The following is a 55,618-nucleotide window of genomic DNA, read 5'->3' on the forward strand; positions in this document are numbered from 1 at the left end:
GCGGCGGGATGATGATCCGCAGCGCCTGCGGCAGCACGACGAGCCGCGTCGCCTGCCCGGGACGAAGGCCGAGCGCATAGGACGCTTCCGACTGGCCCTTCGACACGCCGCGGATGCCGGCGCGCACGATCTCGGCGATGAACGAGGCCGTGTAGAGCGAGAGCGCGAGATAGAGCGCCAGGAATTCCGGCCCGATCACCATGCCGCCATTCATGTTGAAGGAGCCGGGGACCGGATAGTCGAGCGAGAGCGGCATGCCCATCAGCACATGCACGACGAGCGGCAGGAGCACGATGAGGCCGAGATTGACCCAGAGCACCGGCGGGCGCTTGCCCGTGGCGCGCTGGCGCGCATTCGCCCAGATCGTGAAGACGATCGCCGCGACCACGCCGAGGAGGAAGGCGCCGAGCACGACCCCGAAGCCCTCGCCGAAGACCGGCGCCGGCATGTAGATGCCGCGGTTCGAGATGAAGAACGCGGCGTCGGGATTCTCCTGGATATGCTGGAAGATGCTGCGGATCGACGGCAGCAGGGCGAGAACGCCGAGATACCAGAAGAAGATGACCAGCAGCGGCGGGATATTGCGGAAGATTTCCACATAGACCGTGCAGAGCCTGGCGACCAGCCAGTTGTGCGACAGGCGCCCGATGCCGACGAGAAGGCCGACGATCGTCGCGGTGACGATGCCGGCGGCGGCGATGACGAGCGTGTTGATGAGGCCGACCTGCAGCGCGCGGAAATAGGTGGAATCGCTGGAATAGGCGATCAGCGTCTGCGCGATGTCGAAGCCGGCGCGGCTGTTGAGGAAGCCGAAGCCCGCCGACATGTTGGCGCGGGCAAGGTTCTGGACGACATTGTGCCACGCATACCAGACGGCGGCGACGATCACCACGAACGTCACGACCTGATAGGCGACGCTTCTCAGCGCTGGATTGTAGAGTAGAGATACCTTCGGCGGTTCGCCGGACCCTGTTCGGGCATCCGCAAGAGCCATGTATTTCCCCTGACGTTGTTTTCGCCCTGTTTTCCGGGCGTTTTATTAAGGGGGAGGGCAGTTTTCTGCCCTCCCGAAGCGGTGGATCCGGTTAGCGGATCGGCGGAGCGTATTGCAGGCCGCCCTTCGTCCACAACCCGTTCAGGCCGCGGGCGATCTTGAGCGGGGAGCCTTCGCCGACATTGCGCTCGAAGGATTCGCCGTAATTGCCGACCGCCTTGATGATCTGCACGGCCCAGTCCTTCGGCACGCCGAGGTCGGCACCGATGGTGCTGTCGGCCTCTTCACCGAGGAAGCGCTTGATGTCCGGGTTGTCGGACTTCTTCATCTCCTCGACATTGGCCTGCGTGATGCCGAATTCCTCGGCGGCCACCATCGCGTAGTGCGACCAGCTTACGATGTCGAACCACTTGGAATCGTTCTGCCGGACGGCCGGGCCGAGCGGCTCCTTGGAGATGATTTCCGGCAGCACCATGTGGTCGTCCGGATTGTTCATCTTCAGGCGGATCGAGTAGAGGCCCGAGGCGTCGGTCGTGTAGGCGTCGCAGCGGCCGGCATTGTAGGCGGCGTCCGCCTCATCCTGCGCTTCGAAGACGACCGGCTTGAAATCCATGTTGTTGGCACGGAAATAGTCGGCAAGGTTGAGTTCGGTGGTCGTGCCGGACTGCACGCAGACGGACGCGCCGGAAAGCTCCAGCGCCGACTTCACGCCGAGTTCCTTCTTCACCATGAAGCCCTGGCCGTCATAGTAGTTCACGGCGCGGAAATCGAAGCCGAGCTGCGAATCGCGGCTGATGCTCCAGGTGGTGTTGCGGGAAAGGATGTCGACTTCGCCGGACTGAAGGGCCGGGAAGCGGTCCTTGGCCGAGAGGGGCGTGTACTTCACCTTGGTGGCGTCGCCGAAGACGGCAGCGGCCACGGCCTTGCAGAGATCGACGTCGAGACCGGCCCAGTTGCCCGCCGAATCCTGCGCGCCGAAACCGGCGAGATTCGAGCCGTTCACGCCGCACTGGACGAAACCCTTAGCCTTCACGTCGGAAAGCGTGTCAGCCTGAGATGCCGTTGCGCCAAGCCCCAGTACGGCGGCGCCGACGAGCGCCGTCACGATTTTTTTTGCCATTTTTTACAACCTTTTTCTGTTGTCTTGTTTTATCCGCAGGTCCCTCTTCCCTCTGCGGGCATGCCTGCGGAACTCGCTACCCTCCCGGTGCGAGGTTGCTTATCTCATGCTCAAAATGACGCAGGGTCAAGGGAGCGCCGCCATTTTCCGGCCACGATTACCATTTTGCCGCCGAATGGCGGAATTTTGGGCGGAAAAGCGTGGATTTGTGCAGTAAACCGCTCAAAAAATCACGCAGTTGGCTTTCGCGGCCGGTTTTGCGCGCCGTCATCCTTTCGTATGGGGGTTGACCTCGGGGGCCCTCTGGCGAAAAGTCGGCGCCTCGACATTTCCCGCAATTCCCGGACAGAACCCATGAAAAACAGAGACGAAATCCTCGCCGGCGCCGGCGTGAACACCCGCCTTGCCCATGCCGGAAACGATCCGGCCGAGTTTCACGGTTTCGTCAATCCGCCGGTGGTCCATGCCTCGACGGTGCTCTTCCCGAATGCCGCGATCATGGAAAACCGCGCGCAGAAATACACCTACGGCACCCGCGGCACGCCGACGACCGATGCGCTCTGTGCGGCGATCGACGAGCTGGAGGGTTCGGCCGGAACGATCCTCGTCCCCTCGGGCCTTGCCGCCGTCACCGTGCCGTTCCTCGCCTATCTTTCGGCCGGCGACCACGCGCTCATCGTCGATTCGGTCTATCACCCGACCCGCCATTTCTGCGATACGATGCTGAAGCGCCTCGGCGTGACGGTGGAATATTACGATCCGATGATCGGCGCGGGCATCGAGACGCTGATCCGGCCGAACACCAGGCTGGTGCATACCGAGGCGCCGGGCTCCAACACCTTCGAGATGCAGGATATCCCGGCCATCGCCGCCGCCGCCCACAAGCATGGCGCGGTCGTGACGATGGACAATACCTGGGCGACGCCGCTCTATTTCCGCCCGCTCGATTTCGGCGTGGACGTCTCGATCCATGCGGCGACGAAATATCCGGCCGGGCATTCGGACGTGCTGTTCGGCACCGTCTCGGCCAATGCCGCCCATTGGGAGCAGCTGCACGAGACCCAGATCACGCTCGGCACCTGCGCCTCGCCGGACGATGCCTACCAGGTGCTGCGCGGCCTCCGCACCATGGGCGTGCGGCTGGAGCGGCACCAGGAAAGCGCGCTGAATCTCGCCCGCTGGCTGGAGGGCGTCGACGACGTTTCGCGCGTGCTGCATCCGGCCCTGCCGAGCTTCCCGGGCCATGATCTCTGGAAGCGCGACTTTAAGGGCGCGAGCGGCATCTTCTCCATCGTGCTGAAGGGCGGCTCGCCGGAGCGCTACAAGGCCAAGGCCCATGCCTTCCTCGATGCGCTCGGCATTTTTGGCCTCGGCTATTCCTGGGGCGGCTTCGAATGCCTTGCCGTGCATGTGTATCTTGGCGACCGCCGGGTGGCCAAGGGGCCGGAGGAGGGACCGGTGCTGCGGTTGCAGATCGGTCTGGAGGACGTGAAGGATATCAAGGCGGATATCGAGCGCGGGCTGGCGGCGGCGCGGGCGGTATAGGACAGGATTGCCCCTCATCCGCCTGCCGGCACCTTCTCCCCGCAAGCGGGGAGAAGGGACTTTGTCGCACTGGTTTCCCGTTCGCCGGAACCGGTTTCCTGAAGTGCTATGATCAAGATTGGCGAGGCATCACACATCCTCTCCTTCTCCCCGCTTGCGGGGAGAAGGTGCCGGCAGGCGGATGAGGGGCTCTTTCACTCCGGCGTGCGATACCCGTAAAGCCAGTCGAAATCCGCCGCGAGGCTTTCCGGTTTGCGCAGCGACAGCACCAGGTTGCGCGCGAGCGCGACCGGGCCGCGAGCATGATAGGCGAAGCGGTTGAACGCACCGCGGCTGCGCACGCGCGAAACACGCGCACGACGGGTCTTCTCGAAGCCGCCGAGGGCCGCTCCGATATCCGTGGCCGTTGCCAGCCTTTCGGCGAGCAAGGCGGCATCCTCGATCGCCATCGCCGCGCCCTGCGCCGCGAAGGGCGTCATGGCATGGGCGGCGTCGCCGATCAGCACCGTTTTCCCGCCATCCGTCCACGCGCCGTCCGGGCAGCCGAAGAGCGGCCAGACGAGCGGATCCTGCGCATCCGGCAGGAGGCCCCGGATATCCGGGTGCCAGCCCTTGAAGGCATCCAGCAGGCGGCCGCGCGTCCGCGCATCGCCCTTGCGCAGCCAGCCCTCGGCCGGCGCTTCCGGCTGGGCATGGATCGCGACGATGTTGAAGACGTCCGTTTCGGCGAGCGGATAGGCGACGAGATGGGCCTTCGGCCCGAGGAAGGCCGCAACCGTGCGCGGATCAAGAAAGGACGGCGCGGCGGCATAGGGCACGAGGAAGCGCCAGGCGACATTGCCGGAGTAGCGGGCGGGCAGGGCGCCCGGCACCGCGCTCCGCAGGCGCGACCAGACGCCGTCCGCCGCGATCAGGACATCGGCCGGCGCAAGGGAAAGAGCGGCCTCGGCATTTGCGATATGCTCGTCGATCGTCAGCGTGCACAGCGGTTCGGCGCGAACGGCCTCGATGAGGACCTTTTGCAATGAAGCGCGGTGCAGGACGCCATAGGGCGCGCGCCAGCGGCTCTCGGCCGCCGCGCCGGCGGGAACGGAGGCGAGGGGCGCAAGCGAGAGGCCGGAGGAAAGGAGAATATGGTCCGGCTCGGTCCAGCGCGCGCGCAGCGCATCGAGAAGGCCGAGATCGGCGAGGATGCGCGAGGCATTCGGCGAGAGCTGCAAACCGGCGCCGACCTCCGCAAGCGCGGGGGCCTGTTCGAGGACATGCGAGGCGATGCCCTTGCGGGCGAGCGCAAGGGCCGTCGTCAGGCCGGCAATGCCGGCGCCGACGATGGTTACGGATTTGACGGAAGACATGGGAGTGCCGGCCTTCCGGCCGTCACGCCGCCACCTGGTTGGTGAAGGTGCAGCCGACCGGATCGGTCTGGGTGGCCTTCAGCGCCGGGTTGTAGCGGTAGAGCGTCGAGCAGTAGGGGCAGACCTTCTCGTTGTCGTCGCCCATGTCGAGGAAGACGTGCGGATGGTCGTAGGGCACGGAAGCGCCGACGCACATGAATTCCTTCACGCCGATCTCGATCGTGCGGTGGCCGCCGTCGTTCTGGAAATGGGGAATGCTGTGCCCAGCCATGTGATGCTCCGTGGAAATGCGTCTTTTCTGGCGCGGACCATAGTCGCCTTCGGCTTAAATGTGTAGATGCAAAACCGTCGCGCCGGAGGAGAAATCCGCAGCCGCCGTTTTCCTTGCGGCCGATCGGCATTATGAGCGTGGACAGAAACGAAAGACGGACCGCGATGAACCTCGACAACCCGCCCTTTTCCCGCTTCACCCATGACGGCCTCGAGCTCGCCTTCTTCGACGAGGGCGATCCGTCCGGGTATCCCGTGCTGCTGATCCACGGCTTTGCCTCCAGCGCGAATGTCAACTGGGTGTTTCCCGGCTGGCTGAAGACGCTGGGCGATGCCGGCTACCGGGTGATCGCCATCGACAATCGCGGCCATGGCGCGAGCGACAAGCCGCATGACCCGGCGCTCTACACGCCCCCGCTGATGGCGGGCGATGCGGCGGCGCTCCTCGACCATCTCGGCATTTCCGAGGCGCATGTCTTCGGCTATTCCATGGGCGCGCGCCTCACCGCCTTCCTGGCGCTCGCCCACCCGGACCGGGTGCGCTCCGTCGTCTTCGGCGGGCTCGGCATCGGCATGGTGGAGGGCGTCGGCGACTGGGACCCCATCGCGGATGCGCTGCTGGCCCCCTCTCTCGACGTGGTGACGCACGAGCGCGGCCGCATGTTCCGCGCCTTCGCCGACCAGACGAAATCCGACCGTCAGGCGCTCGCCGCCTGCATCATGACCTCGCGCGATCTCCTGACGGCGGAGGACATGGCGCGCATCGACATGCCGGCGCTGATCGGCGTCGGCACGAAGGACGACATTGCCGGCGCGCCGGAGCCGCTCGCCGCGCTGATGCCGGATGCCCGCGCGCTCGACATTCCCGGCCGCGACCACATGCTCGCCGTCGGCGACAAGGTGTTCAAGCGCGCCGTCCTCGATTTCTATGCGGAGATCGGCGGCCGCTGAGGCTGCCGTTCACGACAACCTGCGGGCGGCCATTCCGCTTGGGCATGCTTTGCACTATATTCGGGCGGAACGACACCAAGGAGTGCGGCGATGGTCGCGACGAACGAACTGAGGGCCGGCGAGAAGCTCAAGGCCATGGATCCGATCTGGGACAGCCTGCGCGAGGAAGCGCGCGTGGCCGCCCAGGCCGAGCCGCTGCTGGCGGCCTTCCTCTATTCGACGGTGCTCAACCACCGCTCGCTTGAGGAAAGCGTGATCCACCGCGTCTGCGAGCGCCTCGACCATCCGGACCTCCAAGCGAACCTCCTGCACCAGATCTTCGACGAGATGCTCGAGGACTGGCCGGAATGGGGCAGCATCCTGCGCGTCGACATCCAGGCCGTCTACGACCGCGATCCCGCCTGCCTGCGCTTCCTCGACGCGGTGCTCTACTTCAAGGGCTTCCACGCCATCCAGACCCATCGCCTGGCGCACTGGCTGCACGACAAGGGCCGGCGCGACCTCTCGCTCTATGTGCAGAGCCGGTCCTCCAGCGTCTTCCAGACGGATATCAACCCGGCCGCGCGCATCGGCAAGGGCTTCTTCCTCGACCACGCGACGGGCCTCGTCGTCGGCGAGACGGCGGTCATCGGCGATAACGTCTCCATCCTCCACAACGTTACGCTCGGCGGCACCGGCAAGGAGGGCGGCGACCGCCATCCGAAGATCGGCGACGGCGTGATGATCGGGGCGGGGGCGAAGATCCTCGGCAACATCCATATCGGCCATTGCTCGCGCATCGCGGCCGGCTCCGTGGTGCTGAAGGCCGTGCCGCCGAAATCGACGGTCGCGGGCGTGCCGGCCAAGGTCATCGGCGAGGCCGGCTGCAACGAGCCGTCGCGCGCCATGGACCAGCTCCTGGCCGCCTTCGACTACGATCTCTGACCGGACCCGGATGCCCTGCGGCGCGGTTTTCATCCGTGTTGCCTGAAGGCGGCAGGGCGGGAAAAGTCGCTTTCGTGGGTTTACAGGCCAGAGGGCAGGTGCGAGAAGCGCGGCACATCAACCGTTACGGAGACATATCGTGAAGCCGGAAGAAATCAGGAAGCTCGAGGCCTACTTCAAGCGCAATCTCAACAAGGAGATCGTCGTGAAGGCCCGCCCGCGCAAGGATGAATCCGCCGAAGTCTACCTCGCCGACGAATTCCTGGGCGTCATCTTCCGCGACGACGAGGACGGGGAACTGTCCTACAACTTCTCCATGGCGATCCTCGACATCGACCTCTGATCCATCGGACGTTTCGCATTGATGAAGGCCCGGCCGCCCTTGGCGCCGGGCCTTTTCGTTTGGGCGCTGCCGGCCGATTTCATGATCGTTTTGCGACAAAATTGCCGTTTGCGAGGCGCAATGATCATACCTATCGCGCAACATCTTGCTTTGCTTATGGAATATTGCATTGCAGCATAGATATTGACTTTTTTGTGCGCTGCATATAGTTTCCGGGCCACTCACCGGGATCCAAAGGAGACTTCGATGTTCAATTTCGACGAGGCAAACAAGAAGAACAAGGAAGCGGTTGACACGATCGTCAAGAGCTACACGACCGTTGCCAAGGGCATGCAGGCCATTGCGGCCGAAACCGCGGACTATTCCAAGAAGTCCTTCGAGGACGGCCTCGCTCACTTCGAGAAGCTCAGCGGCGTCAAGAGCGTCGAAGCCGCTCTCGAGCTGCAGACCGCCTTTGTGAAGTCCTCCTACGAAGGCTTCGTCGCCGAAGCCACGAAGCTCGGCGAAATGTATGCCGATCTCGCCAAGGGCGCCTACAAGCCCTACGAGGCGCCGGTTGCCAAGGCGACCGCCGCTGCCAAGGCCGCCGTCGCGGCCTGATCTACCGGTAAAGTCTTACGCGCATAGCGTTTATGGGCCGGCTGCGGGCAACCGCGGCCGGCCTTTCCGCGTCCCGGGATTGCGCGAGGCTGACGCAGCGGAGCCAAATTTCGCTATTTCCTTCGGATGGCCGGCGATTATGATTGCAGTGCGAAGCAGGGGTCTTACAATCGTGTGTCGAGACATTAGATAACAGTTCCAGATGGCAGCCTCGGGCGAATGCGCCGGAGCAAGCGACTGTAATCAAGGGAATGAACACGCATGGAAGTGAGACGGGTTCGGATGCAGGATGGCGATGAGGGCGGCGACACTCCCGGTCGCAGCACCTCGGTCATTACCCGCACGAAGCCAAAGACGAAGAAGCCGAGCCTCTACCGCGTCCTGCTGCTGAACGACGATTATACTCCCATGGAGTTCGTGATCCACATTCTGGAGCGTTTCTTCCAGAAGGACCGGGAAGCGGCCACGCGGATCATGCTGCATGTGCACAATCACGGCGTAGGCGAGTGTGGCGTGTTCACCTACGAGGTTGCCGAAACCAAAGTGACACAGGTGATGGACTTCTCCCGCCAGCACCAGCACCCGCTGCAATGTGTCATGGAAAAGAAATGAGGAACGAACGTGCCAACATTTTCTGCCAGCCTTGAAAAGGCCCTCCATCAGGCACTGACCTACGCGAACGAGCGCCATCACGAATATGCGACGCTCGAACATCTCCTGCTCGCGCTGATCGACGACGCCGACGCGGCCGCCGTGATGGGCGCCTGCAACGTCAATCTCGATGTCCTGCGCAAGACCGTCACCGACTATGTCGACCATGACCTTGCAAACCTCGTGACGGGCTACGAGGAGGATTCCAAGCCGACCTCCGGCTTCCAGCGCGTCATCCAGCGCGCGGTGATCCATGTCCAGTCGTCCGGTCGCGAGGAAGTGACCGGCGCCAACGTGCTCGTCGCGATCTTCGCCGAGCGCGAGAGCCATGCCGCCTATTTCCTGCAGGAGCAGGAGATGACGCGCTACGACGCGGTCAACTTCATCTCGCACGGCATCGGCAAGCGGCCGGGCGCCTCCGAGCCGCGGCCGGTCCGCGGCAGCGAGGAGGCCGACAGCGAGCCGAAGCAGCAGCGGGGTGGCAACGAGCAGGAGGAGTCCGTAAAGAAGCAGGACGCCCTCACGGCCTATTGCGTGAACCTCAACGAGAAGGCCAAGAACGGCAAGATCGACCCGCTGATCGGCCGCCACGCCGAGGTCAACCGCACGATCCAGGTGCTCTGCCGCCGCTCCAAGAACAACCCGCTCTATGTGGGCGATCCCGGCGTCGGCAAGACGGCCATCGCCGAGGGCCTCGCCAAGCGCATCGTCGAGGGCAAGGTGCCGGAAGCGCTGGCCGATGCGACGATCTTCTCGCTCGACATGGGCACGCTGCTCGCCGGCACGCGCTATCGCGGCGACTTCGAGGAGCGCCTGAAGCAGGTCGTCAAGGAACTCGAAGAGTATCCGGGCGCCGTGCTGTTCATCGACGAGATCCACACGGTCATCGGCGCAGGGGCAACCTCCGGCGGCGCGATGGACGCGTCGAACCTTCTGAAGCCGGCGCTTTCCTCCGGCGCGATCCGCTGCATCGGCTCGACGACCTACAAGGAATACCGCCAGTTCTTCGAGAAGGACCGGGCGCTCGTCCGCCGCTTCCAGAAGATCGACGTGAACGAGCCGACCATCGACGATACGATCGAGATCATGAAGGGTCTCAAGCCCTATTTCGAGGAATATCACAAGCTTCGCTATTCCAACGAGGCGATCAAGACGGCCGTCGAGCTTTCGGCGCGCTACATCAACGACCGCAAGCTGCCGGACAAGGCGATCGACGTGATCGACGAGACCGGCGCGGCCCAGATGCTGCTGCCCGCCGGAAAACGCCGCAAGCTGATCACCGAGAAGGAGATCGAGGCGACCATCGCCACCATGGCCCGCATTCCGCCGAAGACCGTCTCGAAGGACGACGAGCAGGTGCTCGCCAACCTCGAGAAGGAACTGCGCTCGGTCGTCTACGGCCAGGACCTCGCCATCGAGGCGCTGGCATCTGCGATCAAGCTGTCGCGCGCCGGTCTTCGCGAGCCGAACAAGCCGATCGGCTGCTACCTGTTCTCCGGCCCCACGGGCGTCGGCAAGACGGAAGTAGCCAAGCAGCTTGCAAGCTCGCTCGGCGTCGAGCTGCTGCGCTTCGATATGTCGGAATACATGGAGCGCCACACGGTCTCGCGCCTGCTCGGGGCACCTCCCGGCTATGTCGGTTTCGACCAGGGCGGCCTCCTGACCGACGGCGTCGACCAGCATCCGCATTGCGTGCTGCTGCTCGACGAGATCGAGAAGGCGCATCCGGACCTCTACAACATCCTGTTGCAGGTCATGGACCACGGCTCGCTGACCGACCATAACGGCAAGAAGATCGACTTCCGCAACGTCATCCTGATCATGACGACCAATGCGGGCGCATCCGACATGGCCAAGGCCGCCATCGGCTTCGGCTCGTCCAAGCGCGAGGGCGAGGACATGGAGGCGATCAACCGCCTGTTCACGCCGGAATTCCGCAACCGCCTCGATGCAATCATCCCGTTCGGCTCGCTGCCGACGCCGGTCATCCATCAGGTCGTGCAGAAGTTCGTCATGCAACTCGAAACCCAGCTTGCCGAGCGCAACGTCACCTTCGACCTGCAGCCGGAGGCGATCTCGTGGCTCGCGGAGAAGGGCTACGACGAGAAGATGGGCGCTCGTCCGCTGGCGCGCGTCATCCAGGAGAACATCAAGAAGAAGCTCGCCGATGAGATCCTCTTTGGCAAGCTCAAGAAGGGCGGCGTCGTCCGCGTTTCCGTCGGCACCAAGGAAGACGGCTCGAAGGGCCTGATCCTCGACGCCGTGCCGGAGACCGCGCCGATCAAGCCGAAGGCCGAGATCGAGGAGGCCGCCGCCAAGAAGGCAAAGCCGCGCAAGGCGAAGGAAACCGTCGCCGCCGAGGCAGCGCCGGCCAAGGCACGCTCGCCGAAGAAGGCGGCCGAGTCCAAGGCCACGGAGCCCAAGGACGAGCCGCCGCGCAAGTCCGGCACGGTTCCGAAGGTGCCGCGCAAGAAATAACGGCTTTACAAATCATACCGGGGCCGGGCAGGAAACTGCCCGGCCCCGTTTCGTGACAAGGTGTCGCAAACCTCGCTATCGTCATGCTCGGGCCTGTCCCGGGCATCTGCGAAGGTTCGATCTTTCTAGGCGCTGGCAGACCCTCGGTGCAAGGCCGGGGGTGACGCCGTGGACGAGGTGAGGCCTGTCGAAACATGGGGTGCGGACGGCGAAGTGAGCGTCCAATCTTTCTTTGCCGCAAGAGACTTTCATGACCGCCGAGACCGCCCCCGAACCCCGCTCCCAGACATATTGGTTCCTCTTCGGCATGCGCGGCCTCTTCAGCCTGCCGGCCATCATCCTGATGCTCTCCTTCGTCGGCTTCGCCGCCTTCACGGCGGAGGCGAAGATACCGGTCGGGCAGGTGATGTTCATGACCGGCATGATCTGGGCGCTGCCGGCCAAGGTCATCCTCGTCGGCTCCATGCTGTCGGGCGCGCATATCGCGACGGCCTTCCTCGCCGTCACGCTCTCCTCCGTGCGCATGATGCCGATGGTGGCCTCGCTGGTGCCGGAGATCCGCACCGGCCGCACGCCGACCTGGCTGCTGCTGGTCGTTTCCCATTTCGTCGCCATCACGGCCTGGGTCTTTGCGATGGAAAGGGTGCGCGACGTGCCGCGCGCCGGCCGGCTCGCCTTCTTCGCCGGCTTCGGCATCACGCTGACCACCACCAATATCGTGCTCGTCGGCCTCGTCTATGGCGCCGTGTCGGAATTCCCGCCGCTCGTCTCCGGCTGCCTGTTCTTCCTGACGCCGGTCTATTTCCTCACCTCGATCTGGATTTCCGCGCGCCACCGCGTGATCTACTGGGCGCTCGGCGTCGGGCTTGCGCTTGGCTGGCTCTTCGCGGTGATCGCGCCGGAATACGACATCCTGCTTGCCGGCATCGTCGGCGGCACGCTGGCATGGTGGGGCGAGCGCATGCTGCGCCAGCGGGAGGTAGCTCCATGAGCTTCGAGGGATATTGGCCCTATGTCTACATCGCCGTTGCCGGCTGGCTTGCGACCGATTTCTGGCGTTGGGCCGGCGTCCTCGTCGGCAACCGCATCGACGAGCGTTCGGAGCTTTTGAACTGGGTGCGGGCGGTGGCGACGGCGCTGGTGGCGGCCGTGATCGCCAAGATGATCTTCTTTCCGACCGGCACGCTCACGAGCTCGCCGCTCTGGCTGCGGCTGGGCGCGGTGGCCTTCGGCGCGGCCGCCTTCTTCCTCGGCGGCCGCTTCCGGCAGATCCTCGGCATCGCCGCGGCCATCGCCTTCCTGGCCGCGGGGCTCGCACTCATCGGCGCCTGACGGCGCAAGCGGTCACTTCAGCGCGTTGCGCAGCTTTTCCGCATTGGCGGCCAGCACGCCCTGGTCCTCCATCGTGCCGGAATGGGGCTTGAGCGGCAGGCCCTCGATGCGCGGGATGACGTGGAAGTGCAGGTGATAGACGGTCTGGCCGGCGGCCGGCTCGTTGAACTGGATGACCGTCACGCCATCCGCCTCGAACGCCTCCTTTACGGCGACAGCCATCTTCTGCACGACAGGCATGAGGCGGGCGAGGGTCTGCGGGTCGGCATCGAGGATGTTACGCGAGGGTGTCTTGGGGATGACGAGCGTGTGGCCGCTCGCCTGCGGCATGACATCCATGAAGGCGACGGCGTGCTCGTCCTCGTAGACGCGGTGCGAGGGAATCTCGCCGCGCAGGATCTTCGCGAAGATGTTGTTGGGGTCGTAGGCGGTCATGCTTGTCTCCCGGTCAGGTCAGTCGGTGTTGTCGTGGTTTTCGCCACGGCGGAAGGGGCCGTGTTCGGCAAGATAGTCGCCCATCATCTCGACATCTTGCCGCTCGCGTTCGAGATAGTCGGCAACGGCGCGGCGAAGGCCGGCATGGGCGATGTAATGGGCGGAATGGGTGGTGACGGGCAGGTAGCCGCGCGCCAGCTTGTGCTCGCCCTGCGCGCCGGCCTCGACGCGAGCCAGCCGCTTCTCGATCGCGAAGTCGATGGCCTGGTGGTAGCAGACCTCGAAATGCAGGAAGGGATGATCCTCGATGCAGCCCCAGTGGCGTCCGTAGAGCGTGTCGCCGCCAATGAAGTTGATCGCGCCGGCGATGTAGCGGCCCTCGCGCCGTGCCATGACCAGCAGGATGTCGTCCGCCATGCGCTCGCCGATCAGGCTGTAGAAGCGGCGGTTGAGATAGGGCCGGCCCCATTTGCGGCTGCCGGTGTCCATGTAGAAGGCGAAGAACTGGTCCCAGATGCTTTCGGTCAGGTCGCTGCCGGTCAGCCAGTCGATCTCGATGCCGTGCTCCAGCGCCGCGCGGCGCTCCTTCCTCAGCGCCTTGCGCTTGCGGGAAGCGAGCGTTTCGAGGAAATCCTCATAGGCGCCGTAGCCGGCATTGATGAAATGGAACTGCTGGTCGGTGCGGTGCAAATAGCCCGCAGCCTCGAAGACCGGCATTTCCGTCTCCGGCACGAAGGTCGCATGGGCGGAGGAGACCCCATGCCGCCGGGTCAGCTCCTTCAGGCCCTCGGCGAGCGCCGCCTGCGTTTCAACGACGGGTTCGCCCGTGCGGTAAAGCAGGCGGGGGCCGGTCGCGGGCGTGAAGGGAATGGCGGCCTGGAGCTTCGGATAGTAGCGCCCGCCGGCGCGCTCGAAGGCGTCGGCCCAGCCGTGGTCGAAGACATATTCGCCCTGGCTGTGGCTCTTGAGATAGACGGGCAGGGCGCCGCGCAGCGCGCCGTCCTCGCCGCCCTCCAGCAGCAGGTGCTGGCCGAGCCAGCCGGTCTCGGCGACGGCGCAGCCCGATTCTTCCAGCGAAGACAGGAAGGCGTGGCTGACGAAGGGATTGTAGGGCTCGCGCGCATCGCCCCTGGAGGCGCCGGCAAGGCGGCCCCAGTCCTCCGCCGGGATATCGGCGAAGCTCGTTTCGACACGGATGCGCACCGCCTCCGTCATGTCAGGCAGTCAGCGGCTCGCGCGGATCGAAGCCCTCGAAGGTCATCTGGTCCGCGTTGTTGGCCGTGATCGTGCGCGCCTCGTCGTCGCGCACGGTCCAGGTGATGATCTTCACGCCGAGGTCGCGCTGGCGGCTGATGAAGGCGTTCGGCAGGTGGCCGTAATAATAGGAGATGAAATCGAGGCCGAGCTGCATCGCCTCCTCGTGCACGGCGAAATTCTCCGGGCGCTGGCCTTCCGCGGTGAGGCCGACGGGGCGGGTGGTGCCGATGGCCTTGAGGTCCTGCAGCAGCCATTGGTCGAAACTCATCAGGGCGATGGGGCCTTCGTAGTCCTCGATGGCGTCGAGCACGGCCATGGCGAAGCCGTCGTCGTCGCCCTTGCGGCCCTTCAGCTCCAGCACGATGGGCACGCGACCCTTGACGAGGTCGAGGAGCTGGCGGAGCGTCGGGATGCGATCCGCCGTGCCGCCGATGGTCAGCAGGCCGAGCTCGGCGGCGGTGCGCTGGCGCACATCGCCGTCGATGCCGCAGAGGCGCTTCAGGTTGTCGTCATGGAAGACGACCGGAATGGCATCGGCCGAATATTGCAGGTCGCATTCGATGGAAAAGCCCGCATCGGCGGCGCGGGCGAAGGCCGAGAGGGTGTTTTCCCAGACGTTCCGATTGAGGTCGTGGTAGCCACGGTGGGCGATGGGCCGTTCGGTCAGCCAGTTGAACTTGGACATCAGGCGATTTCCATGATCGCGTCGATCTCGACGGCGGCGTTGAGGGGGAGGGAGGCCATGCCGACGGCGGCGCGGGCATGCTTGCCGGCATCGCCGAGCGCGCCGACGAGGAAGTTGGATGCGCCGTTGATGACGAGGTGCTGCTCGACGAAATCGGGCGCGGAGGCGACGAAGCCGTTGATCTTGACGATGCGCCTGATGCGCGAGAGATCGCCGAGCGCGGCCTTGGCCTGGGCGAGGAGACCGAGCGCGCACAGTTCCGCCGCCTTCTGGCCGGCCGCGACATCGACATTCCTTCCGAGATGGCCGGTATAGGCGAGCTTGCCGTCCAGCATCGGCAACTGGCCGGAAATATGAAGCATATTGCCGCTGATGACGAAGGGCACGTAGTTGGCCGCGGGCGCCGCCGCAACGGGGATGTCGTAGCCCAGTTCCTTGACGCGGTTTTCGATTTCAGCGGACATTGCGGTCTCCGTTCCGGGCTCTTGAGGGGCGTTGCGGCGGGGTATGCCGCACTGTGGGAAATGAATATGGCAAGGCGTGGATATTGCCTCGCTTTTGCCGGAAGAGTTCTTATAACATCGCCGTCGGTTTCAACAGGAGGAAACGGATGTTTCGTTCATCCTTTGTCGCGGCGCTCACAGCCGGGGCATGCTTCGCCGGCAGCGGCATTACCGACGCCCTTGCCAATCCGGCGAGCGGGCTTGCGCCGCACCGCGCCGTCTACGACCTCCAGCTCAAGGATGCGACCGAGCGCTCGGGCATCGCCGGCATGTACGGCCGCATGGTCTACGAGTTCAACGGCAGCCCCTGCGACGGTTACACGGTGAGCTTCCGCTTCGTCACGCAGGTCAATACCGGCGACGAGACGCGGCTCACCGACCAGCAGACCACCACCTACGAGGACCTGAAGAACGGCAGCTTCCGCTTCCTCACCCGCTCCTTCACCGACGAGAAGCTGGACAAGGAAGTGCGTGGCACGGCGCGCGAGGACAAGAAGGGCGTCAGCGTCGACCTGACCGCACCGGACGCCAGGAAACTGGAGCTCGCCGCCAGCCGCTTTCCGACCGAGCACATGGTGGAGGTGATCGCCCATGCGAGGAAAGGCGAGCACTTCTTCGAATCGCGCATCTACGACGGTTCGGATTCGGGCGACAAGACGCTGATGACCACTTCCGTCGTCGGCAAGAAGGAGATGCCGAAGGCCGGCGATCCGGACGCCGACAAGGCGGGCGTCTTCGCCAAGCAGGCTTTCTGGCCGGTCTCCATCGCCTATTACAACGACACCAGCGAGGGCGATGCGCTGCCGGTCTACCGCATGTCCTTCAAGCTCTACGAGAACGGCATCACGCGCGACCTCACCATGGATTACGGCGAGTTCTCGCTGACCGGCAGGCTGGCCAAGCTGGAGCTGTTCAAGCAGCAGGAGTGCAAGTAGGAGCGTTCAACGTCCTGGCTTGCCCCTCACCCTCATTCCCCGCAGGCGGGGAGAGGGGACGTGCCCTGCGCGACGCTGGAGAATCGGGAAACCGGCGCGGCATATCCCCTTCGCCCCGCAGCCAAGGAGAAGGTGGCCGGCAGGCCGGATGAGGGGCAAAATGGGCGCGCCAAACGCATTTTTCCCCCATTGCCCTTGATTTGCCGGGAAACTGCGGTTAAAGGGCCGCTCATTCCACACGTGAGGCATGGGATCGTCCGGGAGAAATCCGGGCCTTTCCGCCGGTGGCATTTCCGAAGGAAGTGCTGTTCGCCTTGCGGAGGTTCAACCGGAAAAGGATAACTAGGCATGGCATTGCCCGATTTCTCTATGCGCCAGCTCCTGGAAGCCGGCGTTCACTTCGGCCACCAGACCCACCGCTGGAACCCGAAGATGAAGCCGTACATCTTCGGCGACCGCAACAACGTCCACATCATCGACCTGGCACAGACCGTTCCGCTGCTGTCGCGCGCCCTTCAGGTCGTGTCCGACACGGTTGCCGGCGGCGGCCGCGTTCTCTTCGTCGGCACGAAGCGCCAGGCATCGGAAATCATCGCCGATGCTGCCAAGCGTTCGGCCCAGTACTACGTCAACTCCCGCTGGCTTGGCGGCATGCTGACGAACTGGAAGACGATCTCCAACTCGATCCAGCGCCTGCGCAAGCTCGACGAGATCCTGTCCTCGGAAGGCTCCGGCTATTCCAAGAAGGAACGCCTGACCCTCGAGCGCGAGCGCGAGAAGCTTGAAAAGGCTCTCGGCGGTATCCGCGACATGGGCGGCACCCCGGACCTGATGTTCATCATCGACACCAACAAGGAATCGATCGCGATCCAGGAAGCCAAGCGTCTCGGCATCCCGGTCGTCGCCATCATCGACTCCAATTGCGATCCGGACCCGATCGACTTCCCGATCCCCGGCAACGACGACGCCTCGCGCGCCATCGCCCTTTACTGCGACCTGATCGCCCGCGCTGCCATCGACGGCATCGCCCGCCAGCAGGGCGCTTCGGGCCGTGACCTCGGCGCCTCCGCCGAAGCTCCGGTCGAGCCGGCTCTCGAAGCCGAAGCTTAAGGCCAAGGGCGGAGCGAAGCCTTTCGCTCCTGCTTTCCTATCTCACCGAGGCCAGAGAGACGATCCCTGGCCTCGGCCTGTTTGAAGGGCCTGTCGGCGCCGATCCATCGGGTCGCGGTCACGCGGCAGGCCGGCGGTGATCTTCATCACCCTGTCATATTTCCGGGTACATTCGTTCCCAAAACCTTGAGTTCGCCGAGGTTTTCCGGCGACACGCAACAAGAACCGACAAGAGGCTCACAATGGCTGAAATCACCGCTGCACTGGTGAAGGAACTGCGCGAAAAGTCCGGCGCAGGCATGATGGACTGCAAGAAGGCGCTGGCTGAGAACAACGGCGACATCGAAGCGGCAATCGACTGGCTGCGCGCCAAGGGCATCGCCAAGGCCGACAAGAAGTCGGGCCGCACGGCCGCCGAAGGCCTCATCGGCGTTGCAAGCGCCGGCACCAAGGCCGTCGTCGTCGAAGTCAACTCCGAGACCGACTTCGTCGCCCGTAACGATGCCTTCCAGTCCATGGTTCGCGGTATTGCCGACGTGGCACTGACCACCGACGGCACCGTTGAAGCCGTTGGCGCCGCCACCTATCCGGCAACCGGCAAGTCGGTCACCGACACCATCAAGGACGCCGTCGCCACCATCGGCGAGAACATGAACCTGCGCCGCTCGGCTGCCCTGTCGGTCGAAGACGGCGTCGTCGCGACCTACATCCACAACGCTGCCGCCGACCGCCTCGGCAAGCTCGGCGTTCTCGTCGCGCTGAAGTCGACCGGCGACAAGGAAGCCCTCAACGCCATCGGCCGCCAGGTTGCCATGCACATCGCAGCGACGGCTCCGCTCGCCATCCGCGCCGAGGAAGTCGACGCCGCCGTTGCGGAACGCGAGCGCAACGTCTTCATCGAGCAGTCGCGCGCTTCCGGCAAGCCGGACAACATCATCGAGAAGATGGTCGAAGGCCGCATGCGCAAGTTCTTCGAGGAAGTCGCCCTGCTGTCGCAGGCCTTCGTCATGAACCCCGACCTGACCGTCGGCGCTGCCGTCAAGGAAGCTGAAAAGGCCGTCGGCGCGCCGATCGAAGTCACCGGCATGGCCCGTCTCCTGCTCGGCGAAGGCGTCGAGAAGGAAGAGTCGGACTTCGCCGCCGAAGTCGCAGCCGCCGCCAAGGGCTGATTTTCCTTAATCCCGTTTGGGAAAAGGTGAGGGCGCCGCGTGACAACGCGGCGCCCTTCGTGTATCCGGCTTGCCGAAATGCCTGCCCCGAAATTTCTCTGCGGCCAAGGCTGCCCTGCGCGGACCCTCCCTCGGTTTCCGCCCGGCGGCCGGATCGGGCGAGCAGGCGCACGAGTTCAGGAGCGACAATGACTGCCAAGCCAATCTACAAACGTGTTCTGCTGAAAGCCTCCGGCGAGGCGCTGATGGGATCGCAGGGCTTCGGCATCGACGTCGCCGTCGCCGATCGCATCGCCTCCGACATCGCGGAAGCCCGCGCGCTCGGCGTCGAGGTCGGTGTCGTCGTCGGCGGCGGCAATATCTTCCGCGGCGTCGCCGTCGCCTCCAAGGGCGGCGACCGCGTCACCGGCGACCACATGGGCATGCTGGCGACCATCATCAACGCGCTGGCGCTCGCCACCTCGCTGCGCAAGCTCGACATCGACACCGTCGTCCTCTCGGCCATCGCCATGCCCGAGATCTGCGAGAGCTTCTCGCAGCGCGCGACGCTCCATCACCTCTCGCTCGGCCGCGTGGTGATCTTCGCCGGCGGCACGGGTAACCCGTTCTTCACGACCGACTCGGCCGCAGCGCTGCGCGCCGCCGAAATGGGCGCCGAGGCGATCTTCAAGGGAACGCAGGTCGACGGCATCTATTCCGCCGACCCGAAGAAGGACCCGACCGCCACCCGCTTCGACCGCCTGACGCACAGCGAAGTGCTGGAAAAGGGCCTTGCCGTCATGGATGTCGCCGCCGTCGCGCTGGCGCGCGAGAATTCCATTCCGATCATCGTGTTCTCCATCCATGAAAAGGGCGGATTTGCCGAAATATTGACCGGCGGCGGACGCGGTACCATCGTAACCGACAACTGATTCTGGAGGCACGCACGCCCATGGCGTGCAGCCAAGACTGAAAACGGGAGTATTCCGATGAGTGAAGGTATTGACCTTAAGGAACTGAAGCGCCGCATGGATGGCGCGATCAGCGCGTTCAAGAACGACATCGCGTCGCTGCGCACCGGCCGCGCCTCGGCCAACGTGCTCGATCCGGTGCAGGTTGAAGCCTACGGTTCGCGCGTGCCGCTGAACCAGGTCGCCAACATCTCCGTTCCGGAGCCCCGCATGCTGTCGGTCTCCGTCTGGGACAAGGGCATGGTCGGCGCCGTGGAGCGCGGCATCCGCGAATCCAACCTCGGCCTCAACCCGATCATCGACGGCCAGAACCTTCGCATTCCGCTGCCGGAACTGAACGAGGAACGCCGCAAGTCGCTCGTCAAGGTCGCGCATGACTATGCCGAGAAGGCCAAGGTCGCGATCCGTCACGTGCGCCGCGACGGCATGGACGACCTCAAGAAAGCCGAAAAGGATGGCGATATCGGCCAGGATATGAGCCGCAGCCAGTCGGAAAAGGTGCAGAAGATGACGGACGAGGTGATTTTGGACGTCGATCGCTTGCTTGCCGAGAAGGAAAAGGAAATCATGCAGGTCTAGGGCTCTCGCCACCTGCATTCGTTTCTCTCTTCCGGATTGCCCATGAACCAGCTTTCGCCCAGCACCGTACCGGCACACGTCGCCATCATCATGGATGGCAACGGACGCTGGGCGAATGCACGCGGCCTGCCGCGCGCCATGGGGCATCGCAAGGGCGTGGAAGCCGTGCGCGAGGCCGTGAAGACGGCGGCCGAATGCGGCATTTCCTATCTCACGCTCTTCGCCTTCTCCTCGGAGAACTGGAGCCGTCCGCAAAGCGAGGTCTCCGACCTCATGGGCCTGCTGAAGACCTTCATCCGGCGTGACCTTGCCACCCTGCACAAGCAGAATGTGCGCATCCGCGTCATCGGTGACCGGACGAACCTTTCGGGCGATATCCTGCCGCTTCTCCTGGAGGCGGAGGAGACCACGCGCGCCAATACCGGCATCACGCTGGTGATCGCCTTCAATTACGGTGCGCGCGACGAAATCGCCCGCGCCGTGCAGCGCCTTGCCAGGGAGGTCGCGACCGGTCGGCTCGATCCGGCGGCGATCACGTCCGAGCGTATCACCGCCTCTCTCGATACCGCCGGCATTCCCGATCCCGACCTTGTCATCCGCACCAGCGGGGAGGAAAGGCTGTCGAATTTCCTGCTCTGGCAGGCCGCCTATGCCGAGCTCATGTTCGTTCCCGAATTCTGGCCCGATTTTTCGCGTGAGACCTTCATCGCCGCGCTTTCCCGCTATGCCATGCGGGAGCGCCGGTTCGGCGGGCTCCAGCCTGCCGCCACCCTTGCAACAGGTTCGTGATGCAGAGTGAACTGCGCCTGCGCATCCTTTCCGGCATCGTCCTTGCCATCGTCGTGCTCGCTGCAACCTGGTTCGGCGGGCTTGCCTTCCGCGTGCTGGCGGCCGCCATCGGCCTTCTCGTCTATTACGAATGGTCGACGATGACGCGGCTCGCCGAAAGGGACTTCCGCGCCAACGCCTTCGGCTGGCTTTCCGTCGCGCTAGTCGCCGCGCTCGTCGTCTTCGCCTTCGATGACCTCGCGCTGCCGGTGCTTCTCGGGGCGGCCGTGCTCGCGATCGTCTATGCGCTGGCAAGCCAGGGGAGCCACTGGCTTGCGGGCGGCGTCGCCTATTCCGGCCTCACGGTGATTTCGCTTGCCGCGATCCGCGGCGATACCGCGCACGGCTTTGCGGCCATGCTCTTCATCTTCGCCGTCGTGTGGGCGACGGACATCCTTGCCTATTTCGTCGGCCGTGCCATCGGCGGGCCGAAGCTCGCGCCGTCGATCTCGCCGGGCAAGACCTGGTCGGGCGCCATCGGCGGGGCGATCTCGGCCGTGATCGCCGGCACGCTGCTGCACATGGCCTTCTTCTCGCTGGACGGGCTCTGGGTGCCGGTCATCGCGCTGGTGCTTTCGGTCTTCAGCCAGATCGGCGACCTCTTCGAATCCTTCATCAAGCGCCGCTTCGGCGTGAAGGACTCAAGCCGCCTCATTCCGGGACATGGCGGCGTCATGGACCGGGTCGACGGCCTTGTTTTCGCCTGCTTCGCCGCGTTCCTCATTGCGCTCGGCGATGCCGTCGTTTCGGGCGCCGCGAACACGCCCGCGGGCGTCATTCTTTTCGGCCCGTGACGGCCAGGGACTTGGGACTGGAACAATGGAAATGCTGGCTGGCTCCCTTGGTTTCTTGACGGGCTATATCGTTCCGTTCCTGCTCGTGCTGACGCTAATCGTCTTCGTGCACGAGATGGGTCACTATCTTGCCGGCCGCTGGTCGGGCATCGGCATCACGGCCTTTTCCGTGGGCTTCGGGCCGGAGCTCTTCGGCTTCACAGACCGGCACGGCACGCGCTGGAAGCTCTCCGCCATTCCGCTCGGCGGCTATGTGAAGTTCCTCGGCGACGACGATCCGGCATCGATCCCGGATTACAAGTCGGTTGCCGGGCTGCCGGAGGAGGTGCGCAAGCGCACGTTCCTCGGCGCGGCCCTGTGGAAGAGGGCCGTCACCGTCGCCGCCGGCCCGATCGCCAATTTCGTCCTCGCCATCGCCATTTTCGCGGTGATGTTCGCCATTTACGGTCGCCAGGTCGCCGATCCGGTGGTGGCCGAAGTCCGCCCCGACAGCGCGGCGGCGGAGGCGGGCGTCCAGCCCGGCGATCTTCTCGTCGCGCTGGACGGAATGCCCGTCACCACCTTCGATGACGTCCGCCGCTATGTCAGCGTGCGTCCCGAGCTCAAGATCACAGTCACCGTGCGGCGCGCCGGCGCGGACCTCGACCTGCCGATGGTGCCCAAGCGCACCGAGATCACCGACCAGTTCGGCAACAAGGTCGAGCTGGGCCTGATCGGCATCGTCACCAACCAGGAGGCCGGCAATTTCCGGATCGTGGAGTACGGGCCGATCGAGGCGGTCGGGCAGGGCGTCGTGCAGAGCTGGCATATCGTGACGGGCACGTTCGACTACATCTCGAACCTTCTGACGGGGCGCATGAAGGCCGATCAGCTCGGCGGGCCGATCCGCGTGGCGCAGGCTTCCGGCCAGATGGCGACGCTCGGTGTTGCCGCATTGCTGCAGCTTGCCGCGGTCCTCTCTGTTTCCATTGGACTTTTGAACCTGATGCCCGTGCCGGTACTTGATGGCGGCCACCTGATGTTCTATGCGGTGGAGGCTGTCCGAGGCAGGCCTGTCGGCCCCGGGGCGCAGGAGATCGCATTCCGCATCGGCATGGCGCTGGTGCTCATGCTGATGGTCTTTGCGACCTGGAACGACATATCCATGCTGCTCGGATGAGGAGCCGGCATTGCCGGACGGGATTGGAATCAAGGGGAGCCGCATCGTCGAGGCAGTCGCGCTAACGGTCTGTTTACCGTGTTCAAAAGCAATTAGTGGCCTTCGGGCCACGGTTTGAATTGAAGTAAACAGAAATTAACGCGTGACCTTGCTTGTATGGCAAAAGCGGTTAAAACGGCAAACGTGTCCGGAATCGGGCATGCCTGCCGGGCGATGAAACGAAGGTAAGTTGTGAAGATGAAAGCTGGTTCAAACTTTTTGAACGCCGTGTCTGCCGTTGCACTGTCGGCGAGTCTGGTTGTCACGGGCGGCTCTGTTGCCACGCTGGTTTCTGCCACTGCTGCCCAGGCGGCCGTCGTCCGGAACATTCAGGTTCAGGGTGCCGATCGCGTCAGCGCCGAAACGGTCAAGGCGAACCTTGCGATCAAGCCCGGCAAGGCCTTCTCCAATGCCGACATCGACGACTCGGTGCGCCGCCTCTATGCGACCGGTTACTTCTCGGATGTTCGGATCTCGGTTTCCGGCGGCACGCTTGTCGTGGTCGTCAATGAAAACCAGTTGATCAACGAAGTCGTCATCAACGGCAACCGCAAGATCAAGGACGACAAGCTGCAGGGCGTCATCCGCTCGCGCTCGCTCGGCCCGTACAACGAGACGACGATCGAGGCCGACAAGCAGGCGATCCGCGATGCCTATGCTGCGATCGGCCGTAGCGACGCCACCGTCACGACGCAGACCTATCCGCTCGGCAACGGTCGCGTGAACCTTGCCTTCGTCGTCGATGAAGGCGATCGCACGAAGATCTCGCAGATCAATTTCGTCGGCAACCAGGCCTACAGCAATGGCCGCCTGCGTTCCGTCATCCTGACCAAGAAGTCGAACTTCCTGTCGTTCCTGACCCGCAAGGACGTCTATAGCGAGGAAAAGCTGCGCGCCGACGAAGAGGCGCTGCGCCAGTTCTACTTCAACAACGGCTATGCCGACTTCCGCGTCGTTTCCTCGGAAGCCAACCTCGACGAGGCTTCGAACGAATATGTCGTGACCTTCACGGTCGAGGAAGGCCAGCGCTACAACTTCGGCGACGTGAACGTCGAATCGACGGTCGAAGGCCTCGACTCCGACGAGCTGAAGGGTCTCATCGAATCCCGTCCGGGCAAAATCTACCGCGCCAAGGACGTCCAGGAGACGATGTCCGAAATCTCGCAGCGCGTCGCCGCGAAGGGCTATCCGTTCGCCCGCGTCACGCCGCGCGGCAACCGTGACCTCGGCAATGGCACGATCGCCGTCGACTACCTCGTCGACCAGGGCGAGCGCGCCTATGTCGAGCGCATCGAGATCCGCGGCAACACCCGCACGCGCGACTACGTCATCCGCCGCGAGTTCGATATCGGTGAAGGCGATGCCTTCAACCAGGAAGTCGTCACGCGCGCCAAGCGCCGCCTCGAGGCTCTCGGCTACTTCTCTACCGTCAACATCACGACGGCACCCGGCAGCGAAGCCGACCGTGTCGTCCTGATCGTCGACGTTCAGGACCAGTCGACCGGTTCGTTCGGCATCGGCGCCGGTTACGAGACGGGCAGCAAGGGTGGCTTCAAGCTCGAAGCCTCCATCGAAGAAAAGAACTTCCTCGGTCGCGGCCAGTATATTCGCCTCGCTGCCGGCGGCGGCAAGGACTCGCGTGACTACAGCCTGTCCTTCACGGAGCCGTATTTCCTCGGCTATCGCCTTGCCGCAGGCTTCGATGTCTTCAAGAACGAGGATGACAGTGAAGATTTCTACAATGTCGATTCGACCGGCTTTTCTCTGCGTGTAACGGCGCCGATCACAGAAGATTTGTCGACGACGTTCAAGTACAATTATACGCAACTGAAGTACAAAACCGCTCTCGATAGGACTGATCCTCTTGATTTGGCGAAGCTCTCGACGCCTTATTGGGATGTTATCCGTGATGACCCTTGGGTTCGTTCCTCGATCTCGCACACTTTGACCTTCGACACGATCGATGATCGCACGTTGCCGCGCGACGGTATCTTTGCGCAGGTTACGCAGGAGTTTGCCGGTCTCGGTGGAGATTCGGATTACTACAAGATTTCTGGTAAGGCTCGTTACTTCCACACAATCCTGGAAGACGCCGATGTCGTCGGCTCGCTTGCGGTTAGTGGTGGACATGTATGGGGTACGGGCAACGGTGGTAGCCTGAACGTGTTCGATCAGTTCAACCTGTCGGCCTCGGAGCTGCGCGGCTTTGAATCCAATGGCATCGGTCCGCGGGCGACCGCGACGGGTGACGCGCTCGGTGGTACGACCTACTTCACGGCCTCTGCTGAAGCATCTTTCCCGCTGCCGTTGGTCCCGCGTGATTCGGGCTTCCGTGGCGCGATCTTCGCAGATGCCGGTACGCTCTATGGCAACAAGACGAGGACTCTTGCCGGCGATCTCGTCAAGGGCACCGACATGAGCCTGCGCGCCTCCGTCGGCGCCAGCATCATCTGGGCTTCTCCGTTCGGTCCGCTGCGGTTCGACTACGCGGTTCCGATCAAGAAGGAAGAGTTCGACGAGGTCCAGCGCTTCAAGTTCGGCATCGCGACCCAGTTCTGACGTATCGCGTCCAGAACCGTGAGACCATGAACGTTCTGGAGTGCCACGATGGAGCATAACTGGTTCTTTCCGCCCCATGACGGCATTCGTCTGGGAGACCTGGCGGTAACGCTTGGGGCGGAGCTTGCCGATGCTGCGCATGCCGATCGTGTCGTGCGCAGTGTATCGCCCGTCGGTCGGGCGAAGGACGGCGATCTCTGCTATATCCTTTCCCGCAAGATGCGCGCCGAGCTCGAGACGAGCGAGGCGACGGCGATCCTTTGCGATCGCGCGCTGGTTTCGCTGATACCGGCGCATATCGCCGTTCTGGTATCCACGCGCCCGCATACCGCTTTCGCCATCGCCGGTGAGCTGCTGCACCCGGCCGCCATGCGTCCGGAGGCGATGACCTCGGCTGCGGGCGGCGTTGCCGCCGGCGCCTATGTCGATCCGACGGCGCGGCTTGAGCCCGACGTGACGGTCGAGCCCATGGCGGTGATCGGCAAGGGAGCGGAGATCGGCGAGGGCACGCAGATCGGGCCGGGCGCCATCATCGGGCCGGGTGTCAGGATCGGTCGCAACTGTACGATTGCCGCCGGTGCGACCGTGCAGTGCGCGCTCGTCGGCAACAATGTCATCATCCATCCCGGCGCCCGCATCGGCCAGGACGGCTTCGGCTATGCGCCGGGCCTCAAGCCGGGCATGATCAAGATCGTCCAGATCGGCCGCGTCATCATCCAGGACCATGTCGAGATCGGCGCGAACACGACGATCGACCGCGGCACGATGGACGACACGGTGATCGGCGAGGGCACCAAGATCGACAACCAGGTCCAGGTCGGCCACAATGTGCGCATCGGCCGGCATTGCGGCATCGTCAGCAAGGTCGGCATTGCCGGCAGCACGCGGATCGGCGACGGCGTGATGATCGGCGGCGCCTCAGGCATCAACGGCCATATCAGCATCGGCGACGGCGTGCAGATCGCCGCGATGAGCGGCGTGGTGGGCGATATTCCCCCCGGCGAGAAATATGGCGGCATTCCCGCGCGTCCCATGCGCGATTTCCTGCGCGACGTGGCGGAGATGGCCATGCGCGCCAATGCCCGTGAAAAGGGCGCCCGTGAAAAGAAGAAGGGTGGCAAGGATGAGTGACGAGACCAAGACAACGCTCGGCGTGGCCGACCTGCGCGAGATCCTGAAGCTTCTTCCCCATCGCTATCCTTTTCTGATGGTCGACAAGATCATCGAGATCGACGGTGACGATTCGGCGATCGGCATCAAGAACGTCACGGTGAACGAGCCCCATTTCATGGGCCATTTCCCCGACCATCCGATCATGCCGGGCGTGCTGCTCGTCGAGGGCATGGCCCAGACAGCCGGCGCGATCTGCGCCCGCAAGGCCGGTACCGGCTCGAACCTCGTCTACTTCATGACGATCGACAATGCCCGCTTCCGCAGGCCGGTCGTGCCGGGGGACCGCGTGGAATTCCACGTCACCAAGCAGAAGCAGCGCGGCAATATCTGGAAGTTTCACTGCGACGCAAAAGTTGATGGGCAACTTGCCGCCGAAGCTGATATCGGCGCGATGATCGTGAAAAAGGAAGATGCCTGAAAATGATTGCCGCCAGTGCGAAGATCCATCCGCTCTCCGTCGTAGAGGACGGGGCGGTCATCGGTGAGAACGTCGTCGTCGGTCCCTTCTGCCATGTCGGGTCCAAGGCCGTTCTCAAGGATGATGTGGAGCTTCTGACGCATGTGGTGGTGACGGGACGCACCGTCATCGGCCGCGGCACGCGCATCTTCCCCAATGCCGTCATCGGCGGTGATCCGCAGAGCGTGCATCACGACGGCGCCGAGACGACGCTCGATGTGGGCGAGATGTGCGTGATCCGCGAAGGCGTGACGATGAATGCCGGCACCACCGAAGGCGGTGGCAGGACGATCGTCGGCAATCACAATCTCTTCCTCGCCAATTCGCATGTCGCGCACGACTGCATTCTCGGCGACCACATCATCCTGTCGAACAACGTCATGCTGGCGGGCCATGTGAAGGTCGAGGATCGCGTCATTCTCGGCGGCGGCTCGGCGGTGCACCAGTTCACCCGCATCGGCCGCCAGGCCTTCATCGGTGGCCTTTCGGCCGTGTCCTACGACGTCATCCCCTATGGCATGCTGAACGGCAATCCCGGAATCCTGGGCGGCCTCAATGTCGTCGGCATGGCGCGTGCGGGCATGGAAAAGGCGACGATCCACGAGGTCCGCCGCGCCTTCAAGCAGATTTTCGAGGGCGAGGGCTCCATCCGCGTCAATGCGGCGGCCATCCGCGATGAATACGCGAACAGCGTTCCCGTCATGCAGATCCTCGATTTCATCGCGGCCGAAAGCGACCGCGCGCTTTCTTCTCCCAACCGGGGCAAGGGCTGAGCGGCATGGCTGAGAGCCGGCCCGAAGCGCGCGACCGGCTGGCCATCATCGCCGGCGGCGGCATGCTGCCGCGCTATGTCGCGGATGCGGCCCGCGCGCGGGGGGAAAGCCCCTATATCCTCGCTCTCACCAACGAATCGGGCGAGGACTGGTCGGGCTTCGACCATGAGGTCATTTCCATCGGGAACTATGCCGGCATCGGCAATGCCTTTCGCCGGCACGGCATCGGCCGCGCCGTGCTGTCGGGCTGGGTGCGTCGCCGGCCGGAATGGCGCGATATCCATGCCCCCTTCAAGGCGCTGCTCGCCGTGCCGTCCGTGGTCCGCACGCTGCTGAAGGGCGGTGACGACGCCGTTCTGAAGATGGTCATCCGGCTGATCGAGTCGGAAGGTGTGCGGGTCGTCGGCGCGCATGAAATCGTGCCCGATCTTCTCGGCAGCGAGGGGCCGCTCGGCGGCATTAAGCCGGATGCGGCGGCCGAGGCGGACATCACGGCCGCGGCCATGGCTGCGCTGGCGCTCGGCCGGCTCGATGTTGGGCAGGGCGCCGTTGCCGTCGGCGGCCGCGTGGTGGCCCTGGAAGGCGCCGAGGGCACGGACGGCATGCTGGAACGCGTGGCGCAGCTTCGCGCCGCCGGGCGTATTTCGCAGCGCCGCAGGGGCGTTCTCGTCAAGCTCTGCAAGCCGGGGCAGGATCTGAGGGCCGACCTGCCGTCGATCGGCCTCGAAACGCTGCGGCGGGCGAAGGAGGCGGGACTTGCCGGCATCGCCGTCGAGGCGGGCCGCTCGCTGATCCTGGAACGCGAGGCGCTTGTCGCGGAGGCGGATGCCGGCGGTCTCTTCGTGACGGGCATCCTGCCGGAAAGATCGGAGTGAAGGCAATGACCGCAGAAACGATCAAGGTCGGCGTCATCGCCGGGGAAGTTTCCGGAGACCTTCTCGGCGGCGACCTGATCGCGGCGCTGCGCACGGCCCATGGCGGCAGGATCGAGCTCGTCGGCGTCGGCGGGGAGGCGCTGGAGCGTCAGGGGCTGAAATCGCTGTTCGATTTCTCCGAGCTCTCCATCATGGGCATTTCGCAGGTGCTGAAGCGCCTGCCGTCGCTGCTGCGCCGCATCCGCCAGACGGCGGACGCGCTTATCGCAGCCCGGCCGGATCTGCTGGTCATCATCGACAGCCCGGATTTCACCCATCGTGTCGCACGGCGCGTGCGCAAGGCCTTGCCGGATCTTCCGGTGGTCAACTATGTCTGCCCCAGCGTCTGGGCTTGGAAGGAAGAGCGGGCGCCGCGCATGCGCGCCTATGTCGACCGCGTGCTGGCGCTGCTGCCTTTCGAGCCGGCGGCGATGGAGCGGCTCGGCGGCCCGGCCACCACCTATGTCGGCCACCGGCTGATCGGCGACGCGGATGTCCAGCGGGTGCGCGCGGCGCGCCTTGGGCGGAGTACCGGCGAGACCGGCGGGGAGACCTGCCTGCTGCTGCCCGGCTCGCGCAGCACGGAGATCAGCCGGCTGCTGCCGGTCTTCGGGCAGATGGCGGCGGAGCTTTCAACGCGGCACGCCGGCATGCGCTTTCTCCTGCCCACCGTGCCGCGGCAGGAAGCGCTGGTCCGGCGCCTGACGGCGGACTGGCCGAACCCGCCGCAGATCACAATAACGACGGAAGAGAAGTGGCGGGCCTTCGCCGACGCCGATGCGGCGATCGCCGCATCGGGAACGGTCATCCTGGAGCTCGCGCTTGCCCGCGTGCCGGTCGTCTCCACCTACCGCTTCGACTGGATCGCCAATATCTTCCTGCGCAGGGTGAAGGTCTGGACGGCCGCCATTCCCAACCTCATCGCCGACTATGCCGTCGTGCCGGAATATCTCAACGAGCAGGTGCGTCCGGGCGTCCTGACGCGCTGGTTCGAGCGGCTTTCCGCCGACACGACGGAGCGGCGCGCCATGCTCGAAGGCTACGACCTCGTCCACGCGCGCATGCAGACGGAGCGGTCGCCCGGAGAGACCGGCGCGGCGGTGATCCTCGATCTTCTCGCAACAAAAAAGCCCGGTCGAACCTAACCGGGCTTTTTTTGTCTGGGTTTCGCTGCGATCAGCGCTTGGAGACCGGCACGTAGTCGCGCTTGGGTTCGCCGATATAGAGCTGGCGCGGACGGCCGATGCGCTGTTCCGGGTCCTCGATCATCTCGTTCCACTGGGCGATCCAGCCGACCGTGCGGGCGAGGGCGAAGAGCACCGTGAACATGGTGGTGGGGAAGCCGAGCGCCTTCAGCGTGATGCCGGAATAGAAGTCGATGTTCGGATAGAGCTTCTTCTCGACGAAGTAGTCGTCCGTCAGCGCGATGCGCTCGAGCTCCATCGCGACTTCCAGCATCGGGTCGTCCTTGATGCCGAGCTCGCCGAGAACCTCGTGCGTCGTCTTCTGCATGATGCGGGCGCGCGGGTCGTAGTTCTTGTAGACGCGGTGGCCGAAGCCCATCAGGCGGAACGGGTCGTTCTTGTCCTTGGCCTTGGCGATATATTCCGGGATTCGGTCCACGGAACCGATTTCGGCCAGCATGTTGAGCGCCGCTTCGTTCGCACCGCCATGGGCAGGGCCCCAGAGGCAGGCGATGCCGGCCGCGATACAGGCAAAGGGATTGGCGCCCGAGGAGCCGGCGAGGCGAACGGTCGAGGTCGAGGCGTTCTGCTCGTGGTCGGCATGCAGGATGAAGATGCGGTCCATCGCGCGCGAGAGAACCGGGTTCGCGGTGTATTCCTCGCACGGAACGGCAAAGCACATGCGCAGGAAGTTCGACGCATAGTCGAGGTCGTTCTTCGGGTAAACGAAGGGCTGGCCGATATGGTACTTGAAGGCCATGGCGGCAATGGTCGGCATCTTGGCGATCATGCGCAGCGAAGCGACCATGCGCTGGTGCGGATCGGTGATGTCGGTCGAGTCGTGGTAGAAGGCCGAGAGCGCGCCGACGACGCCGCACATGACGGCCATCGGGTGGGCGTCGCGGCGGAAGCCGGTGAAGAACTTCGACATCTGCTCGTGCACCATGGTGTGGTGCGTGACGCGGTAGTCGAAATCGTCCTTCTGCGCCTTGGTCGGCAGTTCGCCGTAGAGCAGCAGGTAGCAGACCTCGAGGAAGTCGCCGTGCTCGGCGAGCTGCTCGATCGGGTAGCCGCGGTGCAGCAGCACGCCTTCGTCACCGTCGATATAGGTGATCTTCGATTCGCAGGATGCCGTGGAGGTGAAACCGGGGTCGTAGGTGAAGGTACCGGTATTCTTGTACAGCGTGCCGATGTCGATCACATCGGGGCCGATCGTACCGGACCGGGTGGGCAATTCGACTGACTTGCCACCGACCGATACATCCGCGCTTGTTCCTGTCATAACGATCCTCCGTTGTTTCCGATGGTGGCACGAGGCCTGTGCCGACCCATGAACATGCTCGTTTTGCTAGCCCATTCCACCGCCTCTGCCAAGCACGACGAAAGGTAAATTGTGCATTGCGGAAACAGGCTTTCCGGCAACGCAATATCTACCCTTTCCATGAAGTTGCAAGCAACTTTTGAGGGTGCTTTTCGGATTATGGAGGGAGCATCCTTTCTGTCTGGCTTAGCATTTTGCAAGCCTACTGCCGATTGAAGATTTCCCTGTTCGATTGCATGATGGGCGAGGGGAAGCGGGGCCGATGCCATGGCCGAGGGGAAAGTCGCGGAACGGAAGGAGACGCCGGAGGTCTATGCCTTTCGGTTGGCCGTCGACGACGGCGCCTTGCCGGGTCCGGCGGCGGAAAGGCCACGCCTTCGTCTGCGGCTTGCTTCCTTCTTCCGAAAGATGCGCCGGCTTCTGGCGGAACTGGGCGGCGAGCGGGCCGTCACGGAAGCCTTCGCTGCCGAGCGGGCCTATGGGCACTTCTTCCTCTTCGTTCCCGTCTTTCTCGGAATAGGGGCGGCGCTCTGGTATGTTGCTGCAACCGATCCGCCGCTGCATGCCATGGTCCTTTCGGCCTGCGTCACGATCTGGCCCGCCTGGCGGCTGCGGCATCGGGAGGATTGGGCGGCGCTTGCCGCCGCGGCCGCCTTCCTCATCCCCACGGGCATGCTCTTCGCGGCCATCGAAAGCGCCCGGCTCGACACGGTCATGCTGGATGCGCCGGTGACGACGGATGTCGTCGGCCGGGTGCTGTCGCGCGAGAGCGACGAGCGCGGCGCGATCCGCTATCGCATCGCGGTCGAAGCCACCCGCGATCCGGCGTTGAAGCGCGCGCCCGGCGTCGTGACCATGCTGGCGCGGATGAAGCATGCACCGGTCCCGATCGGCAGCGGCATCGAGGGGCGGGGGCGGATCAGTCCGCCGTCGGGGCCGGCGCTTGTCGGCCTCAACGATTTCGCTTTCGATGCCTATTTTGCCGGCAACGGCGCCGTCGGCTATTTCTATCGCGCGCCGGTCGCCTTGGCGGGCGGCGAGGCCGGATGGGACGTCAGGATCCTGCAGGAGATCGCGATCTGGCGGGACAACCTCACCGAGCATATTCGGGGCCGTATCGGCGGCGATGCGGGGGCGATCGCCGCGGCGCTGGTGACGGCCGAGCAGCGGGCGATCAGCCCGGATACGGTGGAGGCGCTGCGGCAGGCCGGGCTTGCCCATGTGCTCGCCATTTCCGGCCTCAACATGGTGCTCGCCGCCGGCACCTTCCTCGTCGGCGCGCGCATGGCGATGGCGCTCGTTCCGGGCTTTGCCGAGCGCTATCCGGCAAAGAAGATCGCCGCCGTCGGGGCGCTTGTCATGGTGACGCTCTATATCCTCGTCTCGGGCGGCGCCATCTCGGCGGTACGCTCGTGGATCATGATCTGCGTGATGCTCATCGCCGTGCTTTTCGGCCGCTCGGCGATCAGCCTGCGCAATGTGGCGATCTCGGCGATCCTCATCCTGGCGGTGACGCCCTCGGCCGTCACCAATCCGGGTTTCCAGATGTCCTATGCGGCAACGCTCGGCCTCGTGGCGGGCTATGCGGCCTGGCGCGAGCGGCCGGTCCGGCGTGAGAGCCGGGGAGGGCCGTTCCAGCTCTTCGGTGGTTCGGTCGGGCGTTTCCTCGGCGGACTGCTTCTCTCCTCGATGATCGGCAGCCTTTCCACGCTGATCTATTCCATCGGCCATTTCCATCGCATTCCCGCCTACGGGCTCGCCGGAAACCTGCTCGCCATGCCGGTGATCAGCGCCATCGTCATGCCGTTCGGCATGATGGCGGTGCTGCTCATGCCCTTCGGGCTCGACGCCATTCCCTTCGCCATCATGGGCAAGGGCATAGACTGGATGATCGCGCTGTCGAAATGGGTGGCCGGCTGGGAAGGGGAGATCGTCATCGGCCGCATCCCGCCGCTCGCCTTCCTGCTGATCGGCGTCGGCGGCGGCCTGCTCTGCATCCTGCGCACGCGGCTGCGCCATGCCGGAACGGCGCTCGTCCTCGTCGGGATCGGCGTTGCCTGCTGGCCGGAGGGACGCCCGCACCCGGAGGTGCTGGTATCGGAGGACGGCCGCCTCGTCGCCTTCCTCAGCGAGGGCAAGGTGGCAGCAAACCGCACGCGCCCGCCAGGCTTCATCTACGACCAGTGGCGAAGGGCACTCCGGCTCGGTGAGCTCGTGAAACCGGACATGCGGACGACCGCTGGCCTGACGATCGAACAGGTGAAAGAAGAACCGGCCGATACGTCACCGCAAAGGCGCCCGCGCCGGAAGGCCGACCGCGGGAAGGCGGAGGCCGCCTTGATCGCGGCGCTGGAGATGGCCGAACGGAAAAACGGCTTCGTCTGCGAAAGGAAAGCCTTCTGCGCCGCCGTCTCGCCGAGCGGCTGGCGGATCGTTACACTGGAGGACACCGCCTTCCTGGGGCTTGCCTGCGACGGGGCCGACCTCGTCGTCGTGCCCTTCGCCCTCCGGCTCGATGCCTGCCGCTCTGGTGCAAGGCTCGTCACCGCGCGGCACCTGAGGAGGACCGGCGCCCTCGAAATCCGGCCGGCGGCGGATTTAGGCTCCGAGGCGCTCGGCGATGCGGAGTTCGCGGGAGCCGTCGAAACGCTCGACCGCCCCTGGTCCCGGCACCGCACCTACGACTGGCGCACCGACCGTTTCGAAACGGACGCGCCGCTCAGTGATAGCGGCGAATAAGGCCGACCAGCTTGCCCTGGACCTTGACGCGGTCGGGGCCGAAGATGCGGGTCTCGTAGGCGGGATTGGCGGCTTCGAGCGCGATGGAGGCGCCCTTGCGGCGGAAGCGTTTCAGCGTCGCCTCCTCGTCGTCGACCAGCGCCACGATGATCTCGCCCGGATTGGCGCTGGTGGTGCTGCGGATGATGACCGTGTCGCCGTCCAGAATGCCGGCCTCGATCATCGAATCGCCCTTGACCTCCAGCGCATAGTGATCGCCGTTGCCGATCATCTCGGCCGGGACGGTGACGTCATGCGTGTTGTTCTGGATGGCGGAGATCGGTACGCCGGCGGCGATGCGGCCCATGACGGGCACCGAGACGGAAGAGGCCATCTCGGCCTGCGGCGCGGTGCGCTGTGGCGGGGCGGCGGCCGGCGCGGGCTGCTTGCCGCGGCTGCCTTCGATGACGGCGGGGGAAAAGCCGCGCCGGGGCTGGAGGCTGGGCGAATAGGCTTCCGGCAGCTTGATGACCTCGAGCGCCCGGGCCCGGTTCGGCAGCCGGCGGATGAAGCCGCGTTCCTCGAGCGCCGTGATAAGGCGATGGATGCCGGACTTGGAGGCAAGGTCCAGCGCATCCTTCATCTCGTCGAAGGACGGCGGAATGCCCGATTCCTTCATACGCTCATGGATGAACAGCAGGAGTTCCTGTTGTTTGCGCGTCAGCATGGCATCCCCATCGAGAATCGTGAAACAAATCCAGAACAGACACTATCTGTTCCATATGTGTTCCGCAAGGGGCCGCTGAAACAATAATGCCGCTCAGGCTGCGGGCTCGCGCAGGAGGAGGACGTCGCAGGGGGTGCCGGCGTTAGCGGCGGGCGCGTGCGGCGCGCGGATCAGCAGCCCTTCGGATTCGGCGAAGATCTTCATCATCGAGGAATCCTGCTTGTCAAAGGGTGTGACGAGGAGCTCGCCGGCCGGGCCGCGGGCGATGCGGGCGCGGACATAGTCCTGCCGATGGTCGTTCTCGCGGAGCGGCACGGCGGCGATCGCCTCGTGCCGGCGGCTCTTCGGCAGCAGGTGGGCGAGGCGGCGGACCAGCGGCTCCAGGAAGAGCAGCGAGCAGACCATGCTGGAGACGGGATTGCCGGGCAGGCCGACGAACTGAACCGGGCCGAGCCGGCCGACCATCAGCGGCTTTCCGGGCCGCATGGCGATGCGCCAGAAATCGAGCTCCATGCCGGCCTCGCCGAGCACCGGCTGGACGAGGTCGAAATCGCCGACGGAGGCGCCGCCCAGCGTCACCAGCACGTCGATGTCGAGCGACAGGGCATTGCGCACCGCTTCGAGGATAGCCTGCTTGTCGTCGCCGACAATGCCGAGATCGACGATCTCCGCGCCGGCCTCGCGGGCGATAGCCGAGACGCCGTAGGTGTTGGAGGCGATGATCTGGCTTGCGCCGGGGGATGCGCCGGGCGGCACGAGCTCGTCGCCGGTCGCCAGGACCGCGACGCGCGGGCGGGCATAGACGGCCAGCGCCGCATGGTTCATCGCGGCGGCGACGGTCAGGCGGCCGGGATCGAGCACGTCGCCGGCGTGCAGCACGATATCGCCTTCGAAGAAATCCTGGCCCCGCGGGCGGATATGGCGGCCCTTCGGCGTGAGGAAGGTGGTGCGGATGCGGCCGTCTTCCAGCCGTTCCGCGTCTTCCTGCAGGAGAACCGTGTCAGCGAAAGCGGGCAAGGGGGCGCCGGTGAAGATGCGCACGGCCTCGCCCGGACCTGCCGTTCCCTCGAAGGCATGGCCGGCGGCGGAGGTGCCGGCGATCTTGAGGACGGAACCGAGTTCGGCGATGTCCTCATGGCGGACGGCATAGCCGTCCATGGCGGAATTGTCGAAAGGCGGCTGGGTGAGGCGGGCGGCGACGTCCTCGGCGAGCACACGGCCCGCGGCCTCGTGGAGGCGCACCGTCTCCGTCCGTTGCACGGGCCTTGCCGCGGAAAGCAGGCGGCCGAGGGCATCGGAAACGGGCAGGAGGGACATCATGCGTCTCCGCGCTTGTAGTCGCCGGAGCGGCCGCCGGATTTTTCGCGCAGGCGCACGCCGCCGATCTCCATCTCCCGGTCGGCGGCCTTGGCCATGTCGTAGATGGTGAGGCAGGCGACGCTGACGGCCGTCAGCGCCTCCATCTCGACGCCGGTGCGGCCGGTGAGCTTCGCCATTGCCTCGATGCGCAGGCCCGGAAGCGTGCGGTCCTCGCGAATGTCCACGGCGACCTTTGTCAGCATCAGCGGGTGGCAGAGGGGAATGAGGTTCGACGTCTGCTTGGCGGCCATGATGCCGGCAAGACGCGCCGTGCCGATCACGTCGCCCTTCTTCGCGTCACCCTTGAGGATGAGGTCGAGCGTCGCCGGGGCCATGCGCACGAAGCCTTCGGCGACGGCGACGCGCACCGTCTCGGCCTTGTCGCCGACATCCACCATGTTGGCCTCGCCGGAAGCGTCGATATGGGTGAGTGTCCGGCCGTCCCCGGCCATCATTCGGCCGCCAGCATGCCGGCCTTGCCGGTGAGGAGCGCGCGCGTGGCGGCGGTCACGTCGTCCTTGCGCATCAGGCTTTCGCCGACGAGGAAGGTGGAGATGCCGACCTTGCCGAGGCGCTCGCAGTCGGCATGGGTGAAGATGCCGCTTTCGCCGACGAGCAGCCGGTCTTCCGGCACCATGCCGGCGAGCTTTTCCGAAACGGCGAGATCCACCTCGAAGGTGCGCAGGTTCCGGTTGTTGACGCCGACGAGCTTGGATTTCAGCTTGAGCGCGCGCTCCATCTCCGCTTCGTCATGCACCTCGATCAGCACGTCCATGCCGAGCGAGAAGGCGGCGTCCTCCAGCATCTTCGCGGCATCGTCGCTGAGCGAGGCCATGATGATGAGGATGCAGTCCGCGCCCCAGGCGCGCGCTTCCAGCACCTGGTAGCTGTCGAACATGAAATCCTTGCGCAGAGCGGGCAGGGCGCAGGCCTGACGGGCGGCCGTCAGGAATTCCGGGGCGCCCTCAAAGCTCGGCGTGTCGGTGAGCACGGAAAGACAAGCCGCGCCGCCGGCCTCATAGGCCCTGGCGAGCGCCGGCGGATCGAAATCCGGCCGGATGAGGCCCTTGGAGGGGCTTGCCTTCTTGATCTCGGCGATGAGGCCGAAGCGGCCTTCGGCCTTCCGGTCCCTGAGGCTTGCGAAGAAGCCGCGCGGCGGCTCCTGGTCGCGGATGCGGGCGCGAAGCTCGGCAGGGGCGACGCGCGCCTTGGCGGCGGCGATCTCCTCCAGCTTGTAGGCTTCGATCTTCTTGAGGATGTCGGTCATGGCCAATCCTACTCCGCCTGTCCCTCGTTGGAAACCGTAACGAGACGTTCCAGCGCGGCGCTGGCGCGGCCGCTTTCCAGCGATTGCGTGGCGAGCTTCATGCCCTCCGCCAGCGTCTCCGCCTTGCCGGCAATGACCAGCGAAGCGGCGGCATTGGCGAGCGAGATGTCCCGGTAGGGCATGTGCGCGCCGCCCAGCACCGAGAGGAGGGCGGCGGCATTGTGCATGCCGTCGCCGCCGCGAAGGTCGTCGAGCTTGACCTGCGAAAGGCGGAAATCGGCGGGCGTCAGCTCGAAGGTGCGGATCTTGCCGTTTTCGAGGGCGGCGACCTGCGTGGTGCCGGTCGTGGTGATCTCGTCGAGGCCCTCGCCATGCACGACCCAGATGCTTTCCGAGCCGAGATCGCGCATCACCTCGGCGATCGGCACCAGCCATTGCGGCGAGAAGACGCCGAGGAGCTGGCGCTTGACGCCGCCCGGATTGGAGAGCGGGCCGAGCAGGTTGAAGATGGTGCGCGTACCAAGCTCGACGCGCGAGGGGCCGACATGCTTCATCGCGGGATGATGGAGCTGGGCGAACATGAAGCCGAGGCCGGCATCGTGCACGCAGCGGGCGATCTCGGCCGGGCCGATATCGAGCTTCACGCCGAGGCAGGAGAGGGCGTCCGCGGTGCCCGACTTGGAGCTGAGAGCCCGGTTGCCGTGCTTGGCGACGGGAACGCCGGCGCCCGCGACGATGATCGCCGCCAGCGTCGAGATATTGTAGGTGCCCGCGCCGTCGCCGCCCGTGCCGACGATGTCGATGGCATCCGCCGGCACGTCGACCGGCAGCATGCGGGCGCGCATGGAGCCGACGGCGCCGTAGATCTCGTCCACGGTCTCGCCGCGCACGCGCAGCGCCATTAGGAAGCCGCCGATCTGCGAGGGCGTGGCGGCGCCCGACATGATGATCTCGAAGGCGCCGCGCGCCTCCTCGCGATCGAGCGTGGCGCCGGTGGCGACCTTGGCGATATAGGGTTTCAGATCGGACATGCGGTGCCTTTCTGCCTTATCGCGCGATGCTCTGCTCGGCGAGCGTGCGGTTGATGGAGACGCCGTAGGCCGATTGCAGCGAGCTGACCATCTGGTCGAGGATGTCGTCGCCGCTGGTGCGGGCGACGGCGACGATCTGCTGCTCGTCGTTCGAGAGCGCGTCGGTCGCGGCGTCCGCGTTCACCTCGGTGACCTTCAGCAGGATCTGGCCCTCGCCGTCGACGCCGGGCGCGGCGGCGACCTGGCCGAGCGGACCGGCAAAGGCGGCGGCGACGGCCGCCGGGCTCAGCACCGGATCCTGCGCGCCGCGATGAAGGCCTACCTTGTTTTCGACGACCATGCCGAGCTCTGCGGCGATGGCGGCAAGATCGCCGCCCTTGCGCACGCGCTCGGCCAGTTCCTCGGCCTTCTTGGCGAGGGTCTGGCGCTGCTGCTCGGCCGTCCAGTCGGCGACGACGCGCTCACGTACCTCGTCGAGCGTGCGGTCGCGTTCCGGGATCACGTCGAGCACCTCGAACCAAGCATAGCCTTCGCGGCCGACATTGATCGGCTGGGTCTCCATGCCGACATCCGTCTTGAAGACCTCGCCGAGCAGGGCGGATTCTTCCGGCAGTCCGGCGATCTCGTCGCCCTTCTGGTCGTTGCCCTGGGCGTCGGCGGCCTCGATGGTCACGGCCTTCAGGTTGTTCTTGGCGGCGGCTTCCTCGAGGGTGAGGCCATCCGCGCGGCTGTCCTCGAGGCGGTCGTGGACGGCGAGGATGCCGTCGGCGGCTTCCGAAAGGGCAAGCTCGCCGCGCAGCTCTTCCTTGACGTCCTCGAAGGTCTTCATCGTTTCCGGGCGGATATTGGTCACGCGCAGGATGATGGGGCCGAAGGTGCCGTCGATGACCGGCGTCGTGCCGCCGTTCTCGGGCACGGCGAAGGCGGGGTCGGCCAGCTTCTGGTCCGGCATGTTCTCCTTGGTGAAATCGCCGAGCAGGACGTCGGCGGCGGTCTTGCCTTCTTCGGCAACGAGCGCGTCGAAGGTCGTGCCGGAGGCGAGCTTGACGGCGGCGGCATCGGCGCTGGCGCGATCCTTGAAGGTCAGCTGCTCGACGGTGCGCGTGGCGGGCGTGCGGTATTTCTCCTTGACGCGCTCGTATTCGGCCTTCAGCGCGTCCTCGGTGATGGTGGAGGCATCCGCGATGTCCTTCGGCTCCAGCGCGACATAGACGAACTTGCGGTATTCCGGCGCGCGGTACTTCGCCTTGTTCTGCTCGAACCAGGGGGCGAGCACGTCGTCGCCGGGCGCCTTCACGGGGTCGATATTGGCGTTGCTGAGCAAGAGGTAGTCGATGGTGCGTGCTTCGTTGCGGTACTGGCGCAGCGCATTGGTCAGCACGTCGGGCGCCTTGTAGCCGTCGGAAACGGCTTCCACGACCTGGGTGCGGATGGCGACCTGGCTGCGGTTGCTGATATAGTCGTTCTCGCGCAGGCCCGCATTGCGCAGGATGGCGGAGAAGGCGGTGCGGTCGAACTGGCCGTTGACGCCGCGGAAGGCCGGGTCGTCGGCGATCAGGCGGGCGAGGCGGCCTTCGGAAAGGCCGAGGTTCATGTCGCGCGAAAGCTGGTCGAGCGAGGCACCCGCGACGAGCTCGGCGAAGACCTGGTTCTCGACGCCGAAGGCACGGGCCTGCTCGGCGTTCAGCCGCATGCCGAAGCGCTGCGACATGGTGGCGACCTGGCGCTCGTAGGCGAGGCGGAAGTCGGTGGGCGAGACCTTGACGTCGCCGACGGTGACGACGGCGTTCGAACCGCCGGTGACGACCGTGTTCGAAACACCCCAAATCGCGAACGAACCGACCAGAACGATCATCAGGGCTTTTGCCACCCAGGTCTGGGCGGCGTGTCTCAGCGTTTCGAGCATCGTCTCAATTTCCTCATAGCGGCGGCCATGCGGCCGGAGATCGTCTCTTAACGGAAAGTTTGCGGGAATTGAAGTCCGCGGAACATGCGGAATGACGGGGTGCAATGGCGGGCAAAATGCGCGATGCCGCAAATCGGTCAGACCTCGCCGATTTTGTTTGCCGGCAAATCAAAATTTTCTGAAATTATTGGCATATTCCGGCTGAATTCCCCTGTCATAATTTGAGAATTCGTGGTCGGATGCGAGATCGCTGCAGTGAGTCAGCGCGCTGGCCCATGCAGGAAGGAGAGCAGACGTGGAATCCACGATCGTCATGATCAACCTTTTCGGCGCGGTCGCGCTGCTGCTTTTCGGCCTCGCACTGGTCAAGGACGGCATGACGCGGGCCTTCGGCGTCAAGTTGCGATCCGGGCTGGCGCTCGGCACGCGCGGGCCGTTCCGCTCCTTCTTCGCCGGTTTCGTCGCCACCGTCGCGCTGCAGAGCTCGACCGCGACGGCGCTGATGATCGCCTCCTTCGTGGAAAAGAACCTCGTGCGGGCCCGCATGGCGCAGATCGTGCTGCTCGGCGCCAATATCGGCACCGCCGTCACCGCCTGGCTGGTGGCGACCGGCATCGAATCGATCTCGCCGCTGATCATCCTCGTCGGCGTCGTGTTCTACAAATCGTCCGGCTCCTCGGCGCGGCAGGGTCTCGGCTCGGCCCTCGTCGGCATCGGCCTGATGCTGCTTTCGCTGCATCTCCTCAGCCTCGCGACGGAGCCGATGCGCCAGTCGCCGGCGCTTGCCGCCTTCCTGACGCTGCTGGGCGATGCATGGCCCGCCGCGCTCGCCTTCTCCACCGTGCTCGCCATCATCTCCTCGTCCAGCCTCGCGGTGGTCGTGCTCATCCTGTCGCTGGCGGCGATGGGCATCCTGTCGCCGGCGCTGACGGTGATCCTCGTCCTCGGCGCCAATCTCGGCGGCGCCGTGCCGCCGGTCATCGCGACGCTCAAGGCGGCTGCCTCCGCGCGGCGCGTGACGCTCGGCAACCTCCTCGTGCGCGGCATCGGCTGCCTTATCGTGCTGCCCTTCGCCGGGCAGGTCGCCGATCTCCTGGCGGCGCTGCCGCTTCCGGCGACCAAGCTGCCGGTCGATGTGCACCTTGCCTTCAATATCGTCGTCGCGCTCGTGTTCTGGCCGCTCTCCGGTCCGCTGTCGCGCCTCATGGAAAAGCTGGTGCCGGAGGAGAAGCCGGAAGACACCGGGCCGAAATATCTCGACGATTCGGCGCTCTCGACCCCGGTCGTCGCGCTGTCCGGCGCAACGCGCGAGGTGCTGCGCGTCGGCGATCTCATCGAGGCCATGCTCATCCGCACCATGCGCGCCTTCAACGAGAACAACCTTTCGCCGCTGAAGGACATCGGCGAGCTGGAGCACCAGGTCGACGCGTTGCAGCAGGAGGTGAAGATCTATCTCTCCCGGCTCGGCCGGCAGGGCGTCAGCGGCGAGAGCGCGGCGCGCTCGATCATCATCATCGACTATGCCATCAATCTCGAACATGTCGGCGACATCATTGAGAAGGGATTGCAGGAGCAGGTGCGCAAGAAGATCGTCAACGGGCTGAAATTCTCCGAGGACGGCTACAAGGAGCTCGCCAACCTCTTCAACCTGACCATCGAGAACCTGCGCATCGCCCAGACGATCTTCGTCACGCGCGACACGGGCCTTGCCCGCCAGCTCATGGAAGTGAAGGTCGATGTGCGGCGCATGGAGAAGCAGTCGTCCGAGCGCCACCTCGAACGGCTGCGCGACGGCCGGCTCGACAGCCTCCAGACGAGCTCGCTGCATCTCGACATGCTGCGCGACTTGAAGCGCGTCAACGCGCATCTCGTCTCCGTCGCCTATCCGATCCTCGACGAGAGCGGCCAGCTCACGGAAAGCCGCCTGCGCAGCAGCGCGAACTGAGGCGCGGAGGAATCCCTTTGTCTCCCGCCGCGCTTTTTTGCTAGAGCAATTCCAGCAAAAGTGCGAAGCGGTTTTGCGTCCGGAATTGCGTTAAAATAAAGAGTTAGAGCGTTTTCGCGATTTGGAGAAAAGCGGAAATGCTCTAAGGAACGGCGTCGAATACGGGTGAACGAGGGATTCCCATGACCGCAGACCGGACGAAGCGCAACTGCCTGGCCGTCATCCTGGCCGCCGGCGAAAGCACGCGGATGAAGTCCGCGCAGTCCAAGGTGCTGCATCCGGTCGCCGGCCGGCCGATGATCGCGCATGTCGTCGACGCGCTGGCCAAGGCCGGCATTGCCGATATCGCGCTGGTGCTCGGGCGCGATGCGGAAAAGGTCGAGATCGCCGCCCGGAACGAGGCGGTCAGCAGCACCGTCCATATCCAGACCGAACGGCTCGGCACCGCCCATGCCGTGCTCGCGGCGCGCGAGGCGATCGCCAGGGGCTACGACGACGTGCTCGTCGTCTTCGGCGATACGCCGCTCATCACCGAAGCGCCGCTGATCGCCGCGCGGGACGGGCTTGCCAATGGCGCGGATGTGGTGGTGATCGGCTTCGAGACGGCCGGTCCGACGGGCTACGGCCGGCTGATCGTCGAGAACGGTGAGCTTCTGGCCATCCGCGAGCACAAGGATGCGAGCGAGGCCGAACGCGCCATCACCTATTGCAACGGCGGCCTGATGGCCATCGACGGGCGCAAGGCGCTCGACCTGATCGGCCGGATCGGCAACAGCAATGCCAAGGGCGAATACTATCTCACCGACATCGTCGAGGTGGTGCGCGCGGCCGGCGGCCGGGCAATCGCCGTGGAAGCGCCCGAGGAGGAACTGACCGGCTGCAACACGCGCGCCGAGCTGGCGGTGATCGAACGGCTCTGGCAGCAGCGCCGCCGCCACGAGATGATGCTCGACGGCGTGTCGATGATCGCGCCGGAAACGGTGTTCCTCGCCTATGACACGAAGATCGGCCGCGACGTGACCATCGAGCCGAACGTGGTCTTCGGGCCGGGCGTGAGCGTCGAGAGCGGTGCTCTCATCCATTCCTTCTCGCATATCGAGGGCGCGCATGTCTCGGCCGGCGCCGAGGTCGGCCCCTATGCGCGCCTGCGGCCGGGCGCCAATCTCGGCGAGGGCGCGAAGGTCGGCAATTTCTGCGAGGTGAAGAAGGCGGAGATCGGGGCGGGCGCCAAGGTCAACCATCTCACCTATATCGGCGATGCCTTCATCGGCGCGCGCACGAATATCGGCGCCGGCACCATCACCTGCAATTACGACGGCATCAACAAGCATGTGACGCGCATCGGCACGGATGCCTTCATCGGCTCCAATTCGGCGCTCGTCGCCCCGGTCTCCATCGGCAACGGGGCCTATGTCGCCTCCGGCAGCGTGGTCATCGCGGACGTGCCGGACGATGCCGTCGCCTTCGGCCGGGCGCGGCAGGAAAACAAGGAGGGCAGGGCCGTCCTCATCCGCGAGCGCAACAAGGCGCTCAAGGATGCGAAAAAGAAGGCGGCGACGTAATTCGCCGATTGGGCGCGCCCACGTTAACGATTGCAATCGAAAGTGAGCGCGGCCGTGTTGCGCCGCAGGAAAAAAACTCTACGAAAAGAACGCAATGAAATGCGTCGGATAGAGATTGGAGCGCGCAATGTGCGGAATTGTCGGTATCGTCGGAAACCAGCCTGTCGCCGGTCGGCTTGTCGATGCCCTGAAGCGCCTCGAATACCGGGGCTATGATTCCGCGGGCGTCGCCACCATCGTCGACGGCAGGCTCGCCCGCCGCCGCGCCGAGGGCAAGCTGTTCAACCTCGAAAAGCGCCTTTCGGAAGAGCCGCTGGACGGCACCATCGGCATCGCCCATACGCGCTGGGCGACGCACGGCGCACCGACGGAAGGCAATGCCCATCCGCATTTCGTCGATGGAGTCGCCGTCGTGCACAACGGCATCATCGAGAATTTCTCCGAAATCAAGGACGAACTGATCGCCGGCGGCGCGACCTTCACCACGCAGACGGATACCGAAGTCGTCGCGCAGCTTGTCGCGAAGTTCCGCCGCGAGGGGCTGGGCCGCCGCGAGGCGATGCATGCCATGCTGCGGCGCGTCACCGGGGCCTATGCCCTCGCGGTGATCTTCGAGGACGACCCGTCGACCATCATGGCCGCGCGCAGCGGCCCGCCGCTTGCCATCGGCCATGGCCGGGGCGAGATGTTCCTCGGCTCCGACGCCATCGCGCTCGCGCCCTTCACCAGCGAGATCAGCTATCTCGTCGACGGCGACTGGGCGGTGATCGGCCGCGACGGCGCCTTCATCTTCGATATCGACGGCAACCGCGTCGAGCGGCCGAAGCAGATCTCGTCCGCCGCCGCCTATCTCATCGACAAGGGCAACCACCGGCATTTCATGGAAAAGGAGATCCATGAGCAGCCGGAGGCGATCTCCCATGCGCTCAGCCACTATGTCGATTTCCTCGCGCATACGGTGCGCCCGGTCGCCGGCGGCATCGACTTCGCCAAGGTGCCGAGCCTTGCCATTTCGGCCTGCGGCACGGCCTATCTCGCCGGCCTCGTCGGCAAGTACTGGTTCGAGCGCTATGCGCGCCTGCCGGTCGAGATCGACGTCGCCTCCGAGTTCCGCTACCGTGAGATTCCGCTGAACCCGGCCTCCGCCGCGCTCTTCATCTCTCAGTCCGGCGAGACGGCCGATACACTCGCCTCGCTGCGCTACTGCAAGGAGCATGGCCTGAAGATCGGCGCGGTGGTCAATGCGAAGGAATCGACCATCGCCCGCGAATCGGACGCCGTCTTCCCGATCCTCGCCGGCCCCGAGATCGGCGTCGCCTCCACCAAGGCATTCACCTGCCAGCTCGCCGTCCTTGCGGCGCTTGCCATCGGCGCGGGCCGGGCGCGCGGCACGATCAGTGAAGCCGAGGAGAAGGAGCTGGTGCGCCACCTCGCCGAGATGCCGCGCATCATGGCGAGCGTGCTCAACACCATCCAGCCGGCCATCGAGCAGCTTTCGCGCGACCTCTCCAAGTGCAAGGACGTGCTCTATCTCGGCCGCGGCACCAGCTATCCGCTCGCCATGGAAGGCGCGCTGAAGCTCAAGGAGATCTCCTATATCCACGCCGAGGGCTATGCCGCCGGCGAGCTGAAGCACGGACCCATCGCGCTGATCGACGAGAACATGCCGGTCATCGTCATCGCCCCGCACGACCGCTTCTTCGAGAAGACCGTCTCGAACATGCAGGAAGTGGCGGCCCGCGGCGGCCGGATCGTCTTCATCACCGACGAGAAGGGCGCGGCCGCCTCCAGGCTGCCGACCATGGCGACCATCGTGCTGCCCGATGTCAACGAGATCATCTCGCCGATGATCTATTCGCTGCCGATCCAGCTTCTCGCCTACCACACCGCCGTCTTCATGGGCACGGACGTCGACCAGCCGCGCAACCTCGCCAAGTCGGTCACCGTCGAATGATCGTCCGGCCGGAGCGCGAGGACGATATCGACGCCATCCGCGCGCTGACGGAAAGGGCTTTCAGGACCGCGCCCCATGCCGACGGCACGGAGCACCTGATCATAGACCGCCTGCGCGCGGCCGGCGCCCTGACGCTTTCGCTGGTGGCCGAGGAGGGCGGGGCTATCGTCGGCCATGTCGCATTTTCCCCGGTTTCGGTGTCCGACGGCAGCGCGGGCTGGTACGGGCTCGGGCCGATCTCGGTCGATCCGTCCCGGCAGGGCGGGGGGATAGGCGGCGGGCTGGTGCGCGAGGGGCTTGCGCGTCTGGAAGCGCTCGGTGCGGCGGGCTGCGTGCTGCTCGGCGATCCTGCCTATTACGGCCGTTTCGGCTTTGCGGCTGATCCAAAGTTGACGCTCGACGGGGTGCCGCCCGAGTATTTCATGCGTGTGGCGTTTTCTCCGGTTTACGGCGAGGGAACCGTTTCCTATCATCCGGGTTTCTACGGCTGAGCGCCCTCCCACGCCCGCCCTACGCTGGACATCAGATGACCGACCTCGTTCCGAGACAGTCGCTCGCCATGCGGCTGCGCAACAATTTCCTGACCGGCCTCGTCATCTGCGCGCCGATCGCCATCACCATCTGGCTGACCTGGACCTTCATCCGCTGGGCCGATAGCTGGGTGAAGCCCTATATTCCGGCGCGCTACAACCCGGAAAGCTACCTGCAATTCGCCATTCCCGGATTCGGCCTGCTGATCGCGCTCGTGCTGATCACGCTGATCGGCTTCCTCGGGAAGAACCTGATCGGCCGCACTATCGTGGAATTCGGCGATTCGCTCTTCAACCGCACGCCGCTGGTGCGCACGGTGCACAAGAGCCTGAAGCAGATCTTCGAGACGGTGCTGAAGGACAAGGGCAATTCCTTCAACAAGGCGGCGATGATCGAATATCCGAGCGCCGGCCTCTGGTCCGTCGTCTTCGTGGCGACGGATGCGCGCGGCGAGATCGCGACGAAGTTCAAGTCCATGGGCAAGGACATGGTCGCCTGCTTCCTGCCGCCGACGCCGTTCCCGACGGCCGGTTTCCTCGTCTATGTACCGCGGGAAAAGATCGTGCCGCTCGACATGAGCGCCGAGGATGCCGCCAAGCTGATCATCTCTGTCGGCCTCGTCACGCCGCCGGAAAAGACGCTGCAGCTCCTCGAAAGCGAGGAACAGCGCAAGGCCAAGGCGAAAGCCCGCAAGAAGGGATAAGGGCGAGCCGCCCCGAAAGGCGAGACGGCTCGAAACGCATTATTCCTCGACGACAGGCTTCTTCTGGTCGTTCGGAATGATCAGGTCCGCATCCGCCGGAAGGCGGGACTGCTTTTCCGTCGTGGTGACGCTTGCGGTCGTGATCGTCTTGTCGACCTTGGCTTCCGCCGAGACCTTGTTGTGCCAGGCGCAATCCGCAAGGGCCGCGGATGCCGAAAGGCCAAGCATGACTGCGACTGCGAGAACTGTCTTCATGGCATTTCTCCTCTTTCGCTGATGCAAAGGAGAGTATGCCTTCACGCGCGCTCTCGGCGAAATCACGTTTGCGTGGGCGTCAGCCGGCGCGCAGGAAGCGGATCGCCTCGTCGCGGCGGTAGAGATAGAGCAGGGTGCGGATCGCTTCGCCGCGCTCGCTCGTCAGGTCCGGGTCGCGTTCGAGAAGATAGGCGGCGTCCTTGCGGGCGATCTCCAGAAGATCGCCATGCGCCTCGAGGCTGGCGACGAGGAAACCCGGCGTGCCGGACTGCCTTGTGCCGAGAAGCTCGCCTTCGCCGCGCAGCTTCAGGTCTTCCTCCGCGATGCGGAAACCGTCCTCCGTCTCCCGCAGGATCGAAAGCCGCGCCCGGCCGTTCTCGCTGAGCGGCCCCTTGTAGAGCAGGATGCAGCTCGACGCCTCCTCGCCGCGCCCGACGCGTCCGCGCAACTGGTGAAGCTGGGCAAGCCCGAAGCGCTCGGCATGCTCGATCACCATGATGGAGGCATCCGGCACGTCGACGCCGACTTCCACGACGGTCGTCGCCACCAGCAGCCGCGTCTCGCCGTTCTTGAAGGCGAGCATGGCGGCGTCCTTCTCCGGCCCGCTCATGCGCCCATGCACGAGGCCGGCGGCCGGGCCGAAGATGCTCGCGAGCGTCGCATGCCGCTCCTCGACGGACATCAGTTCGCTCTCTTCCGTTTCCTCGACCAGCGGGCAGATCCAGTAGGCCTTCTTGCCCTCGGCCAGCGCGGCGCGCAGACGGTCTACGATATCGCCCACGCGCTCCTGCGGCACGACGACCGTCTGGATCGGCTTGCGGCCGGCGGGCTTTTCCTTGAGCTTGGAGACGTCCATGTCGCCGAAGGCGGCAAGGACGAGGGTGCGCGGGATGGGCGTCGCCGTCATCACCAGCATATGGGGCGAGATGCCCTTGGCGGTCAGCCGCAGGCGCTGGTGCACGCCGAAACGATGCTGCTCGTCCACCACGGCCAGCACGAGGTCCTTGTAGGCGACATTGTCCTGGAAGAGCGCATGGGTGCCGATGACGATCTGTGTCTCACCGGAGGCGATGCGTTCGAGGATGGCGTCGCGCTCGCGGCCCTTGGTGCGGCCGGTGAGGACGTCGATGGTGACGCCGGCCGGTGCGGCCATGCGGGCGAGCGTCGTGAAATGCTGCCGGGCGAGGATTTCCGTCGGGGCCATCAGCACGGCCTGTCCGCCGGATTCGACGGCGGCCAGCATTGCCATCAGCGCCACCGCCGTCTTGCCCGCGCCGACATCGCCCTGAAGCAGCCGCAGCATGCGCTGCTCGCCGGCCATGTCCTTCAGCACCTCGGCAATCGCCGTCCCCTGGCTGTTCGTCAGCGAAAAGGGCAGGGCGTCGATGACCCGGCGGCTCAGCGCGCCCGTCGCCGTCACCGGCCGGCCGGCAACCTTGCGCAGGCGCTGGCGCACGAGGGCAAGCGAAATCTGGCCGGCCAGGAACTCGTCATAGGCAAGGCGGCGGCGGGCCGGGGCCTGCGGGTCGAGGTCCGTCTCGTCGCGCGGATCATGCATGCGGTGGAAGGCGTCGAAGGCGGAAGGAAAACCCTGCCGCTGCAGCAGCGTGGCTTCGACCCATTCCGGCAGGTGCGGCACGCGGGCAAGCGCCGCTTCCACCGACTTGCGCAGCACGCGCGAGGTAAGGCCGGCCGTGAGGCCATGCACCGGCTCGACCAGCGGCACGCTGTCGGCCTCGCCGAGCCGCGCCATGTAATCGGGATGCACCATGGAAGGGCGGCCGTTGAACCAGTCGACCTTGCCGCTCACCACGACGGTCTCGTCTATGGGCAGCGCCTTTTCCAGCCAGTTGCCCTTGACCCGGAAGAAGGTGAGCGCCAGTTCCCCGGTCTCGTCATGCAGGAAGACGCGATAGGGCTGGCTCGACCGGCCGGGCGGCGGCGGCTGGTGGCGGTCGACGCGGCCGGTAATGGTGACGATGACGCCCGGCGGCGCATTCGCGATGCCCGGCTGGTTGCGCCGGTCGACGATGGAATGCGGGAAATGGAAGACGAGATCGACGACGCGGCAATCCTCGATGCTTTCCTGCCCGAAGAGGCGCGCGAAGAGGTCTCCCAGCTTCGGGCCGATGCCGGGAAGCGAGGAGAGGGGAGCGAAGAGCGGATCGAGCAGGGCGGGTCTCATGGCCGGCAAAATCGCCGGAGATCATGCCTTTGGCAAGGCTGACAAGCGGCTTTTGCCGGTTTATAGAAACGCCGACAAAGCAATTCCAGGAAAAGTGCAGGCGGTTTTCCGTCCGGAATTGCGAATAGCAACATTGCGGGTTGGAATGCGAGGACGATCATGACGGGAACGACACGCTCGAGCGCCGAGATCGACCCGCGCCGCAAGCGCATCCTCTTCCGCTGCTGGCACCGGGGCATCCGCGAGATGGACCTTGTGCTCGGCGCCTTCGCCGATGCCGAGATCGCCACGCTCTCAGAAGCCGAGCTGGACGAGTTGGAGCGCATCATGGCCGAGGAGGACAACGACCTCGTGAAATGGGTGACCGGCGAAAAGCCCGTGCCGGACGAATTCCAGCGCGGCCTCTTCCCGCGCATCGCCGCCTACCGCCCCGATTTTTCGCCGCTCTTCAAAGACGACCGCGCATGATCCCCGGATTTTCCCCTGAACGCATTGCCGGCGCCGGCCGGCCGATAACCATCGGCGCAGTGCCCTCCGGCGTCGAGCCGCTGATCCTCGCCGAGCTCGCCCGCAAGTCCGGTCCGCTTGCCTATGTGCTGTCGGACGGCCAGCGCATATCCGATCTGGAACAGATGCTCGGCTTCGTCGCGCCCGATATCCCGGTGCTGACGCTGCCCGGCTGGGACTGCCTTCCCTATGACCGCGTCTCGCCGAGCGCCGAAGTCTCCGCGCGCCGGCTTTCCGCGCTTTCGGCGCTGATCGCCCACCAGAAGAAGCCGCACGCGGCCATCGTGCTCGTCACCGTCAACGCCATGCTGCAGAAGACCGCGCCGCGGACGGTGATCGAAAGCCTCGCCTTCTCGGCAAGGCCCGGTAACCAGATCCGCATGGACGATATCGCCGCGCGGCTGGAGCGCAACGGCTTCGAACGCGTCGCCACGGTACGCGAAGTCGGTGAATTCGCCGTGCGCGGCGGCATCCTCGACGTCTTCGTGCCCGGCAGTATGGAACCGCTGCGCCTCGATTTCTTCGGCGACACGCTGGAATCGATCCGCTCCTTCGACCCGGCCAGCCAGCGCACGACCGGACAGGCCCGCTCCCTCGACCTCAACCCGATGAGCGAGGTGACACTGACGCCGGAGACGATCTCGCATTTCCGCAAGCAGTATCTCTCGTCCTTCGGCGCGGCGACACGCGACGATGCGCTCTACCAAGCCGTCTCCGAGGGCCGGCGCTATGCCGGCATGGAGCACTGGCTGCCGCTGTTCTACGATGAGCTAGAAACTGCTTTCGATTACCTGCAAGGCTTTCGCATCGTCACGGACCATACGGTGCGCGAGGCCGCCGTCGAGCGCTCCCGCCTCGTGCGCGACTATTACGACGCGCGCCTCGCCTCCGCGACGCCCGGCAAGGGGCATGTAGCGCAGGCAACGCCCTACAAGCCGGTGCCGCCGGGCCTCCTCTATCTCGACGCCGAGCGCTTCGCCCGCGAGCTCGACACCCGCGACGCCATCCGCCTCTCGCCCTTCAACGAGCATGAGGGCGAGGCGCGCCATGTCGAGACCATTGAGGCGCGGCCCGGCATGCGCTGGGCGCGGCCGGCCGGCAGCGAGGATGCCAACGGCGCGCGCGTCAACGTCTTCGACCAGGCGGTCAAGCACATCGCCGACAAGCGGGCCTCCGGCGCGAAGGTACTGGTGACGGGCTGGTCGGAAGGCTCGCTCGACCGTCTCCTGCAGGTGCTTTCCGAGCATGGGCTCGGCAATGTGGTGCCGGTCGAGAAATTCGGCGATCTCCGCAAGCTGAAGCCGGGCGAGGCAGGGTCGGCCGTGCTCAGCCTCGAAAGCGGCTTCGAGGCGGGCGACATCGTCGTCATCGGCGAACAGGATATCCTCGGCGACCGCATGGTGCGCCGTGCCAAGCGCCGCAAGCGCGGCGCGGATTTCATCACCGAGGTCGCCGGCCTCGACGAAGGCTCCATCGTCGTCCATGCCGAGCACGGCATCGGCCGCTTCGTCGGCCTGCGCACCATCGAGGCCGCCGGCGCGCCGCATGCCTGTCTCGAACTCGTTTATGCGGACGACGCAAAACTCTTCCTGCCCGTCGAGAATATCGACCTGCTCTCCCGCTACGGTGGCGAGGGCACCGATGCGCTGCTCGACAAGCTCGGCGGCGTCGCCTGGCAGGCGCGCAAGGCCAAGCTCAAGAAACGCCTGCTCGACATGGCAAGCGGCCTCATCCAGATCGCCGCCGCGCGCCTCGTGCGCCATGCGCCGGTGCTGGCCGCGCCGGATGGCGTCTATGACGAATTCGCCGCCCGCTTCCCCTATGACGAGACGGACGACCAGGCGAACGCCATCGACGCCGTGCGCGAGGATCTCGGCGCGGGCCGGCCGATGGACCGGCTCGTCTGCGGCGACGTCGGCTTCGGCAAGACGGAGGTGGCGCTGCGCGCCGCCTTCATCGCCGCGATGAACGGCGTTCAGGTCGCCGTCGTCGTGCCGACCACGCTCCTCGCCCGCCAGCATTTCAAGACCTTCTCCGACCGTTTCCGGGGGCTGCCGATCCGCGTGCAGCAGGCCTCCCGCCTCGTCGGCTCGAAGGAACTGGCGCTGACGAAGAAGGAGCTTTCCGAGGGCAAGACCGATATCGTCGTCGGCACCCATGCGCTGCTCGGCTCGTCGATCAAGTTCGCCAATCTCGGCCTCCTCATCATCGACGAGGAGCAGCATTTCGGCGTGAAGCACAAGGAGCGGCTGAAGGAGCTGAAGAGCGACGTACATGTGCTGACGCTCTCGGCGACGCCCATCCCGCGCACCCTGCAACTCGCCATGACGGGCGTGCGCGAACTCTCGCTGATCACCACGCCGCCGGTCGACCGCATGGCGGTGCGCACCTTCATCTCACCCTTCGACCCGCTCGTCATCCGCGAGACGCTGATGCGCGAGCACTATCGCGGCGGCCAGAGTTTTTACGTCTGCCCCCGCCTCAGCGACCTGTCGGAAATTCACGATTTCCTACGCCAGGACGTGCCGGAACTGAAGGTCGCCGTCGCGCACGGCCAGATGCCGGCAACCGAACTCGAAGACATCATGAACGCCTTCTACGAAGGCCGCTACGACGTGCTGCTGTCGACCACCATCGTCGAATCCGGCCTCGACGTGCCGACGGCGAACACGATGATCATCCACCGCGCCGACATGTTCGGCCTCGCCCAGCTCTACCAGCTGCGCGGCCGCGTCGGCCGGTCCAAGGTGCGCGCCTTCGCGCTCCTGACCCTGCCGGTCAACCGCACGCTGACGGGCACCGCCGAACGCCGCCTCAAGGTGCTGCAATCGCTCGACACGCTCGGCGCCGGCTTCCAGCTCGCCAGCCACGACCTCGACATCCGCGGCGCGGGCAACCTCCTCGGCGAGGAGCAGTCCGGCCATATCAAGGAGGTCGGCTTCGAGCTTTACCAGCAGATGCTGGAAGAGGCCGTCGCCGAGATCAAGGGCGACGAGGAAGTCGCCGACAGCGGCTGGTCGCCACAGATTTCCGTCGGCACGCCGGTCATGATCCCGGACGACTACGTGCCGGACCTGCACCTGCGCCTCGGCCTCTACCGCCGCCTCGGCGAGATCACCGAGCTTGGCGACATCGACGCCTTCGGCGCGGAACTCATCGACCGCTTCGGCCCGCTGCCGACCGAAGTGCAGCATCTTCTCAAGATCGTCTACATCAAGTCGCTTTGCCGCGTGGCCAATGTCGAGAAGCTCGATGCCGGCCCGAAGGGGGTCGTCGTGCAGTTCCGCAACAAGGAATTCCCGAACCCGGCGGCACTGGTCGGCTACATCGCCAGGCAGGGCGCGCTGGTCAAGATCAGGGCGGACCAGAGCCTCTTCCTCGCCCGCGATTATCCGACGCCGGAAAAGCGGCTGACGGGCGCGGCGCAGGTTATGACGCAGCTTGCAGGGTTGGCGAAGCAGGGCAACTGACCCAAGCATCCGAGCCGAGAGGATTGCGAAATGCCGGAAATGCATCCATCGGTCACGGTCTACGGCGCAAGCTACAGCGTCTACGTTCGGATCGTGCGCATCGCACTCCATGAAAAGGGCGTGCCTTACAATCTCGTGCCGGTGGACGTGTTTTCAGACGAGGGCGTGCCGCCCGAGCATCTTGCGCGCCACCCCTTCGGCCGTATTCCAGCCTTCGAGCACGACGGGTTCGCCCTCTACGAGACAAGCGCGATAACCCGCTACGTGGATGAGGCGTTTTCCGGACCGCCGCTGCAACCGCGCGCTCTTCGTGATCGCGCGCGCATGAACCAGATCGTCGCGATGCTGGACAATTACGCCTATCTGCCGATGGTGTGGGATGTCTACGTGCAGCGGATGGAGGCATCCGGGAACGAGGCGATAGACGAAGCGCGCATTGCCGGCGGCCTTGAAAAGGCCCGCCTCTTCCTGGGGGCGCTTTCGAACTTGCTGGGAGCCGAAAACTGGCTCTCCGGGCCGGAGCCATCATTGGCAGATTTTCATGCCGTCCCGATGTTCGGCCTGTTCACGGAAGCGCCGGAGGGCGCCGCGCTCATTCGCGAATTCCCGTCCATTCAGGCATGGTGGGAGCGGAGCAAGGTCCGCCCCTCCGTTCTTGCGGCGAGCGAGTAAACCGCTCAGTTCTTCCCGATACGCTCCTGCGTCTTCATCGCCGCGATCTCGCGGAAGGCGTTGGTCAGCACGTCGACGGACTGCGCGCCCATCACGGCATATTTGTTGTCGATGATGAAGCAGGGCACGCCCGTCACACCCATGTCGCGGGCCATGCCGATCTCTTCCTTGACCGAATCGACGTCCGCGCCGGCGGAGAAGAGGGCGGAGACGACGGCGCGGTCCATGCCCGACGCTTCCGCAATGTCGAGCAGCACGGCGCGGTCGCCGACATTGCGGCCTTCCTCGAAATAGGCCTTGAAGAGGGCGAGGGCGACGCGGCCCTGGATTTCGGGGCCCTCGATCATCGCCCAGCGCAGCAGGCGGTGCGCGTCGAGCGTGTTGGGGCTGATCTTCACGGCGGGGAAGTCGAACTCGATGCCGTCCGCTTCGCCCAGCCCCGCCAGCATCTCATGTGCGCGATTGACGGCGTCAGTGCCGCCGAGCTTTTCGGCGAGATGCTGCTTGTGGTCGATGCCTTCCGGCGGCATGTCGGGATTGAGCTGGTAGGGCCGGAACGTCACCGCGACGGCAAGCTCGTCCTTCACGGTGTCGATCGCCTTGTCGAGCCGCTTCTTGCCCAGATAGCACCAGGGGCAGACGACGTCCGAGACGACATCGATCGTAATGGCTTCCATCCGGTTTTCCTTTCGAGATGCCGGGACATTCCGGACAGGACGCCGAGATAGGCCGGCGTGCTGCGGCTTTCAACAGGTTACCTCGAGGTAACCCGAGTTCTGGGGATAACCCCTTTACTGCGCCCGCGCGTCCCACCATGTCGGGAACTGGAAACCGTAGAGCGGAACCGCCTGCGGCCGGGCGATATGCTTCGAATGCGCGACCCACTGTTCGCCGAGATGATAGAGCGGCACGACATAATAGCCCGAAAGGAGCATCCTGTCGTGCAGGCGCACGGCCGAGCGGAAATCCTCCGCCGTGCGCGCAGTCAGGATGGCTTCGAGGATGCGGTCGACGTCGGGATCGGCGAGACCGGCGAAGTTGGAGCTGCCGGGCCGGTCGCGCATGGTCGAGCTCCAGTAGCTGATCTGGTCTCGGCCTGGCGAGAGCGAGGAGGGGAACGCCTTGACGATGACGTCATAGTCGAAGGTCTGGGTCCGGCTCTGATACTGCGAATCGTCCACCGTACGGATCGCCGCCTTCACGCCGAGCGCGGTGAGGAAGCGCTGATAGGCAAGCGCCAGCTTCTCCTGGTCCGCATTCTGCGTCATGATCTCGAAGGTCAGCGGCGTGCCCGCGCCATCGACCATCTGCCCGCCCTTGATGGCGTAGCCGGCCTTCTGGAAGGAATCCATCGCCTGGCGCAGCACCTTGCGGTCGCGGCCCGACGCGTCGGTCGTGGGCAGCAGATGCGTGCCGTCGAGGATATCCGCGTCGATGCG

The 55,618-nt window shown here is 65.2% G+C and carries 52 protein-coding genes (2 of these 52 cut by a window edge); 33 read left to right on the plus strand and 19 right to left on the minus strand.

The genetic code is table 11. From position 1 onward, the window contains the following. Together ACZ1A1_RS06005 and ACZ1A1_RS06010 are read right to left on the minus strand one after the other, a co-directional pair. On the minus strand, window positions 1–994 hold the 5' portion of the coding sequence (locus ACZ1A1_RS06005) for an amino acid ABC transporter permease (RefSeq protein ID WP_463619181.1). It extends 215 nt beyond the left edge of the window; 994 of the gene's 1,209 nt are visible here — the first part of the coding sequence; its start codon is at window positions 992–994; the stop codon falls past the left edge of the window. Window positions 995–1,085: 91 nt separating this feature from the next. Continuing rightward, the gene (locus ACZ1A1_RS06010; RefSeq protein WP_313194980.1) at window positions 1,086–2,114 is read right to left on the minus strand and encodes an amino acid ABC transporter substrate-binding protein; all 1,029 of its coding nucleotides are present in this window, start codon (window positions 2,112–2,114) and stop codon (window positions 1,086–1,088) included. Window positions 2,115–2,468: 354 nt separating this feature from the next. Here ACZ1A1_RS06010 and ACZ1A1_RS06015 point away from each other — a divergent pair, with 354 nt between their 5' ends. After that, window positions 2,469–3,659, plus strand: coding sequence for a cystathionine beta-lyase (locus tag ACZ1A1_RS06015; RefSeq protein WP_463619182.1), 1,191 nt, complete (start codon window positions 2,469–2,471; stop codon window positions 3,657–3,659). A 194-nt stretch (window positions 3,660–3,853) separates the two neighbouring features. On the opposite strand, the gene ACZ1A1_RS06020 is transcribed toward ACZ1A1_RS06015, so the two are convergent. Both ACZ1A1_RS06020 and ACZ1A1_RS06025 read right to left on the minus strand, forming a co-directional pair. Continuing rightward, on the minus strand, window positions 3,854–5,014 hold the full coding sequence (locus tag ACZ1A1_RS06020; protein ID WP_463619183.1) for an FAD-dependent monooxygenase: 1,161 nt from the start codon (window positions 5,012–5,014) through the stop codon (window positions 3,854–3,856). Window positions 5,015–5,036: 22 nt separating this feature from the next. After that, a complete protein-coding gene (locus tag ACZ1A1_RS06025) occupies window positions 5,037–5,285 on the minus strand; it encodes a zinc-finger domain-containing protein (protein ID WP_119259241.1) in 249 nt (82 codons plus the stop codon). Between the two features lie 164 nt (window positions 5,286–5,449). Here ACZ1A1_RS06025 and ACZ1A1_RS06030 point away from each other — a divergent pair, with 164 nt between their 5' ends. The 8 genes from ACZ1A1_RS06030 to ACZ1A1_RS06065 all read left to right on the plus strand — a co-directional run bounded on the left by ACZ1A1_RS06030 (window position 5,450) and on the right by ACZ1A1_RS06065 (window position 12,563). Next, entirely contained in the window at window positions 5,450–6,235 is a 786-nt protein-coding gene (locus tag ACZ1A1_RS06030) for an alpha/beta fold hydrolase (RefSeq protein ID WP_313194977.1), read from the plus strand. 90 nt (window positions 6,236–6,325) lie between these two features. After that, a complete protein-coding gene (cysE, locus tag ACZ1A1_RS06035) occupies window positions 6,326–7,159 on the plus strand; it encodes a serine O-acetyltransferase (protein WP_313194976.1) in 834 nt (277 codons plus the stop codon). Window positions 7,160–7,298: 139 nt separating this feature from the next. Then, window positions 7,299–7,502 carry a DUF3126 family protein gene (locus ACZ1A1_RS06040; RefSeq protein ID WP_119259238.1) on the plus strand — a complete coding sequence of 68 codons (204 nt, stop codon included), beginning with the start codon at window positions 7,299–7,301 and terminating at the stop codon, window positions 7,500–7,502. Window positions 7,503–7,748: 246 nt separating this feature from the next. Beyond that, a complete protein-coding gene (locus tag ACZ1A1_RS06045; protein ID WP_313194975.1) occupies window positions 7,749–8,102 on the plus strand; it encodes a phasin family protein in 354 nt (117 codons plus the stop codon). Between the two features lie 261 nt (window positions 8,103–8,363). After that, window positions 8,364–8,714 carry an ATP-dependent Clp protease adapter ClpS gene (clpS, locus tag ACZ1A1_RS06050; protein ID WP_119259236.1) on the plus strand — a complete coding sequence of 117 codons (351 nt, stop codon included), beginning with the start codon at window positions 8,364–8,366 and terminating at the stop codon, window positions 8,712–8,714. 9 nt (window positions 8,715–8,723) lie between these two features. Beyond that, a complete protein-coding gene (gene clpA, locus ACZ1A1_RS06055) occupies window positions 8,724–11,231 on the plus strand; it encodes an ATP-dependent Clp protease ATP-binding subunit ClpA (protein ID WP_463619184.1) in 2,508 nt (835 codons plus the stop codon). 250 nt (window positions 11,232–11,481) lie between these two features. Next, window positions 11,482–12,222: an AzlC family ABC transporter permease gene (locus ACZ1A1_RS06060; RefSeq protein ID WP_463619185.1), complete on the plus strand. Its 741-nt coding sequence runs from the start codon at window positions 11,482–11,484 to the stop codon at window positions 12,220–12,222. Next, the gene (locus ACZ1A1_RS06065; RefSeq protein ID WP_203318931.1) at window positions 12,219–12,563 is read left to right on the plus strand and encodes an AzlD domain-containing protein; all 345 of its coding nucleotides are present in this window, start codon (window positions 12,219–12,221) and stop codon (window positions 12,561–12,563) included. The genes ACZ1A1_RS06060 and ACZ1A1_RS06065 overlap by 4 nt, the downstream gene beginning before the upstream one ends. Window positions 12,564–12,575: 12 nt before the next feature. Here ACZ1A1_RS06065 and ACZ1A1_RS06070 read toward each other — a convergent pair whose 3' ends face one another. Genes ACZ1A1_RS06070 through ACZ1A1_RS06085 form a run of 4 tightly spaced genes read right to left on the minus strand, consistent with a single transcriptional unit; the run spans window position 12,576 to window position 15,404 of the window. After that, entirely contained in the window at window positions 12,576–12,998 is a 423-nt protein-coding gene (locus ACZ1A1_RS06070) for an HIT family protein (protein ID WP_463619186.1), read from the minus strand. Window positions 12,999–13,016: 18 nt separating this feature from the next. Then, complete coding sequence (locus ACZ1A1_RS06075) at window positions 13,017–14,213, minus strand: GNAT family N-acetyltransferase (RefSeq protein WP_463619187.1); 1,197 nt, start codon at window positions 14,211–14,213, stop codon at window positions 13,017–13,019. Between the two features lies 1 nt (window position 14,214). Next, window positions 14,215–14,940: a glycerophosphodiester phosphodiesterase gene (locus ACZ1A1_RS06080; protein WP_463619188.1), complete on the minus strand. Its 726-nt coding sequence runs from the start codon at window positions 14,938–14,940 to the stop codon at window positions 14,215–14,217. Next, a complete protein-coding gene (locus ACZ1A1_RS06085) occupies window positions 14,940–15,404 on the minus strand; it encodes a RidA family protein (protein ID WP_313194969.1) in 465 nt (154 codons plus the stop codon). Before ACZ1A1_RS06085 ends, ACZ1A1_RS06080 begins: the two co-directional genes overlap by 1 nt. A gap of 146 nt (window positions 15,405–15,550) precedes the next feature. Between ACZ1A1_RS06085 and ACZ1A1_RS06090 the strand changes: the two genes are divergently transcribed. The 14 genes from ACZ1A1_RS06090 (at window position 15,551) to lpxB (ending at window position 30,027) form a co-directional block, all read left to right on the plus strand. Then, window positions 15,551–16,378, plus strand: a complete 828-nt coding sequence (locus ACZ1A1_RS06090; protein ID WP_463619189.1) for a cell envelope integrity EipB family protein — start codon at window positions 15,551–15,553, stop codon at window positions 16,376–16,378. Window positions 16,379–16,726: 348 nt separating this feature from the next. Continuing rightward, window positions 16,727–17,488 carry a 30S ribosomal protein S2 gene (rpsB, locus tag ACZ1A1_RS06095; protein ID WP_119259227.1) on the plus strand — a complete coding sequence of 254 codons (762 nt, stop codon included), beginning with the start codon at window positions 16,727–16,729 and terminating at the stop codon, window positions 17,486–17,488. A 242-nt stretch (window positions 17,489–17,730) separates the two neighbouring features. Next, complete coding sequence (gene tsf / locus ACZ1A1_RS06100; RefSeq protein ID WP_313194967.1) at window positions 17,731–18,657, plus strand: translation elongation factor Ts; 927 nt, start codon at window positions 17,731–17,733, stop codon at window positions 18,655–18,657. A gap of 188 nt (window positions 18,658–18,845) precedes the next feature. Beyond that, window positions 18,846–19,568: a UMP kinase gene (gene pyrH, locus ACZ1A1_RS06105; RefSeq protein WP_463619190.1), complete on the plus strand. Its 723-nt coding sequence runs from the start codon at window positions 18,846–18,848 to the stop codon at window positions 19,566–19,568. 57 nt (window positions 19,569–19,625) lie between these two features. Further along, window positions 19,626–20,186: a ribosome recycling factor gene (gene frr, locus ACZ1A1_RS06110; RefSeq protein WP_119259224.1), complete on the plus strand. Its 561-nt coding sequence runs from the start codon at window positions 19,626–19,628 to the stop codon at window positions 20,184–20,186. Window positions 20,187–20,228: 42 nt separating this feature from the next. Further along, window positions 20,229–20,975, plus strand: a complete 747-nt coding sequence (locus tag ACZ1A1_RS06115) for an isoprenyl transferase (RefSeq protein ID WP_463619191.1) — start codon at window positions 20,229–20,231, stop codon at window positions 20,973–20,975. Beyond that, the gene (locus ACZ1A1_RS06120) at window positions 20,975–21,808 is read left to right on the plus strand and encodes a phosphatidate cytidylyltransferase (protein WP_463619192.1); all 834 of its coding nucleotides are present in this window, start codon (window positions 20,975–20,977) and stop codon (window positions 21,806–21,808) included. Before ACZ1A1_RS06115 ends, ACZ1A1_RS06120 begins: the two co-directional genes overlap by 1 nt. A 25-nt stretch (window positions 21,809–21,833) precedes the next feature. Beyond that, a complete protein-coding gene (gene rseP, locus ACZ1A1_RS06125; protein WP_463619193.1) occupies window positions 21,834–22,967 on the plus strand; it encodes an RIP metalloprotease RseP in 1,134 nt (377 codons plus the stop codon). A gap of 237 nt (window positions 22,968–23,204) precedes the next feature. Continuing rightward, window positions 23,205–25,565: an outer membrane protein assembly factor BamA gene (gene bamA / locus ACZ1A1_RS06130; RefSeq protein ID WP_463619528.1), complete on the plus strand. Its 2,361-nt coding sequence runs from the start codon at window positions 23,205–23,207 to the stop codon at window positions 25,563–25,565. Window positions 25,566–25,613: 48 nt separating this feature from the next. Continuing rightward, a complete protein-coding gene (gene lpxD / locus ACZ1A1_RS06135) occupies window positions 25,614–26,696 on the plus strand; it encodes a UDP-3-O-(3-hydroxymyristoyl)glucosamine N-acyltransferase (protein WP_463619194.1) in 1,083 nt (360 codons plus the stop codon). Beyond that, a complete protein-coding gene (gene fabZ, locus ACZ1A1_RS06140; RefSeq protein ID WP_313194962.1) occupies window positions 26,689–27,156 on the plus strand; it encodes a 3-hydroxyacyl-ACP dehydratase FabZ in 468 nt (155 codons plus the stop codon). Before lpxD ends, fabZ begins: the two co-directional genes overlap by 8 nt. Then, a complete protein-coding gene (gene lpxA / locus ACZ1A1_RS06145; RefSeq protein WP_313195000.1) occupies window positions 27,153–27,968 on the plus strand; it encodes an acyl-ACP--UDP-N-acetylglucosamine O-acyltransferase in 816 nt (271 codons plus the stop codon). The genes fabZ and lpxA overlap by 4 nt, the downstream gene beginning before the upstream one ends. Before the next feature lie 5 nt (window positions 27,969–27,973). Further along, window positions 27,974–28,843, plus strand: coding sequence for an LpxI family protein (locus ACZ1A1_RS06150; protein ID WP_119259217.1), 870 nt, complete (start codon window positions 27,974–27,976; stop codon window positions 28,841–28,843). 5 nt (window positions 28,844–28,848) lie between these two features. Further along, window positions 28,849–30,027, plus strand: a complete 1,179-nt coding sequence (gene lpxB / locus ACZ1A1_RS06155; RefSeq protein ID WP_463619196.1) for a lipid-A-disaccharide synthase — start codon at window positions 28,849–28,851, stop codon at window positions 30,025–30,027. Between the two features lie 31 nt (window positions 30,028–30,058). On the opposite strand, the gene gltA is transcribed toward lpxB, so the two are convergent. Further along, window positions 30,059–31,348: a citrate synthase gene (gene gltA / locus ACZ1A1_RS06160; protein WP_119256371.1), complete on the minus strand. Its 1,290-nt coding sequence runs from the start codon at window positions 31,346–31,348 to the stop codon at window positions 30,059–30,061. Window positions 31,349–31,654: 306 nt separating this feature from the next. Between gltA and ACZ1A1_RS06165 the strand changes: the two genes are divergently transcribed. Further along, window positions 31,655–34,126 carry a ComEC/Rec2 family competence protein gene (locus ACZ1A1_RS06165; protein WP_463619199.1) on the plus strand — a complete coding sequence of 824 codons (2,472 nt, stop codon included), beginning with the start codon at window positions 31,655–31,657 and terminating at the stop codon, window positions 34,124–34,126. Here the strand turns inward: ACZ1A1_RS06165 and lexA are convergent. From lexA to ACZ1A1_RS06195, 6 genes are all read right to left on the minus strand, one after another. Beyond that, window positions 34,107–34,832: a transcriptional repressor LexA gene (gene lexA / locus ACZ1A1_RS06170; RefSeq protein ID WP_463619200.1), complete on the minus strand. Its 726-nt coding sequence runs from the start codon at window positions 34,830–34,832 to the stop codon at window positions 34,107–34,109. The genes ACZ1A1_RS06165 and lexA overlap by 20 nt on opposite strands. 93 nt (window positions 34,833–34,925) lie before the next feature. Next, window positions 34,926–36,149, minus strand: a complete 1,224-nt coding sequence (locus ACZ1A1_RS06175) for a molybdopterin molybdotransferase MoeA (RefSeq protein ID WP_463619529.1) — start codon at window positions 36,147–36,149, stop codon at window positions 34,926–34,928. After that, window positions 36,149–36,643, minus strand: coding sequence for a cyclic pyranopterin monophosphate synthase MoaC (moaC, locus tag ACZ1A1_RS06180; RefSeq protein ID WP_463619530.1), 495 nt, complete (start codon window positions 36,641–36,643; stop codon window positions 36,149–36,151). Before moaC ends, ACZ1A1_RS06175 begins: the two co-directional genes overlap by 1 nt. After that, window positions 36,643–37,458, minus strand: coding sequence for an indole-3-glycerol phosphate synthase TrpC (gene trpC, locus ACZ1A1_RS06185; protein ID WP_313194958.1), 816 nt, complete (start codon window positions 37,456–37,458; stop codon window positions 36,643–36,645). Before trpC ends, moaC begins: the two co-directional genes overlap by 1 nt. An 8-nt stretch (window positions 37,459–37,466) precedes the next feature. Next, window positions 37,467–38,489, minus strand: coding sequence for an anthranilate phosphoribosyltransferase (trpD, locus tag ACZ1A1_RS06190; RefSeq protein ID WP_463619201.1), 1,023 nt, complete (start codon window positions 38,487–38,489; stop codon window positions 37,467–37,469). Between the two features lie 16 nt (window positions 38,490–38,505). Next, window positions 38,506–40,395 (minus strand): peptidylprolyl isomerase, encoded by a 1,890-nt coding sequence (locus tag ACZ1A1_RS06195; protein WP_463619202.1) that lies wholly within the window; start codon window positions 40,393–40,395, stop codon window positions 38,506–38,508. Window positions 40,396–40,690: 295 nt separating this feature from the next. Here ACZ1A1_RS06195 and ACZ1A1_RS06200 point away from each other — a divergent pair, with 295 nt between their 5' ends. The 5 genes from ACZ1A1_RS06200 to ACZ1A1_RS06220 all read left to right on the plus strand — a co-directional run bounded on the left by ACZ1A1_RS06200 (window position 40,691) and on the right by ACZ1A1_RS06220 (window position 47,090). Beyond that, on the plus strand, window positions 40,691–42,340 hold the full coding sequence (locus ACZ1A1_RS06200) for a Na/Pi cotransporter family protein (RefSeq protein ID WP_415212848.1): 1,650 nt from the start codon (window positions 40,691–40,693) through the stop codon (window positions 42,338–42,340). Between the two features lie 182 nt (window positions 42,341–42,522). After that, window positions 42,523–43,902, plus strand: a complete 1,380-nt coding sequence (gene glmU / locus ACZ1A1_RS06205; RefSeq protein WP_463619203.1) for a bifunctional UDP-N-acetylglucosamine diphosphorylase/glucosamine-1-phosphate N-acetyltransferase GlmU — start codon at window positions 42,523–42,525, stop codon at window positions 43,900–43,902. A 127-nt stretch (window positions 43,903–44,029) separates the two neighbouring features. Next, complete coding sequence (gene glmS, locus ACZ1A1_RS06210; RefSeq protein ID WP_463619204.1) at window positions 44,030–45,856, plus strand: glutamine--fructose-6-phosphate transaminase (isomerizing); 1,827 nt, start codon at window positions 44,030–44,032, stop codon at window positions 45,854–45,856. After that, the gene (locus ACZ1A1_RS06215; protein ID WP_463619205.1) at window positions 45,853–46,347 is read left to right on the plus strand and encodes a GNAT family N-acetyltransferase; all 495 of its coding nucleotides are present in this window, start codon (window positions 45,853–45,855) and stop codon (window positions 46,345–46,347) included. The genes glmS and ACZ1A1_RS06215 overlap by 4 nt, the downstream gene beginning before the upstream one ends. A gap of 35 nt (window positions 46,348–46,382) precedes the next feature. Continuing rightward, entirely contained in the window at window positions 46,383–47,090 is a 708-nt protein-coding gene (locus tag ACZ1A1_RS06220) for a DUF502 domain-containing protein (RefSeq protein WP_415212844.1), read from the plus strand. Window positions 47,091–47,129: 39 nt separating this feature from the next. Here the strand turns inward: ACZ1A1_RS06220 and ACZ1A1_RS06225 are convergent, their stop codons facing one another. Further along, window positions 47,130–47,345: a hypothetical protein gene (locus tag ACZ1A1_RS06225; protein ID WP_463619206.1), complete on the minus strand. Its 216-nt coding sequence runs from the start codon at window positions 47,343–47,345 to the stop codon at window positions 47,130–47,132. Window positions 47,346–47,424: 79 nt separating this feature from the next. Next, window positions 47,425–49,530, minus strand: a complete 2,106-nt coding sequence (recG, locus tag ACZ1A1_RS06230; RefSeq protein ID WP_463619207.1) for an ATP-dependent DNA helicase RecG — start codon at window positions 49,528–49,530, stop codon at window positions 47,425–47,427. Between recG and ACZ1A1_RS06235 the strand changes: the two genes are divergently transcribed. Genes ACZ1A1_RS06235 through ACZ1A1_RS06250 form a run of 4 tightly spaced genes read left to right on the plus strand, consistent with a single transcriptional unit; the run spans window position 49,529 to window position 54,179 of the window. Continuing rightward, the gene (locus tag ACZ1A1_RS06235) at window positions 49,529–49,693 is read left to right on the plus strand and encodes a hypothetical protein (RefSeq protein WP_162911345.1); all 165 of its coding nucleotides are present in this window, start codon (window positions 49,529–49,531) and stop codon (window positions 49,691–49,693) included. The two genes, recG and ACZ1A1_RS06235, sit on opposite strands and share 2 nt — an antisense overlap. Further along, window positions 49,690–49,998 (plus strand): FAD assembly factor SdhE, encoded by a 309-nt coding sequence (locus ACZ1A1_RS06240; RefSeq protein ID WP_463619208.1) that lies wholly within the window; start codon window positions 49,690–49,692, stop codon window positions 49,996–49,998. The genes ACZ1A1_RS06235 and ACZ1A1_RS06240 overlap by 4 nt, the downstream gene beginning before the upstream one ends. Continuing rightward, complete coding sequence (mfd, locus tag ACZ1A1_RS06245; RefSeq protein WP_463619210.1) at window positions 49,995–53,507, plus strand: transcription-repair coupling factor; 3,513 nt, start codon at window positions 49,995–49,997, stop codon at window positions 53,505–53,507. The genes ACZ1A1_RS06240 and mfd overlap by 4 nt, the downstream gene beginning before the upstream one ends. A gap of 30 nt (window positions 53,508–53,537) precedes the next feature. Next, on the plus strand, window positions 53,538–54,179 hold the full coding sequence (locus ACZ1A1_RS06250) for a glutathione S-transferase family protein (RefSeq protein WP_463619211.1): 642 nt from the start codon (window positions 53,538–53,540) through the stop codon (window positions 54,177–54,179). A 5-nt stretch (window positions 54,180–54,184) separates the two neighbouring features. Here the strand turns inward: ACZ1A1_RS06250 and ACZ1A1_RS06255 are convergent, their stop codons facing one another. Continuing rightward, window positions 54,185–54,856 (minus strand): DsbA family oxidoreductase, encoded by a 672-nt coding sequence (locus tag ACZ1A1_RS06255; protein WP_463619212.1) that lies wholly within the window; start codon window positions 54,854–54,856, stop codon window positions 54,185–54,187. 114 nt (window positions 54,857–54,970) lie between these two features. Further along, window positions 54,971–55,618, minus strand: partial view of an extracellular solute-binding protein gene (locus ACZ1A1_RS06260; protein WP_463619531.1) — the final stretch only. The gene runs 1,152 nt beyond the window's last position; only the last 648 of its 1,800 coding nucleotides appear in the window; the start codon falls outside the window, past its right edge; its stop codon occupies window positions 54,971–54,973.

This window comes from Shinella sp. R2-11 (genome assembly GCF_055330205.1).

What these genes read in the sequence shown, in the direction of transcription:
- rseP (WP_463619193.1), top strand. Translation starts at nt 21,834, where the DNA reads ATGGAAATGCTGGCTGGCTCCCTTGGTTTCTTGACGGGCTATATCGTT.
- clpS (WP_119259236.1), top strand. Translation starts at nt 8,364, where the DNA reads ATGGAAGTGAGACGGGTTCGGATGCAGGATGGCGATGAGGGCGGCGAC.
- ACZ1A1_RS06020 (WP_463619183.1), bottom strand. Translation starts at nt 5,014, where the DNA reads ATGTCTTCCGTCAAATCCGTAACCATCGTCGGCGCCGGCATTGCCGGC.
- bamA (WP_463619528.1), top strand. Translation starts at nt 23,205, where the DNA reads ATGAAAGCTGGTTCAAACTTTTTGAACGCCGTGTCTGCCGTTGCACTG.
- cysE (WP_313194976.1), top strand. Translation starts at nt 6,326, where the DNA reads ATGGTCGCGACGAACGAACTGAGGGCCGGCGAGAAGCTCAAGGCCATG.
- trpC (WP_313194958.1), bottom strand. Translation starts at nt 37,458, where the DNA reads ATGACCGACATCCTCAAGAAGATCGAAGCCTACAAGCTGGAGGAGATC.
- recG (WP_463619207.1), bottom strand. Translation starts at nt 49,530, where the DNA reads ATGAGACCCGCCCTGCTCGATCCGCTCTTCGCTCCCCTCTCCTCGCTT.
- ACZ1A1_RS06060 (WP_463619185.1), top strand. Translation starts at nt 11,482, where the DNA reads ATGACCGCCGAGACCGCCCCCGAACCCCGCTCCCAGACATATTGGTTC.
- ACZ1A1_RS06115 (WP_463619191.1), top strand. Translation starts at nt 20,229, where the DNA reads ATGAACCAGCTTTCGCCCAGCACCGTACCGGCACACGTCGCCATCATC.
- lpxD (WP_463619194.1), top strand. Translation starts at nt 25,614, where the DNA reads ATGGAGCATAACTGGTTCTTTCCGCCCCATGACGGCATTCGTCTGGGA.
- ACZ1A1_RS06220 (WP_415212844.1), top strand. Translation starts at nt 46,383, where the DNA reads ATGACCGACCTCGTTCCGAGACAGTCGCTCGCCATGCGGCTGCGCAAC.
- ACZ1A1_RS06255 (WP_463619212.1), bottom strand. Translation starts at nt 54,856, where the DNA reads ATGGAAGCCATTACGATCGATGTCGTCTCGGACGTCGTCTGCCCCTGG.
- ACZ1A1_RS06120 (WP_463619192.1), top strand. Translation starts at nt 20,975, where the DNA reads ATGCAGAGTGAACTGCGCCTGCGCATCCTTTCCGGCATCGTCCTTGCC.
- ACZ1A1_RS06250 (WP_463619211.1), top strand. Translation starts at nt 53,538, where the DNA reads ATGCCGGAAATGCATCCATCGGTCACGGTCTACGGCGCAAGCTACAGC.
- fabZ (WP_313194962.1), top strand. Translation starts at nt 26,689, where the DNA reads ATGAGTGACGAGACCAAGACAACGCTCGGCGTGGCCGACCTGCGCGAG.
- ACZ1A1_RS06025 (WP_119259241.1), bottom strand. Translation starts at nt 5,285, where the DNA reads ATGGCTGGGCACAGCATTCCCCATTTCCAGAACGACGGCGGCCACCGC.
- glmU (WP_463619203.1), top strand. Translation starts at nt 42,523, where the DNA reads ATGACCGCAGACCGGACGAAGCGCAACTGCCTGGCCGTCATCCTGGCC.
- ACZ1A1_RS06150 (WP_119259217.1), top strand. Translation starts at nt 27,974, where the DNA reads ATGGCTGAGAGCCGGCCCGAAGCGCGCGACCGGCTGGCCATCATCGCC.
- ACZ1A1_RS06030 (WP_313194977.1), top strand. Translation starts at nt 5,450, where the DNA reads ATGAACCTCGACAACCCGCCCTTTTCCCGCTTCACCCATGACGGCCTC.
- ACZ1A1_RS06075 (WP_463619187.1), bottom strand. Translation starts at nt 14,213, where the DNA reads ATGACGGAGGCGGTGCGCATCCGTGTCGAAACGAGCTTCGCCGATATC.
- ACZ1A1_RS06195 (WP_463619202.1), bottom strand. Translation starts at nt 40,395, where the DNA reads ATGCTCGAAACGCTGAGACACGCCGCCCAGACCTGGGTGGCAAAAGCC.
- ACZ1A1_RS06165 (WP_463619199.1), top strand. Translation starts at nt 31,655, where the DNA reads ATGGCCGAGGGGAAAGTCGCGGAACGGAAGGAGACGCCGGAGGTCTAT.
- lexA (WP_463619200.1), bottom strand. Translation starts at nt 34,832, where the DNA reads ATGCTGACGCGCAAACAACAGGAACTCCTGCTGTTCATCCATGAGCGT.
- moaC (WP_463619530.1), bottom strand. Translation starts at nt 36,643, where the DNA reads ATGGCCGGGGACGGCCGGACACTCACCCATATCGACGCTTCCGGCGAG.
- pyrH (WP_463619190.1), top strand. Translation starts at nt 18,846, where the DNA reads ATGACTGCCAAGCCAATCTACAAACGTGTTCTGCTGAAAGCCTCCGGC.
- ACZ1A1_RS06070 (WP_463619186.1), bottom strand. Translation starts at nt 12,998, where the DNA reads ATGACCGCCTACGACCCCAACAACATCTTCGCGAAGATCCTGCGCGGC.
- gltA (WP_119256371.1), bottom strand. Translation starts at nt 31,348, where the DNA reads ATGACAGGAACAAGCGCGGATGTATCGGTCGGTGGCAAGTCAGTCGAA.
- ACZ1A1_RS06015 (WP_463619182.1), top strand. Translation starts at nt 2,469, where the DNA reads ATGAAAAACAGAGACGAAATCCTCGCCGGCGCCGGCGTGAACACCCGC.
- ACZ1A1_RS06175 (WP_463619529.1), bottom strand. Translation starts at nt 36,149, where the DNA reads ATGTCCCTCCTGCCCGTTTCCGATGCCCTCGGCCGCCTGCTTTCCGCG.
- ACZ1A1_RS06225 (WP_463619206.1), bottom strand. Translation starts at nt 47,345, where the DNA reads ATGAAGACAGTTCTCGCAGTCGCAGTCATGCTTGGCCTTTCGGCATCC.
- ACZ1A1_RS06010 (WP_313194980.1), bottom strand. Translation starts at nt 2,114, where the DNA reads ATGGCAAAAAAAATCGTGACGGCGCTCGTCGGCGCCGCCGTACTGGGG.
- trpD (WP_463619201.1), bottom strand. Translation starts at nt 38,489, where the DNA reads ATGTCCGATCTGAAACCCTATATCGCCAAGGTCGCCACCGGCGCCACG.
- tsf (WP_313194967.1), top strand. Translation starts at nt 17,731, where the DNA reads ATGGCTGAAATCACCGCTGCACTGGTGAAGGAACTGCGCGAAAAGTCC.
- frr (WP_119259224.1), top strand. Translation starts at nt 19,626, where the DNA reads ATGAGTGAAGGTATTGACCTTAAGGAACTGAAGCGCCGCATGGATGGC.
- ACZ1A1_RS06235 (WP_162911345.1), top strand. Translation starts at nt 49,529, where the DNA reads ATGGCCGGCAAAATCGCCGGAGATCATGCCTTTGGCAAGGCTGACAAG.
- ACZ1A1_RS06045 (WP_313194975.1), top strand. Translation starts at nt 7,749, where the DNA reads ATGTTCAATTTCGACGAGGCAAACAAGAAGAACAAGGAAGCGGTTGAC.
- mfd (WP_463619210.1), top strand. Translation starts at nt 49,995, where the DNA reads ATGATCCCCGGATTTTCCCCTGAACGCATTGCCGGCGCCGGCCGGCCG.
- ACZ1A1_RS06240 (WP_463619208.1), top strand. Translation starts at nt 49,690, where the DNA reads ATGACGGGAACGACACGCTCGAGCGCCGAGATCGACCCGCGCCGCAAG.
- glmS (WP_463619204.1), top strand. Translation starts at nt 44,030, where the DNA reads ATGTGCGGAATTGTCGGTATCGTCGGAAACCAGCCTGTCGCCGGTCGG.
- lpxB (WP_463619196.1), top strand. Translation starts at nt 28,849, where the DNA reads ATGACCGCAGAAACGATCAAGGTCGGCGTCATCGCCGGGGAAGTTTCC.
- rpsB (WP_119259227.1), top strand. Translation starts at nt 16,727, where the DNA reads ATGGCATTGCCCGATTTCTCTATGCGCCAGCTCCTGGAAGCCGGCGTT.
- ACZ1A1_RS06090 (WP_463619189.1), top strand. Translation starts at nt 15,551, where the DNA reads ATGTTTCGTTCATCCTTTGTCGCGGCGCTCACAGCCGGGGCATGCTTC.
- ACZ1A1_RS06215 (WP_463619205.1), top strand. Translation starts at nt 45,853, where the DNA reads ATGATCGTCCGGCCGGAGCGCGAGGACGATATCGACGCCATCCGCGCG.
- ACZ1A1_RS06080 (WP_463619188.1), bottom strand. Translation starts at nt 14,940, where the DNA reads ATGTCCAAGTTCAACTGGCTGACCGAACGGCCCATCGCCCACCGTGGC.
- ACZ1A1_RS06065 (WP_203318931.1), top strand. Translation starts at nt 12,219, where the DNA reads ATGAGCTTCGAGGGATATTGGCCCTATGTCTACATCGCCGTTGCCGGC.
- ACZ1A1_RS06085 (WP_313194969.1), bottom strand. Translation starts at nt 15,404, where the DNA reads ATGTCCGCTGAAATCGAAAACCGCGTCAAGGAACTGGGCTACGACATC.